Annotated in this window: 50 protein-coding genes and 12 pseudogenes (1 of these 62 cut by a window edge); 16 read left to right on the top strand and 46 right to left on the bottom strand. The window is 60.3% G+C overall.

Annotated elements, in window-relative coordinates:
- From ftsZ to C8024_RS02430, 20 genes and pseudogenes are all read right to left on the bottom strand, one after another.
- Positions 1-1,340 (bottom strand): annotated as a pseudogene (gene ftsZ, locus C8024_RS02525) (cell division protein FtsZ); it reaches 177 nt to the left of the window's first position.
- A gap of 106 nt (positions 1,341-1,446) precedes the next feature.
- Positions 1,447-2,685 carry a cell division protein FtsA gene (gene ftsA / locus C8024_RS02520; protein WP_173202834.1) on the bottom strand — a complete coding sequence of 413 codons (1,239 nt, stop codon included), beginning with the start codon at positions 2,683-2,685 and terminating at the stop codon, positions 1,447-1,449.
- Between the two features lie 71 nt (positions 2,686-2,756).
- Complete coding sequence (locus tag C8024_RS02515) at positions 2,757-3,638, bottom strand: cell division protein FtsQ/DivIB (RefSeq protein WP_173202822.1); 882 nt, start codon at positions 3,636-3,638, stop codon at positions 2,757-2,759.
- A complete protein-coding gene (locus C8024_RS02510; protein WP_173202821.1) occupies positions 3,635-4,567 on the bottom strand; it encodes a D-alanine--D-alanine ligase in 933 nt (310 codons plus the stop codon). The genes C8024_RS02515 and C8024_RS02510 overlap by 4 nt, the downstream gene beginning before the upstream one ends.
- A complete protein-coding gene (gene murB, locus C8024_RS02505) occupies positions 4,557-5,459 on the bottom strand; it encodes a UDP-N-acetylmuramate dehydrogenase (RefSeq protein WP_173202820.1) in 903 nt (300 codons plus the stop codon). The genes C8024_RS02510 and murB overlap by 11 nt, the downstream gene beginning before the upstream one ends.
- Positions 5,456-6,862, bottom strand: a complete 1,407-nt coding sequence (gene murC / locus C8024_RS02500) for a UDP-N-acetylmuramate--L-alanine ligase (protein WP_173202819.1) — start codon at positions 6,860-6,862, stop codon at positions 5,456-5,458. The genes murB and murC overlap by 4 nt, the downstream gene beginning before the upstream one ends.
- A 37-nt stretch (positions 6,863-6,899) precedes the next feature.
- Entirely contained in the window at positions 6,900-8,120 is a 1,221-nt protein-coding gene (murG, locus tag C8024_RS02495) for an undecaprenyldiphospho-muramoylpentapeptide beta-N-acetylglucosaminyltransferase (RefSeq protein WP_173202818.1), read from the bottom strand.
- On the bottom strand, positions 8,117-9,376 hold the full coding sequence (locus C8024_RS02490; RefSeq protein WP_173202817.1) for an FtsW/RodA/SpoVE family cell cycle protein: 1,260 nt from the start codon (positions 9,374-9,376) through the stop codon (positions 8,117-8,119). Before C8024_RS02490 ends, murG begins: the two co-directional genes overlap by 4 nt.
- Complete coding sequence (murD, locus tag C8024_RS02485; protein ID WP_173202816.1) at positions 9,373-10,707, bottom strand: UDP-N-acetylmuramoyl-L-alanine--D-glutamate ligase; 1,335 nt, start codon at positions 10,705-10,707, stop codon at positions 9,373-9,375. Before murD ends, C8024_RS02490 begins: the two co-directional genes overlap by 4 nt.
- Positions 10,704-11,774 (bottom strand): phospho-N-acetylmuramoyl-pentapeptide-transferase, encoded by a 1,071-nt coding sequence (mraY, locus tag C8024_RS02480; RefSeq protein ID WP_100094217.1) that lies wholly within the window; start codon positions 11,772-11,774, stop codon positions 10,704-10,706. Before mraY ends, murD begins: the two co-directional genes overlap by 4 nt.
- Positions 11,774-13,170: pseudogene (gene murF / locus C8024_RS02475) on the bottom strand (UDP-N-acetylmuramoyl-tripeptide--D-alanyl-D-alanine ligase). The gene mraY and the pseudogene murF overlap by 1 nt, the downstream one beginning before the upstream one ends.
- Complete coding sequence (locus C8024_RS02470; RefSeq protein WP_173202833.1) at positions 13,167-14,609, bottom strand: UDP-N-acetylmuramoyl-L-alanyl-D-glutamate--2,6-diaminopimelate ligase; 1,443 nt, start codon at positions 14,607-14,609, stop codon at positions 13,167-13,169. The pseudogene murF and the gene C8024_RS02470 overlap by 4 nt, the downstream one beginning before the upstream one ends.
- A complete protein-coding gene (locus C8024_RS02465; protein WP_173202815.1) occupies positions 14,596-16,314 on the bottom strand; it encodes a penicillin-binding protein 2 in 1,719 nt (572 codons plus the stop codon). Before C8024_RS02465 ends, C8024_RS02470 begins: the two co-directional genes overlap by 14 nt.
- Positions 16,311-16,913, bottom strand: a complete 603-nt coding sequence (locus C8024_RS02460; RefSeq protein ID WP_173202814.1) for a hypothetical protein — start codon at positions 16,911-16,913, stop codon at positions 16,311-16,313. Before C8024_RS02460 ends, C8024_RS02465 begins: the two co-directional genes overlap by 4 nt.
- Positions 16,910-17,857 (bottom strand): 16S rRNA (cytosine(1402)-N(4))-methyltransferase RsmH, encoded by a 948-nt coding sequence (rsmH, locus tag C8024_RS02455; RefSeq protein WP_173202813.1) that lies wholly within the window; start codon positions 17,855-17,857, stop codon positions 16,910-16,912. The genes C8024_RS02460 and rsmH overlap by 4 nt, the downstream gene beginning before the upstream one ends.
- The gene (locus tag C8024_RS02450; protein ID WP_173202812.1) at positions 17,854-18,357 is read right to left on the bottom strand and encodes a division/cell wall cluster transcriptional repressor MraZ; all 504 of its coding nucleotides are present in this window, start codon (positions 18,355-18,357) and stop codon (positions 17,854-17,856) included. Before C8024_RS02450 ends, rsmH begins: the two co-directional genes overlap by 4 nt.
- Positions 18,358-18,627: 270 nt before the next feature.
- Positions 18,628-18,993 (bottom strand): hypothetical protein, encoded by a 366-nt coding sequence (locus tag C8024_RS02445; protein WP_173202811.1) that lies wholly within the window; start codon positions 18,991-18,993, stop codon positions 18,628-18,630.
- Positions 18,990-19,418, bottom strand: coding sequence for a DUF4350 domain-containing protein (locus C8024_RS02440; RefSeq protein ID WP_173202810.1), 429 nt, complete (start codon positions 19,416-19,418; stop codon positions 18,990-18,992). The genes C8024_RS02445 and C8024_RS02440 overlap by 4 nt, the downstream gene beginning before the upstream one ends.
- Complete coding sequence (locus C8024_RS02435; RefSeq protein ID WP_173202832.1) at positions 19,419-19,742, bottom strand: hypothetical protein; 324 nt, start codon at positions 19,740-19,742, stop codon at positions 19,419-19,421.
- A 31-nt stretch (positions 19,743-19,773) separates the two neighbouring features.
- Positions 19,774-20,768 (bottom strand): annotated as a pseudogene (locus C8024_RS02430) (cysteine synthase A).
- A gap of 335 nt (positions 20,769-21,103) precedes the next feature.
- Here C8024_RS02430 and C8024_RS02425 point away from each other — a divergent pair.
- Together C8024_RS02425 and C8024_RS02420 are read left to right on the top strand one after the other, a co-directional pair.
- Positions 21,104-21,796: an enoyl-CoA hydratase-related protein gene (locus C8024_RS02425; protein ID WP_367947107.1), complete on the top strand. Its 693-nt coding sequence runs from the start codon at positions 21,104-21,106 to the stop codon at positions 21,794-21,796.
- A gap of 74 nt (positions 21,797-21,870) precedes the next feature.
- On the top strand, positions 21,871-22,734 hold the full coding sequence (locus C8024_RS02420) for an AEC family transporter (protein WP_173202809.1): 864 nt from the start codon (positions 21,871-21,873) through the stop codon (positions 22,732-22,734).
- An 18-nt stretch (positions 22,735-22,752) separates the two neighbouring features.
- On the opposite strand, the gene C8024_RS02415 is transcribed toward C8024_RS02420, so the two are convergent.
- The 3 genes and pseudogenes from C8024_RS02415 to C8024_RS02405 all read right to left on the bottom strand — a co-directional run bounded on the left by C8024_RS02415 (position 22,753) and on the right by C8024_RS02405 (position 25,521).
- Positions 22,753-23,451, bottom strand: a complete 699-nt coding sequence (locus tag C8024_RS02415) for a glutathione S-transferase family protein (RefSeq protein WP_173202808.1) — start codon at positions 23,449-23,451, stop codon at positions 22,753-22,755.
- A gap of 253 nt (positions 23,452-23,704) precedes the next feature.
- A pseudogene (gene purT, locus C8024_RS02410) lies at positions 23,705-24,876 on the bottom strand (formate-dependent phosphoribosylglycinamide formyltransferase).
- 123 nt (positions 24,877-24,999) lie between these two features.
- Positions 25,000-25,521, bottom strand: a complete 522-nt coding sequence (locus C8024_RS02405) for a glyoxalase/bleomycin resistance/extradiol dioxygenase family protein (protein ID WP_173202807.1) — start codon at positions 25,519-25,521, stop codon at positions 25,000-25,002.
- A 139-nt stretch (positions 25,522-25,660) separates the two neighbouring features.
- On the opposite strand from C8024_RS02405, the gene C8024_RS22755 reads away from it, so the two are divergent.
- The 3 genes from C8024_RS22755 (at position 25,661) to C8024_RS02395 (ending at position 27,958) form a co-directional block, all read left to right on the top strand.
- Positions 25,661-26,704 carry a TonB-dependent receptor plug domain-containing protein gene (locus tag C8024_RS22755; RefSeq protein ID WP_367947106.1) on the top strand — a complete coding sequence of 348 codons (1,044 nt, stop codon included), beginning with the start codon at positions 25,661-25,663 and terminating at the stop codon, positions 26,702-26,704.
- On the top strand, positions 26,701-27,699 hold the full coding sequence (locus tag C8024_RS22750; RefSeq protein WP_367947105.1) for a TonB-dependent receptor plug domain-containing protein: 999 nt from the start codon (positions 26,701-26,703) through the stop codon (positions 27,697-27,699). Before C8024_RS22755 ends, C8024_RS22750 begins: the two co-directional genes overlap by 4 nt.
- Positions 27,700-27,832: 133 nt before the next feature.
- Positions 27,833-27,958 (top strand): entericidin A/B family lipoprotein, encoded by a 126-nt coding sequence (locus tag C8024_RS02395; protein WP_089131779.1) that lies wholly within the window; start codon positions 27,833-27,835, stop codon positions 27,956-27,958.
- A gap of 112 nt (positions 27,959-28,070) precedes the next feature.
- Here the strand turns inward: C8024_RS02395 and tatC are convergent.
- The 9 genes and pseudogenes from tatC to C8024_RS02350 form a co-directional block, all read right to left on the bottom strand.
- Positions 28,071-28,849 (bottom strand): annotated as a pseudogene (gene tatC, locus C8024_RS02390) (twin-arginine translocase subunit TatC).
- Entirely contained in the window at positions 28,846-29,214 is a 369-nt protein-coding gene (tatB, locus tag C8024_RS02385) for a Sec-independent protein translocase protein TatB (protein ID WP_173202806.1), read from the bottom strand. Before tatB ends, tatC begins: the two are co-directional and overlap by 4 nt.
- A 34-nt stretch (positions 29,215-29,248) precedes the next feature.
- Positions 29,249-29,479: a twin-arginine translocase TatA/TatE family subunit gene (locus C8024_RS02380; protein ID WP_100094201.1), complete on the bottom strand. Its 231-nt coding sequence runs from the start codon at positions 29,477-29,479 to the stop codon at positions 29,249-29,251.
- Positions 29,480-29,504: 25 nt separating this feature from the next.
- Positions 29,505-30,170, bottom strand: a complete 666-nt coding sequence (gene scpB, locus C8024_RS02375; protein ID WP_173202831.1) for an SMC-Scp complex subunit ScpB — start codon at positions 30,168-30,170, stop codon at positions 29,505-29,507.
- 34 nt (positions 30,171-30,204) lie between these two features.
- Positions 30,205-30,990, bottom strand: coding sequence for a ScpA family protein (locus C8024_RS02370; RefSeq protein ID WP_100094200.1), 786 nt, complete (start codon positions 30,988-30,990; stop codon positions 30,205-30,207).
- Positions 30,987-32,005, bottom strand: a pseudogene (gene nagZ / locus C8024_RS02365) (beta-N-acetylhexosaminidase). The gene C8024_RS02370 and the pseudogene nagZ overlap by 4 nt, the downstream one beginning before the upstream one ends.
- 112 nt (positions 32,006-32,117) lie before the next feature.
- Positions 32,118-32,756 carry an SPOR domain-containing protein gene (locus C8024_RS02360; RefSeq protein WP_100094199.1) on the bottom strand — a complete coding sequence of 213 codons (639 nt, stop codon included), beginning with the start codon at positions 32,754-32,756 and terminating at the stop codon, positions 32,118-32,120.
- A 27-nt stretch (positions 32,757-32,783) separates the two neighbouring features.
- Positions 32,784-34,504, bottom strand: a pseudogene (gene argS, locus C8024_RS02355) (arginine--tRNA ligase).
- Between the two features lie 73 nt (positions 34,505-34,577).
- The gene (locus C8024_RS02350) at positions 34,578-35,210 is read right to left on the bottom strand and encodes a hypothetical protein (protein WP_173202805.1); all 633 of its coding nucleotides are present in this window, start codon (positions 35,208-35,210) and stop codon (positions 34,578-34,580) included.
- Positions 35,211-35,395: 185 nt separating this feature from the next.
- On the opposite strand from C8024_RS02350, the pseudogene ispH reads away from it, so the two are divergent.
- From ispH to rnhA, 3 pseudogenes are all read left to right on the top strand, one after another.
- Positions 35,396-36,353, top strand: a pseudogene (ispH, locus tag C8024_RS02345) (4-hydroxy-3-methylbut-2-enyl diphosphate reductase).
- Positions 36,353-37,311 (top strand): annotated as a pseudogene (gene thrB / locus C8024_RS02340) (homoserine kinase). Before ispH ends, thrB begins: the two co-directional pseudogenes overlap by 1 nt.
- Positions 37,308-37,780 (top strand): annotated as a pseudogene (rnhA, locus tag C8024_RS02335) (ribonuclease HI). Before thrB ends, rnhA begins: the two co-directional pseudogenes overlap by 4 nt.
- Here rnhA and C8024_RS02330 read toward each other — a convergent pair.
- From C8024_RS02330 to C8024_RS02320, 4 genes are all read right to left on the bottom strand, one after another.
- Entirely contained in the window at positions 37,777-37,953 is a 177-nt protein-coding gene (locus tag C8024_RS02330; RefSeq protein ID WP_100094194.1) for a DUF1508 domain-containing protein, read from the bottom strand. The pseudogene rnhA and the gene C8024_RS02330 overlap by 4 nt on opposite strands.
- Before the next feature lie 136 nt (positions 37,954-38,089).
- Positions 38,090-38,575 (bottom strand): FAD-dependent oxidoreductase, encoded by a 486-nt coding sequence (locus C8024_RS22745; RefSeq protein ID WP_367947104.1) that lies wholly within the window; start codon positions 38,573-38,575, stop codon positions 38,090-38,092.
- A 52-nt stretch (positions 38,576-38,627) separates the two neighbouring features.
- Positions 38,628-39,149, bottom strand: a complete 522-nt coding sequence (locus C8024_RS22740) for an NAD(P)/FAD-dependent oxidoreductase (protein WP_367947103.1) — start codon at positions 39,147-39,149, stop codon at positions 38,628-38,630.
- Entirely contained in the window at positions 39,136-40,113 is a 978-nt protein-coding gene (locus C8024_RS02320; RefSeq protein WP_173202804.1) for an alpha/beta fold hydrolase, read from the bottom strand. The genes C8024_RS22740 and C8024_RS02320 overlap by 14 nt, the downstream gene beginning before the upstream one ends.
- Before the next feature lie 93 nt (positions 40,114-40,206).
- Between C8024_RS02320 and C8024_RS02315 the strand changes: the two genes are divergently transcribed.
- The 7 genes and pseudogenes from C8024_RS02315 (at position 40,207) to C8024_RS02285 (ending at position 47,273) form a co-directional block, all read left to right on the top strand.
- A complete protein-coding gene (locus C8024_RS02315; RefSeq protein ID WP_173202803.1) occupies positions 40,207-40,689 on the top strand; it encodes a prepilin peptidase in 483 nt (160 codons plus the stop codon).
- Between the two features lie 74 nt (positions 40,690-40,763).
- Positions 40,764-41,722 (top strand): annotated as a pseudogene (cpaB, locus tag C8024_RS02310) (Flp pilus assembly protein CpaB).
- Positions 41,722-43,416, top strand: a complete 1,695-nt coding sequence (locus tag C8024_RS02305) for a type II and III secretion system protein family protein (RefSeq protein WP_173202802.1) — start codon at positions 41,722-41,724, stop codon at positions 43,414-43,416. Before cpaB ends, C8024_RS02305 begins: the two are co-directional and overlap by 1 nt.
- Complete coding sequence (locus tag C8024_RS02300; RefSeq protein WP_100094188.1) at positions 43,368-43,967, top strand: CpaD family pilus assembly protein; 600 nt, start codon at positions 43,368-43,370, stop codon at positions 43,965-43,967. Before C8024_RS02305 ends, C8024_RS02300 begins: the two co-directional genes overlap by 49 nt.
- Positions 43,967-45,253 (top strand): pilus assembly protein CpaE, encoded by a 1,287-nt coding sequence (locus C8024_RS02295; RefSeq protein ID WP_173202801.1) that lies wholly within the window; start codon positions 43,967-43,969, stop codon positions 45,251-45,253. Before C8024_RS02300 ends, C8024_RS02295 begins: the two co-directional genes overlap by 1 nt.
- A 41-nt stretch (positions 45,254-45,294) precedes the next feature.
- Positions 45,295-46,265, top strand: a pseudogene (locus tag C8024_RS02290) (type II secretion system F family protein).
- A gap of 18 nt (positions 46,266-46,283) precedes the next feature.
- The gene (locus C8024_RS02285; RefSeq protein ID WP_100094185.1) at positions 46,284-47,273 is read left to right on the top strand and encodes a type II secretion system F family protein; all 990 of its coding nucleotides are present in this window, start codon (positions 46,284-46,286) and stop codon (positions 47,271-47,273) included.
- A gap of 53 nt (positions 47,274-47,326) precedes the next feature.
- Here the strand turns inward: C8024_RS02285 and C8024_RS02280 are convergent, their stop codons facing one another.
- From C8024_RS02280 to infA, 8 genes are all read right to left on the bottom strand, one after another.
- On the bottom strand, positions 47,327-47,770 hold the full coding sequence (locus C8024_RS02280) for a MarR family winged helix-turn-helix transcriptional regulator (RefSeq protein WP_100094184.1): 444 nt from the start codon (positions 47,768-47,770) through the stop codon (positions 47,327-47,329).
- Positions 47,771-47,779: 9 nt separating this feature from the next.
- On the bottom strand, positions 47,780-49,834 hold the full coding sequence (locus C8024_RS02275) for a TonB-dependent receptor (RefSeq protein WP_173202800.1): 2,055 nt from the start codon (positions 49,832-49,834) through the stop codon (positions 47,780-47,782).
- Between the two features lie 41 nt (positions 49,835-49,875).
- A complete protein-coding gene (locus tag C8024_RS19920; protein WP_217271944.1) occupies positions 49,876-50,019 on the bottom strand; it encodes a hypothetical protein in 144 nt (47 codons plus the stop codon).
- Entirely contained in the window at positions 50,010-50,273 is a 264-nt protein-coding gene (locus C8024_RS19915; RefSeq protein ID WP_217271943.1) for a GFA family protein, read from the bottom strand. The genes C8024_RS19920 and C8024_RS19915 overlap by 10 nt, the downstream gene beginning before the upstream one ends.
- 18 nt (positions 50,274-50,291) lie before the next feature.
- The gene (maiA, locus tag C8024_RS02265) at positions 50,292-50,924 is read right to left on the bottom strand and encodes a maleylacetoacetate isomerase (protein WP_173202799.1); all 633 of its coding nucleotides are present in this window, start codon (positions 50,922-50,924) and stop codon (positions 50,292-50,294) included.
- Between the two features lie 47 nt (positions 50,925-50,971).
- Positions 50,972-51,970 carry a ribonuclease E/G gene (locus C8024_RS02260; protein ID WP_173202798.1) on the bottom strand — a complete coding sequence of 333 codons (999 nt, stop codon included), beginning with the start codon at positions 51,968-51,970 and terminating at the stop codon, positions 50,972-50,974.
- Positions 51,963-52,532 (bottom strand): nucleoside triphosphate pyrophosphatase, encoded by a 570-nt coding sequence (locus C8024_RS02255; RefSeq protein ID WP_173202830.1) that lies wholly within the window; start codon positions 52,530-52,532, stop codon positions 51,963-51,965. Before C8024_RS02255 ends, C8024_RS02260 begins: the two co-directional genes overlap by 8 nt.
- 116 nt (positions 52,533-52,648) lie before the next feature.
- Positions 52,649-52,867 carry a translation initiation factor IF-1 gene (gene infA / locus C8024_RS02250; RefSeq protein WP_066742521.1) on the bottom strand — a complete coding sequence of 73 codons (219 nt, stop codon included), beginning with the start codon at positions 52,865-52,867 and terminating at the stop codon, positions 52,649-52,651.
- A gap of 219 nt (positions 52,868-53,086) precedes the next feature.
- On the opposite strand from infA, the gene C8024_RS02245 reads away from it, so the two are divergent.
- A complete protein-coding gene (locus C8024_RS02245) occupies positions 53,087-55,399 on the top strand; it encodes a hypothetical protein (protein WP_173202797.1) in 2,313 nt (770 codons plus the stop codon).
- Positions 55,400-55,709: 310 nt separating this feature from the next.
- On the opposite strand, the gene C8024_RS02240 is transcribed toward C8024_RS02245, so the two are convergent.
- Positions 55,710-56,021, bottom strand: a complete 312-nt coding sequence (locus C8024_RS02240; protein WP_100094178.1) for a putative quinol monooxygenase — start codon at positions 56,019-56,021, stop codon at positions 55,710-55,712.
- The gene (locus C8024_RS02235) at positions 56,018-56,521 is read right to left on the bottom strand and encodes a hypothetical protein (RefSeq protein ID WP_173202796.1); all 504 of its coding nucleotides are present in this window, start codon (positions 56,519-56,521) and stop codon (positions 56,018-56,020) included. Before C8024_RS02235 ends, C8024_RS02240 begins: the two co-directional genes overlap by 4 nt.
- Positions 56,522-56,710 lie beyond the last annotated feature (189 nt).

Raw genomic sequence — 56,710 nt, 5'->3', positions numbered from 1 at the left:
GGCCGGAGCGGTGTCTTCCTCGGCCGGCTGAATGGCATCGTCACCCAGAATCAGCTCATCCTCTTCGGGCGCCGAGCTTGTCGAGGCAATCCCGGGAGTCAGCGACGCAAAGGACGGCGTGACGCTCAGATCATCGTCGTCGCCATAGGTGGCAACAGGTGCAGGCGAGCTTTCCGGCTCGGCTGGCGCTTCGACTTCCGGCTCTTCGTCGGGAACCGGCGCAGAGGCGATTTCAGCTTCCTGCGCGGCTTCTTCGACGCTTTCGTCGCTGGCAATGGACGAAGCGAAGCTGGTTGGCGCAGGCGTCTCTTCCGGTTTTGCAACCGGGCTGCCCATGGCAAATGATGCCGAAGCGCGGATGCGGGCCGGCTGCCGTCATTATCGATACCGGTGGCGACTACCGATACGCGGATACGCCCGTCGAGATTCGGGTTAAACGCGCTGCCCCAGATGATATTGGCATCCGGATCGACCAGTTCGCGAATATGGTTGGCGGCCTCGTCGACTTCCATCAGACGCATATCCTCGCCACCGGTGATCGAGACGATAACGCCCTTGGCGCCCTGCATCGACACACCGTCGAGCAAGGGGTTGGCAATGGCTTTCTCCGCGGCTTCCAGCGCACGTCCGTCGCCTTCCGCTTCGCCGGTGCCCATCATCGCCTGCCCCATTTCGTGCATCACGCTGCGCACATCGGCAAAGTCGAGGTTGATCAGGCCCGGCATGACCATCAGGTCGGTAATGCCGCGGACGCCCTGCTGCAGCACTTCATCAGCCAGCAGAAAGGCTTCCTTGAAAGTGGTGTTCGGATTGGCCACGAGGAACAGATTCTGGTTCGGAATGACGATCAATGTATCGACATTTTTCTGCAGCTCTTCGATGCCCGCTTCGGCCGCTTTCATCCGGCGCGTGCCTTCGAAAGTGAATGGCTTGGTCACCACGCCAACGGTCAATATGCCGCGGTCGCGGGCTGCCTTGGCAATGACCGGAGCAGCACCGGTACCGGTACCGCCGCCCATGCCAGCAGCGATAAAGCACATATGCGTACCGTCCAGCGCCTGTTCGACCAGATCGATCGTTTCTTCGGCAGCGGCACGACCGACTTCGGGACGCGACCCGGCACCCAGACCCTGCGTGATATCGGGACCAAGCTGGATACGCCGTTCGGCGGTAGAACTGTTCAGCGATTGCGCATCGGTGTTGGTGACGATGAAATCCACGCCCTCGACCTGTGCGGCAATCATGTTGGCAATCGCGTTGCCCCCGGCACCGCCGACACCGATAACCGCGATTTTCGGTTTCAGTTCCTCGACTTCCGGTGGGCCAATATTGATACTCATCTCACTGTCTCCCGAGACATTTTATCGTGCTGTAATATTTGTTTAACGCTTTGCACAAATTTCCCGCAGGAATCACCCGAAAAGTTAATTTATTTTCGGCATTTTACTAAAAATTTCCGCGGATCGCCGACATCAGCCGTCCGATTACTGCCGATCCGCCATATTTGTGAACATTCTGGTGGCTTCTCGACATGAAGCGCAGATCGACGGGCTCCTGCGATGCATAGAGCGCTAGCCCCGCAAGACCGGCAAAGGCCGGACCGCTATGCGCTTCGGGAAGCGCGCTCAGCCCTGTCGGTCGGCCAATGCGCACCGTACGGCCGAGCGCCGACTGCGCATAATCGGCAATCCCCTTGAGTTCCGCGCCCCCGCCAGTCAGCACAACCTGCCGGCCAACCGGACCGGTAAAGCCCAGTTCCTTGAGCGAACGGCTGATTTCACCGATCAGATGGTCAAGCCGCTGACGGATAACCGCAATCAGCTGCGCCCGCGTGATCCGGCTGTCTTCTTCGCTGACTTCGGGATTGTCGTCGAGCCCCTGATTGATCACGTCATGATTGTCGCGCGGACTGGTGGTGGCGGACCCATAGAAACATTTGATCCGCTCGGCCTGCGCGCGCCGCAAGCCAAAGGAGGAGGCAATATCGTCGGTGATATCGGCGGCGCCGTATGGCAGTGTCTTCAAGCCGACCAGCATGCCACCGGCGAACAGCGAGACATTGGTTACTTCCGCGCCCATTTCGACCAGCGCCACGCCAAGCTCGCGCTCTTCCCGCGACAGACAGGCATTGCCGACGGCGATAGGCGATGCGACGATCGACCGGACGTTGAGATGGGCGCCGCGCACGCTCATCTCGATATTGCGGACCGGCGAGGCTTCGGCGAGGATGACATGGATATCCACGCCGAGACGATCGGCGTGCAGCCCCTTGGGTTTCTTCACGCCGGTCAGACCGTCAAGCGTATAGAGCGCCGGCTGGGCGTGCAGCACCATCTTGCCCTTGGGATCGATGCTGTTGCGACCGGCGTCGAGCAGCAGATCGATATCTTCCTGTTCGATCCGGTGACCGCCCAGTTCGGTCTCGACCGAGGTCAGCATGCTCTGCAAGCCGCCTGCGGAAAAGCTGACCCAGACATCGTCGATATTGGTGCCGGCAATACGCTCGGCCTGCTCCACCGCCGCCCGGACGTCGGTCTCGGTGGTCTCGGTATCGGCGATATAACCGCGTTTCACGCCTTTGCTGGCGTGATGACCGGTGCCCAATACGGTCAGTTCACCATTGTCCATCCGCCCGGCTATCATCGCCGAAATTTTCGACGAACCGATATCCAGCGATGTGAAGATTTTTCTACCCGTGCTGCCATGAGCCTATTCCTTCACCTCGTTCATCATCATGCATTGCGCGATCCGGACCATCAACTGTCCGGTTCGGCCGCTTCTTCTTTCGGCGGCATCCGCAAATAAGCGCGCTCGGCGTCGCGCAGGTCGAAATGGACGACCCCGCGTCCGAGCAGCCGGTTGATCCCGTCCATCCGCGCGAAATTCAGCAAGGCCGCTGACGCTGTTTCCTCCCCTTCGGGCAGGGCCAGCGTCTCGCCGCTGTCAAATTCCAGATCCCAGCGCCGATTGCCAATCCAGGTCGCGCCGGTCACCATCGGGCGCAGCGCCGGCGCCACATCGAGCAACGTATCCAGCTGGGAGAATTTCAGATTGGCCTTCTTGCCGACAATCACCGGCAGGTCAGGGATTTCTTCCTTGACGATTTCTTCCAGCGGATAGCCGGTCTTGTCGATCAGCGAGAGCTTGCCCTGGTTCTGCCAGACGGCAACGGGCTCGCGTTCGACAATATCGACGATCAGCGTGTCGGGCAGCCGCCGCGAAATCCGCGCGTCCTTGATCCAGCCGTTCGACAGCAGATCCTCGCGCACCTCGTCAATATCAACCAGCAGCATCGAACGGTCTTTCTGCGCCAGCGTGATTTCATAGACTTTCAGCTCGTCAATGCGGTTGACGCCGGTCACCTCGACCCGCTTCACTTCGAAGCCGGCATTGCCGACCGCTTCCGCGACCTCGGTCTTGATCCGTTCATTGATGCCGGAATAATGGGCAACGCTATAGGCGCCCAGGAGGAACACCGCCACCAGGCCCCAGGTCAGGCCCTTTTGCACCTGCTCCTCGGTCACCGGCATGGCGCGCAAAATCTTGTCGAAAACCGAAACCTGCCGGACTTTGCGTTTCGCCTGTTTGCGGGGCTTGCCCCTGGCCTGGCGATTGGTGCGTTTGCGGGTAGCTGTCATAGCGCTTCTCTCACGATTATCTCGACCAGCTCTTCATAGCTGATCCCCATCTGCTTTGCCTGTTCGGGGACCAGACTGAGCGGGGTCATGCCAGGCTGGGTATTGGTTTCCAGTACGAACAGACCGGCCGCACCCTGTTCGTCATCCCAGCGGAAATCGGTGCGCGACGTGCCCTTGCAGCCGAGAACTTGATGGGCGCGCAAGGCATAGTCGAGACATAATTTCTCGATATCGGCGGGGATTTCGGCGGGACAGACATGCTGGGTCAGGCCCTCGGTATATTTGGCAGCATAGTCATAGAATCCCTGCGCGGTTCTCAGTTCTGTCACGCAAAGCGCCTTGTCGCCCAGAACGGCGGTGGTCAGTTCGCGGCCCTTGATGAAAGGCTCGGCGAGCAGTTCGTCAAATTCCTGCCACGGCCCGTCAACGTCGCGGCCAATCGGATTGCCGTAATTGCTGTCATCGGTCACGATTGCGACGCCGACCGACGAGCCTTCGTTGACCGGTTTCAGGACATAGGGTCGCGGCAAGGGATCGGCTTCATACAGGCTGGCACTGGAAACAATCCGGCCCTTGGGCATCGGGATACCGGCGGGAACCAGCTGCTGCTTGGTCAATTCCTTGTCGATCGCGATCACCGAAGTCGCGAGCCCGCTATGCGTATAGGGTATCTGCATCAGGTCGAGCATGCCCTGGACGCTGCCATCTTCACCCGGCACGCCGTGCAGCGCATTGAACACCACATCAGGCCGAAGAGCGGCCAGCACCTGCGCGACATTGCGATCCATGTCGACACGGCTCACCTGATGGCCGTTTTTCTCCAGCGCATCGGCCACACCATTGCCGCTGCTCAGCGATACTTCGCGTTCAGCAGACCAGCCGCCCATAAGCACAGCGACGTGGAGACTTTTTTCATTATTAGCAGTCATGCTTCATCCCCACCCGCTGGATTTCCCAATGCAGTTCGATGCCCGAATGGGCCTTGACCCGCTTGCGCACTTCGTCACCGAGCGCTTCGATGTCGGCGGATGTCGCGCCGCCGAGGTTCAGCAGGAAATTGCAGTGTTTTTCAGACACTTGTGCCTGCCCGATTTGCAGACCACGGCAACCGGCTTCATCGACCAGCTGCCAAGCCTTTTTGCCTTCGGGATTTTTGAAGGTGGAGCCGCCGGTCTTGGAACGCAGCGGCTGGGAGGCTTCGCGCTCGTCGGCGATCCGTTTCATTTCGGCGCCGATAATCGCCGGATCGCCGGGTTCACCGACCATGGTCGCGCTGACCACAATCGCGCCGTCGGGTAGCGCCGAATGGCGATAGGTATAGCCCATGTCGGCCAGCGGGATCGTCACTAGATCGCCGTTGCGCAGGATCACGTCGGCGCTCTGCAATATGTCGCAGACTTCGCGGCCATAAGCGCCGGCGTTCATGCGGACGGCGCCGCCGATCGTGCCGGGAATGCCACGCAGAAATTCTAGGCCCGCAATACCATGGTCGCGCGCCTTGCTCGCCGCAGAAATTCCGGGTGCGCCCGCGCCGCAGCGCAAGGTCATGCCGTCCGCTTCAATACCCGCAAAGGCCTTGCCCAGCCGGATCACCACGCCCTGGATGCCCCCGTCGCGAATAATCAGGTTGGACCCCAGGCCAAGCGGCCAGACCGCTATCGCCGGATCGAGATTTCGCAGAAATTGCTGCAGATCGTCAATATCTTTCGGTTCGAACAGCCATTGCGCAGAGCCGCCGCTCTTGAACCAGACGAGCGGGGCCAGTGGCGCGTTTTCGGTCAGCTTGCCGCGTGTCTCGGGGAAGGTGGCAATCGCGCTCATTTGCGGGCCTCGGCAATATTATCTGCAAGCGCAGCAGCCCATTTGGTGATGTCACCTGCCCCGAGGCAGATGATCATGTCTTCAGGCTGCGCTTCCTGCGCCAGTCGCTCGGCGAGAGCCTTCTGGTCCGCAACGGTCTCTGCGAGACGATGGCCGCGTGTTTTCAGACCGGTGACCAGTGCCTCGCTGTCAACGCCTTCGATCGGGTCCTCTCCGGCGACATAGACCGGGGTCACGAACACCATATCGGCGTCGTTGAAGGCGCCCTGGAATTCTTCCATATGGTCGCGCAGGCGGGTGAAGCGATGCGGCTGGACGACGGCGATGACGCGGCCTTGCGCGCCTTCGCGGGCTGCCGACAGCACGGCCTGTATCTCGACCGGATGATGGCCGTAATCGTCGATGATCGTCACGCCGTCGACTTCGCCGACCTTGGTGAAGCGCCGCTTGACGCCGCCAAAATGGTCGAAGCCCTTGGCGATCTGTTCGTCGCTGATGCCCATTTCCAGTCCGACCGCCACCGCGGCAATCGCGTTCTGGACATTGTGCCGGCCCGGCATCGGCAATTCGATACCCGTAATTCTTCTGGTCTCGCCATCCCGGTCGCGGACATCGACATCGAAACGGTTGCCGCCCGGAACCGGCGTGACATTGATCCCCTTGACGTCAGCCTGGGCGGAGAAACCATAAGTGATGATCCGCCGGTCGCGGATGCGCGGCAACAGGGCCTGGACCTCGGGATGGTCGATGCACAGGATCGCTGCGCCGTAAAAGGGCACATTTTCGACAAATTCGAGGAAACTGTCCTTGATCTTGTCGAAGCTGCCATAATGGTCGAGATGCTCTGCATCGATATTGGTGACCACCGCAATCGTGCCGTCGAGCCGCAGGAAGCTGCCGTCGCTTTCGTCAGCTTCGATCACCATCCACTCGCCGGCGCCGAGCCTCGCGTTCGAACCATATTGGTTGATGATCCCGCCATTGATGACGGTCGGGTCGATACCGCCGGCGTCGAGCATGGCGGCAACCATCGAGGTGGTGGTCGTCTTGCCATGGGTCCCGGCTATCGCAATGGTCGATTTCAGCCGCATCAGTTCGGCGAGCATTTCCGCCCGGCGCACCAACGGTATCCGGCTGGCCAGCGCCGCTTCGACTTCGGGATTGCCGCGTTTCACCGCCGTGGAAGTGACCACGACGGCCACCCCCCCGACATTGTCTGCGCTGTGGCCAATCTTCACGTCGATGCCTTTGGCGCGCAGACCTTCAACGACATAGCTTTCGGCAATATCACTGCCCTGCACCCGATAGCCCAGATTATGCATGACTTCGGCAATGCCGGACATGCCGATGCCGCCGATTCCGACAAAATGGATTGTTCCGATATCGGTGCCAACACCCTTCACTGCGCACTATCCTTTGCCAGCGCTTCCTTGCGAGCGGTCAGCCGCTGCGGCGCTTCTTTTCCGTTTTCATCGTTTTTCCCAACGGGGAAGTGCCTATGCTTTCAACAAGGTCTGCCAGATCATTGACCGCTTCAGGCCGACCGCAGGCCTTGGCACATCGTGCCGCATTTTCGAGCGCGCCGGAACTCAAAGCGATCTTCTGGATCTGCTTGACCATCGCGCCGCGCATCTTGTCGAGTGCGGCCGACTGCTGCAGCCGCAATTTGTTGGTCTTGTCGTCACTACCGGCGTCAAAATTCCGCGTGGTGATGGCCGGTTGCCGGATCACGCGGGCACCGCCGGCAGCCACCATTTCCTTCACATTATAGGTCTGGTGATCATCCATCGCGCCAGGCAGCGGTATCAGGATCGCCGGCCGGCCGGCAGTGGTCAGTTCGGCAATGGTCGAAGCTCCTGCCCGCGCGATAACCAGATGCGCCCAGCCCATCCGGTCGGGCAGATCTGGCAGATAGGTCGCGAGTTCCGCGGGAATATCATGCTCGGCATATTTCGCCCGGACTCGCTCGATATCATCTTCGCGGCATTGCTGGGTAATCTGCAGCCGGCGACGCAGATGCACTGGCAGCATGGCCATGGCATCGGGGACGACATCGGAAAGAATGGAGGCACCCTGGCTGCCGCCAGTTACCAATACCCGGAAAATGCCGTCGTCGGACAGGATCGGATAGAGTTCGTCGCGCAGTGCCACCACTTCCTCGCGCACCGGATTCCCGACGAGATGGACCTTTTCCTGATATTTCGGCTTGATCCGCAGGACGTCGGGATAGGCCGTGGCTATGGCATTGACCGAACGTGACGCGAGCCGATTGACCCGGCCGAGAACCGCATTCTGTTCGTGCACGATCGTCGGTATGTCCTTGCTGTTCGCAGCGAGCAGCGCGGGATAGGCCGGATAGCCGCCGAAGCCGACAACCGCCGACGGCTGGAATGTATCATATAGCTGCATCGCCATCCGGCGCCCTTTCAGGATAGCGCGCGTTCCACCAACCCAGCTGCGCGGGTCCTTGGTAATCCGGCCGGCGGGCAGCACATGCACCTGCGCCTCTTCGATCATGCCGGGTATTTTCGCGCCGCGTTCATCGGTTATCATCGCGACCCGGTGACCGCGCAGAACCAGCTCCTTGGCCAGCGCATAGGCCGGGATCATGTGACCGCCGGTACCGCCGGCCGCCAGAACATAATGTTTCGAAAAACTCATACCGCTATCCGTCCTTGCTCGGGCCAGGCCGAGACATATTGTGAACGGTCAAGATACGGGTTTCGTCGGGTAAATGCGAGCAAAAGTCCGATCCCGATGCACAGCGCTATTATCGATGATCCGCCATAGCTGATGAACGGCAGAGTCATGCCCTTCGACGGGAACAGCTGCAGGTTTACCGCCATGTTCACCAGCGCCTGTCCGCCAAACTGGGCGGTCAGGCCGGTTACCGCGAGAATGATGAAATTATCCTCTTCGTCCAGCAACCGCAGGAACACCCGCACGATGATCGCGAGATAGACAAGCGCGATCGCCATGCAGGCGAGCAGACCGAATTCCTCGCCGATCACGGAGAAAATATAGTCGGTATGCGCTTCCGGCAGCTTGAATTTTGCCGACCCAAGCCCCGGTCCGGTGCCGAGCAGACCGCCGCCAGTCAATGCCTTGTGGGCAAACATCACCTGGTCAAATTCTCCGCCGCCGAACAGCCAGGCGTTGATCCGCTGGGTTGCGACAGGATAGAGAAAATAAGCCCCGACCAGCCCGCCGACACCGGCGACACCAATGCCGGCGATCAGGCGGGCAGACAGGCCGGACACGGTCATCACCGCGAACCAGATGCCGCAGATCAGGATGGTCTCGCCCAGATTGGGCTGCATCATCATCAGGATGGCGATGATTGCCGTCAGGATCACGGACAGCGAAATCACCGGCAGGGCCGGATCCTTGATCCGCAGAGACAGCAGCCAGGCCAGCGAAACCGCATAAAGCGGCTTGAGAAATTCGCCGGGCTGGATGGTTGCGAAACCGTAGCCGATCCAGCGCTGGGCACCGTTGACCGATTTCCCGAACACCGGAACCAGAAACAGCAAGATCAAGGCAGCGAGCGCCGCGAGAATGGCAAAGCGCCGCGCCTGCTCCTTCGGCAGCATTGAGACCACCAGCATCACCGGAACACCGACCACCACCCAGCCGAGCTGCCGGTAGAAATAATAGAGCGGCTCAATCGTGACCGCTGCAGTGCTCTGCTTCAGCGCGGTAACCGGAGAGGCAGCGGCAACCGCGATCAGGCCAATGGCGATCAGGGTGAGGATCAGGCCGAGCAGCACCCGGTCGAGTTCCCAGAACCAGATCGCGAGCGGCGAACGATCGCTGCGCCCGAACCGCGATTGCAGCTGGAAGCGCTTCTTCTTGAGTGCCCCGGAAATTTCGGGAAGCGGTTGAACAGGTCCTGTCGCTGGTTCCGATGCGCTCATTTCCTTATCTCCCCGCTCGCGGATCCGATCAGATTTTTCTCGATCACCGAATTGACGGCGCTGCGGAAACAATTGCCGCGCGCTTCAAAATCCCGGAACTGGTCGAACGAGGCACAGGCTGGCGACAGCAGCACCACTTCACCAGGCTGTGCATTGGCAGCGGCGCGTTGCACGGCGGTGAGGATCATTTCACAGGATTCAACCGGCATATGTCCGGTCAGCAATTTTTCAAACAGGGGGCCGGCTTCGCCTATCGTATAGGCCCTGACGACATTTCCGTAGAAAGGCTCGCATTCGGTCAGCCTGTCGCTTTTCGGCAGACCGCCGAGAATCCAGTGGATTTTCGGATAAGCACCCAGCGCCGGGCCAGTTGAAGCGGGATTGGTTGCCTTGCTGTCGTTGACGAACAGCACACCATTGGCTTCGGCAATGCGTTCCATCCGGTGCGGCAGTCCGTTGAAGGCGGCGAGCGCCGGACGCCATTGCTCTTCGCCAATGCCGAGAGCCTCGACCGTGGCGATCGCTGCAATCGCGTTCTGGAGATTGTGCGGACCTTGCAGGGAAGGCCAGTCCGGCTGTCCGGCCAGTTCGATGCCGCTGGTGTCGAAGATATTCTTCACCCGGCCAAGATCGCGCAGACCGTGCAAGGCCAACTGCGTCTTTTCGTCATCGCTGGCAAAGATCGCGGCGTGATCGGATCCCAGCATGTCGAACAGCCGCGCTTTGGCAGCGGCATAAGCATCAAATCCGTCATAACGGTCCAGATGGTCCGGACTGATGTTGAGCAGCAGCGCGACATCGCAGTCGAGACTGTTGGTCAGGTCGATCTGGTAGCTCGACAGCTCCAATACATAGACACCGCCTTCGGGCAGCGGATCCTGCGACAGGATCGGAGCCCCGATATTGCCGCCCATTACCGACGGCAGGCCGGCATAGTGCAATATATGGTGGACCAGAGCGGTGGTTGTCGACTTGCCGTTGGTGCCGGTGATGCCGACGACGCGATGGGCGGGCAGCGCTGACCGGGCCTGGGCGAACAATTCGATATCGCCGATAATCGGAACACCGTCAGCTTTTGCCTTTTGCGCGATCGGATGGCTGTTGAGCGGGACGCCCGGCGACACGACGATCGCATCATAGCCGGTCAGGTCGCTTTCCAGCGGATCGGCGATCAGCGCCTTGTCGGCAACGCTCTCGCGCAATTCTTCACGATTGTCCCAGGCGAGCAGTTCGGCGCCGCTCGCGTGCAGGCTTTCCAGCACCGCCATGCCGGACCGGGCCAGTCCGAGGATGGCATAGCGCTTTCCGGCAAAGACGGGAGAGATTATCATCTGAGTTTCAACGTCGCCAATCCGGCAAGCGCGAGCACCAGGCTGATGATCCAGAAGCGGATCACGATGGTGGATTCGGACCAGCCAAGCTGTTCGAAATGGTGATGGATTGGCGCCATGCGGAACACCCGGCGGCCGGTGCGCTTGAAGAAGAAGACCTGGACGATCACCGACACGGCCTCGAGCACGAACAGTCCGCCGACCAGCGCCAGGACGATTTCATGGTGGATGGAAACGGCAATCGCACCGAGCGCCCCGCCAAGCGCGAGGCTGCCGGTATCGCCCATGAAAACAGCGGCCGGTGGCGCATTGAACCACAGAAACGCAAGGCAGGCACCAATCACGCAGGCGCAGAAAATCGCCAGTTCGCCCGCTCCCCGGACAAAGGGAATGCCAAGATATTCGGAGAAAACCGCGTTGCCGGACAGATAGACGAGCACCAGGAAAGTGGCACTGGCAATCACCACCGGCATGGTGGCAAGACCGTCAAGACCGTCGGTCAGATTGACCGCATTGCCGGCGCCGACGATAACGAACATCGCAAAGGGTATGTAGAAATAGCCTAGGTCGATCTGCACATCGTTGAAAAAGGGTACATAGAGGCTGGTGCCGATCTGCTGGACAATCAGCCAGGTCGCAAAACCGGCGACCGCGAATTCCAGCAGCAGCCGGACCCGGCCCGGAACGCCCTTGTGGCTGGCTTTGCGGACCTTGTCATAATCGTCCATGAAGCCGATAGCGCCAAAACCCAAGGTCACGAAAATACAGGCCCAGACGAACATGTTGCTGAGGTCCATCCACAGCAGCAGCGAGGTCACCACCGAAATCAGGATCATCAGGCCGCCCATGGTTGGCGTTCCCGCCTTCTTGAGATGGGTGATCGGCCCGTCTTCGCGGATCGGCTGGCCCTTGCCCTGCCGCATGCGCAGCATGTTGATGAACTTTGGTCCGATCAGGAGGCCGATGAACAGCGATGTCGATATGGCCGCACCCGAGCGAAAGCTCAGATAGCGGAAGACGTTGAAAATACCTTCGAACTCAAGCCATTGGGCCAGCAAATAAAACATCAATACTCCCCGCTCACCAGCGCGGAAACCGCGGAGGAAAGTCCCAGATAATTTGAACCCTTGACCAGAAGGATATCCCCGTCGCTGAGCAATTTTGCGACCTCGGCCAGCGCGTCCGAAGCACTTGCCGCATGTGACATTTTCACGTCCCGATCAAGGCCCTGTTCGAGTTTCGCGGCAGTATGTGCCATATCCTCGCCGACCAATATGATGGCTTTGGCTCCGGTCAGCAGAATATCGTCAGCCAGAGCCGTGTGATAGCGGGCCGATTGCTCGCCCAACTCGCCCATCGCGCCCAATATGAGGATTTTCTGGCCGATGCAGGGCTCGCCGGTAAAATGTTGTAAGGTCGCTTTCATCGATGCCGGATTGGCATTGTAGCTCTCGTCGATAACTGTCGCTGTGCCACCGGACTTGAGCGAGACGAGATGCCGCCGGCCACGACCGTCGATGCCGCTCATTTCGGCGAGCGCCAGACCGGCGGTGGCGAGATCGCCGCCGACCGCGCGCACCGCTGCGAGAATGGCCAGTGAATTGGATACCCAGTGCCGCCCCGCTTCGGCGATGGTGAAGCAGAGACTTTGCTCGCCCAGTTTCGCCGTGACCAGCGAGCCGCCACGGGGGGCGGGCACCATATCGATCGCGCGGACGTCGGCGCCGGCCTCAAAGCCGAAGGAAATCACATGTTCCGCGTGACGTTCCGCCTTTTTCCGCAGCCGCGCACAATGCGGGCTGTCATGCGGGATGATCGCAGTGCCGCCGGGCATCAGGCCCTCGAATATCTCGGCCTTGGCGTCGACGATGCCTAGCTCGCCATTGGAAAAATTGCCGATATGGGCCGGCGCGATGGCGGTAATGATTGCGGCATGCGGCCGTACCAGACGGGTGAGCGCAGACAGTTCGTGGGCGTGGTTCATACCCATTTCGAAAATGCCATATTTGGTATCTTCCGGCATCCGCGACAGGCTGAGCGGGACGCCGACATGATTATTGTAGCTTTTGACCGATCGGTGCGCCTTGCCGAAAGAACAGCGGTCAAGCGCGGCAAATAGTGCTTCCTTGGTGCCGGTCTTGCCGACCGATCCGGTCACCCCGATGATTTTGCGGAGGTACGGGCTCGCGACGCAATGGCCAGTGCATCGAGCGCTTTAACGGTGTCGGATACCAAAACATGGGGCCCGTCCACCGGCTGGCTGACAATTGCGCCAGCAGCGCCGGAGGCAAAGGCCTGCTCGACGTGAAGATGACCGTCGCTATGCTCGCCCTTGAGCGCGACAAACAGGTCACCGGGGCCGATTTCACGCGAGTCAAAGGCGACGCCATTTACGGAGAAATCCGCGCTCGCCTTGCCGGCTGTAGCGTCCGCTATCGCCGCTGATGTCCATAATGCAGTCATAAAGGCTGCGCTCCGGCGCATTCTCTCGCCACTTCGACATCGTCGAAGGGAATGATACGGTCGCCGACAATCTGGCCCTGTTCATGGCCTTTTCCGGCGAGCAGGATGATGTCCTGCGGGCCGGCCAGTTCGATCGCCCTGGCAATAGCCGCGCGCCGGTCGGCCACTTGCTCGGCACCGGATGCTCCGGCCATGATTTCGGCACGGATGGTGGCGGGATCTTCGCTGCGCGGATTGTCGTCGGTAACGATGACATGATCGGAATTGTCAACGGCTATCTGGCCCATTTCCGGACGCTTGCCCTTGTCGCGGTCGCCGCCAGCGCCGAAGATCGTAATCAGCTTGCCGGTCACATGCGGCCGTAGCGCCTCGATCGCAGCTCGCAGAGCATCGGGGGTATGGGCATAATCGACATAGACCGGTGCACCGGCCCGGGTGATGACCGCGCGCTCCATCCGGCCGCGTACCGGCTGGACCCGCTGCATATGATCGAAGATATTTTCAAGCTTGCCGCCGGTGGCCAGCACAATGGCCGCGGCGCACAGAATATTGGCCGCCTGATAGGCGCCGATCAGCGGCAGCGAGATTCGGTGGGTGTTGCCCTGCGCCTTGACCATCAGCACCTGACCCAGATGGGTTGGCGTCTGCGAGACCAGCCTCAGCGTTTCGCCCTTTTCTCCAACGGTGAACAATTCAAGCCCGCGATCCTTCGCGCGCTCGATCGCCTTGCCCGACCAAGGTTCGTCATCGGCCCAGATAACCGCAGTTCCATCGCTTTCCACGACTTCGTCGAACAGCCGCATCTTGGCCTCGAAATAGCTGTCCATATCGCCGTGATAGTCGAGATGGTCGCGGCTCAGATTGGTGAAGGCGGCGACATTGACCGGCAATCCCTCGGTGCGATATTGCGACAGGCCGTGGCTCGACGCTTCAAAAATCGCATGACTGACCCCTTCGCGCGCCAGACCGGACATGTTGGAAAGAAAGGTGACAATGTCCGGAGTGGTCAGTCCGGTCTTGACCTGGTCATCGGCGGTGGTGACGCCGAGCGTCCCGATCGAGGCGCTGTTGAAACCGTCCATGCGCCACAATTGCCGCGTCAGTTCCGCAGTCGATGTTTTGCCGTTGGTCCCGGTTACCGCCGCCACATGGGCAGGCGTCGGCGTGTAATAACGCGCCGCCAGCCGGGCGAACAATCGCCGCGGCTCTTCGTCAGCGACGTGAACCGCGCCCTCAACCATGGCCTCGGGAAGCGCGACCACGGCGATGGCGCCGGCGGCAATCGCAGCGTCGATAAATTCCTCGCCGTTGAACCTGGCGCCCCTGAACGCACCGAATATATTGCCGGGCGCAATCTTGCGATGATCGATGGCAAAGCCTGTGACCGCCTGCTCGCCAGCCTCGCCTTCCACTCCGGGTACCAGATTATTCAATCGCATCATTTGGCTCTTTGGCTGTGGTTTTGGGCTTCCAGAGGAGCGGCGTCAATTCGGATACGTCGACATCGCGATGCTCGTCGGGGATCACGCCGAGCATCGGTCCGACCCGCGACACGACTTTCTGGACGATCGGTGCCGCCGTCCAGCCGGCGGTGCGCTGGAAAGAGGTCTCGGCGGTGCCCTTCGGTTCGTCGAGCATGGCGATGACGACGTAGCGCGGGTTGTCCATCGGAAAAGCAGCGGCAAATGTCGAGACCAGCGAGGTCTTGTTATAGCCGCCTTCGGAAGGCTTCTCCGCCGATCCGGTCTTTCCACCAATCCGGTAACCCGGCGCATCGGCCTTGCGACCGGTGCCGTCGGAGACAATCATCCGCAGCAATTGCCGCATACGGGCGCTGGTCGCGGCCTTGAACACACGGCGGCCCTTCGCTTCCTCGCCCGGCTCCACTTTCAGCAAAGTCGCCGGACGCCAGATGCCGCCGTTGACCATCGCCGCATAGGCGCTGGCGAGATGCAGCGGAGTGACGGCAATGCCGTGGCCATAAGCGACGGTCATATTGGTGACCCGGCCCCAGTTGCGCGGCCACAGCGGGTGGCCTCTCTCGAACAGCTCGATATGCGGCCGTTCGTCGAAACCGAGCCGGCGGAACATATTTTCCATCGCCTCCTGCCCCAGATTATCGGCGATCCGTGCAGTGACGATATTGGAACTGTGCACCAGCGTTTCCGGCACGTTCAGATAGCGCCCCTGGCTATGGTCGTCCTTGATGGTGAAGCCGCCGACCTTGACCGGCTCCATGGCATTATAGCGCACCGCCAGATCGGTCACCGTGCCCGCGTCCAGCGCGGCGGCGATGGTCAACGGCTTGAAAGTCGACCCGAGTTCGAAAACGCTCTGGGTTACTTCATTGTTCTGATGCTTCATCGACGCCCGGCGGATCTTGTTCGGATCGAACAGTGGCAGCGAAGCCAGCGCCATGACTTCACCGGTCTGCACGTCGAGAATGATGCCTGCAGCGCCGCGCGCCTCGGTCATGATCATGGCGTCCTGAAGCTCGCTTTCAAGCGCCGCCTGGGCCCGGCTGTCAATCGACAGGGTCGATGGTGTGCCGCGCAGTTTCTCGTCGAGAAGACGGTCGTTGAGCGCTCGCTCCATGCCCATCACGCCCTTGCCGTCGGCGTCGACATAACCCAGCACATGCGCCGCCAGCTCCCGCTGCGGATAGAGCCGTTCGTCCTCGCGGGGAAATTCGATACCGATTTCACCGAGCGCATGGATCTGCTTGACCTCTTCGGGCAGCGCCCGGCGGCGAAGATAGGTCGGATGGGGACCGTTCAGCTTGTCGAGAAAATAGGCGGCGCTGGTGTCAGGGAAAATTGTTGCCAGCTGCCGTGCCAGGACCTCCTTGTCGCCCAGCACCCGTGCCGGAACAACGCGCACGGCATAGCCCAGAATTGTCCGGGCCAGCGGCACGCCGTTGCGGTCGACAATATCGCCGCGCGGCGGTACGAACGCACTGCTCGATGCGCGATTGGGAATAGCGTCTTCCAGGATCGTGAGGCTGATCAGCCGCCCGATGATGATCGTGAAGGCCGCGAGGAATACCAGCAACAGGACCATCAGCCGGAAATGCGCATTCGCGGTTATTTCCTTGGCCTTTCCCGAAAACTGCACCTTCTTGCTGTTGGCCAGAAGTGTAGTCATTCGGCCATGCTTTCGATTTTCTCGGCAATGGCCTTGCGTCCGAGATCGCGCACCAGTCCGTCATCGAGCAGTTTTTCCTCGATATGCGCCACGCGGGTGGTGCGGGCCTGCGCGCCGCCTGCAGCCTTGCCCTGGGCGGCATCCGAAACATTCCGCGCGAGATTTGCCTGGCTGCCGATCGCGCTGCCGTCGGCATTCCGGTCCTGCGCCCGGGCGGTGCCGAAGACCGAGCCGATTATGCCGGCCGGACGGACGCCTTCCATGGAACTGATCACGGCAACCTGCACCGGCTTGCGCAGATCCTTGCCGCCGAGATTGGCCAGCGCTCTCTCGCCATCAAGATATTGCGAGGCCTGCGGCGAGGCATAGCCGAACTCAAGCTTGTTCCAGTCCTCCAGCTGGCGCAGATTGGCGCGCGCGCTGAATTCCGTTTCCAGATAGCGAATGTCCTTCTTGATCTCGACGATCTTTTGATCGGTGCGCGCGAGATCGCTGCGCAGGGTCGCGACGCTGAGCGAGAGCGGATAAAGCAGAATCGCCACCAGAAAAACCAGGGCGAGCCATCCCATGCCTTCGAGGCGCTTGATCGCCAGCTTCACAGTCCGCCACCATCGCCGGCGGGCGCATCTGTTCGCACCGCTGATCTCAGGGTGGCGGAGCGGGCCCGGGGATTAAGAGCCTGCTCCGCCCCGGCCGGACGCACCGCTTTGGCTGGTTTATGAAAGGTGGGTGCCGGCCGTGTCTCGTTAACTTGAGGTAGATGGCGGGAACCGGCGGACTTCTGTCCGCTGCGATCCCGCAGGAAATTCTTGACGATGCGATCTTCCAGGCTGTGAAATGTCACAACCGCCAGACGGCCACCGGGCTGCAGCAATTTTTCCGCTGCGGCCAGACCGTCTTCGAGCTCGCCCAGTTCGCGATTGATGTGGATGCGGATCGCCTGAAAGGTCCGGGTCGCCGGGTCCTTCTTGTCCCCGGCGCGATAGCCCAGAGCCTTGCGGACGACCTGTGCCAGTTCGGACGTGCGGGTCAGCGGCCGCGCTTCAACAATCGCCTTGGCGATCCGCCGCGACCGGCGTTCCTCGCCATAACGGTAAATAACGTCGGCAATCATTTCCTCATCGGCTTCGTTGAGGAAATCGGCCGCACTCTCGCCATCGCGGGTCATGCGCATGTCGAGCGGGCCGTCCTTCTGAAAGGAAAAGCCGCGCTCGGCCTGGTCGAGCTGCATCGAGGAAACGCCGATATCCAGCGTGACACCGTCTATCTCGTCACCGACCAGTATTTCGGCCATTTCTGAATAGCGGGCGTGGTGAAGAGTCAGCTTGCCCTTGGCATCCTCGACCATTTTCTGTCCACTGGCTATCGCGTCGGGGTCCTGGTCAAAGGCATGCACATGCGCGCCAGCTTCCAGCATCGCGGTGCTGTAGCCGCCCGCACCGAAAGTACCGTCGACATGCGTTTCACCCGGGGTGATGGCGAGCGCGTCGATCACTTCATCGATCAGGACAGGGACATGGCGAGCAGCGGTAGCGGGGGTCATTTCTGCTTCCCTCCGCTTTTCTCGCCGGCTTCCTTCAGATGATATTCGACCAGACGGCGATCGACCGGCACATCGTCGGTGGTGTCGAGCAGGGCCTGCGGGTTCCACAGACAGAAAGTCGTGCCAATGCCGTGGAACAGGACATTACCCTCAAGATTGCCGATATCGCGCAACTGCGGTGGCAAGATGAAGCGGCCGCTGGCGTCAAAGCTCAGGTCCTGCAACGAAGAGAATTTCCGGGCACCGGCCGCGTCCTTGTCAAAGCTTTCGCCGCGCGCGATCGCCGCTTCCCACTGCTTGTCGATTTCGGCGAGCATGTCGGCCTTCCGGCTGAGGCCGAAGCCGACCAGGCAATCCCATTTCTCGTGGGTGCCGAGGCAGAGGGTCCGGCCGTCGCTGCTTTCCACCAGATTTTTGCGCAGAAATGCGGGGACCGAAAGACGACCCTTGTCGTCTATCGCCGATATTGCAGAGCCTGAATATGCATATGCAACTGACACCGTGGAAATCCCTTATCCGAACCGGGGCCAATGCTCTTCCCGCTCCAGAAGTGCGTTTTCCAGCGCCTTTCCGAAAAGTAGAATCCGGACAGGAAGAATACCCCGATAACAAATAATTGCTAACAGGGGTGAGGCTGGGATAAAAGGGTTTTTACGGGAATTTATGGGATGCGTCTGTTAACTCACTGTATTTCCTTGATTTAAAATTACGCCAATATGACCACCAATCTGGACATCCCTGCCCGCTGTTCCGAAACGCTCTTCCTGTGATTATTTCCGGCGGCCATTGGCAGCGCCATGTTCCTGCACCAGTGCATCTACGAAGCGTACGGCACCGCTTTTCTGCGGCGACTCGCGGGCCGCTTCCGGCCAGAGCCCTGCATCGAGAAAGTCTGCGTCCGCAACGATGGTTGCCCGCCCCTGCCCGACCGAACATCGGATGATGAATGCGGCTGTGCCCCCGTCGCAGACGACACCGACCGGCCGGGCTGCCTTTATCGGCTCGATCTTTCCGGCCCCGCGGCTGGCGAAGCGATGGCCGCCGACGCGGAGATCGACGATTTCGGTACTGTTTCCGGCCGTACCGACAAGCTCCAGACCCCAGTGGCCGAGCAGCGGCGACAACAGGCCGCTCACCAGCGGTCGCTGCGGATCGCCGAGCGGCAGGTGCGATGGCCAGACGAGATCGGGGTCGGTAAAATAATGACATCGCCCCCTGCCCGGACCCAGGCATCAAGGTCTGTGAGATCCGCCGGATCCATCGCCCGCGGCTGGGCAAGAATGACAATGTCCGGATCTTCCGCCGCCAGATTTTCCAGACTGTCGACTGGCGCTATTTCATATTGCGCCTGCCAATGGCGGTAGATCGGCGCCGGTTCAGAGCCGCCGGAGAGGATCGACTCCATAGACGCCCCCTCGCCCCATATCAGAGGCAGGCTGGTCATGATCTGGATGCTCGGCTTGAACTCTGGCGGATCAGCCAGGGATTCACCGGCGCTGCATTGCGCGAAAAGCAGGAGAGCCAGCAGGGCCGACGGGACCGTCTGCCACGAGCGGGTCAACTAGCGCCGCTCCCGATCCATCGGCGCGTCCAGATTGGGATCGGGCTTCAAGTCCGGTACGGTCTGTCCCGGCAGATTGGCCTGAGGTTTCTGCGCTTCCGGCTTGCCGGTTGCCGGCGCCGGGGTGAGGCCTAGCTCCGCCAGCGGTTCGGCGGGCTTTTCTTCGGACTTGGTGGCGACCGGTGGCGCGATGCCGGTCGCTTCCGCCTGCATTTCCTCGATCACCGTCTGCTCATCACTGGCCCGCTGGATGATGAAATTGGCCACGCTGACCAACAGCAGTACAGCCGCCAGCCCGACGACCCCGACCTGGATGCGCTGCATCGTGTCCTGTCGGCCGGAATTGGGTGGCCTCTTATCCATCATTGTCCAGCCACGGGAACACAGGCAGTCCCTTTTCTTTCAGCCAGGCGGCGTTGTAGAGCGAGGACAGATAGCGGAATCCGGTATCGCACAGGATTGTCGCAACCCGGCTGCCCGGCCCCAGTTCCTTGCCCAGCGCAATCGCGCCGGCCACATTCACGCCCGATGACAGACCGAGGCACAGCCCCTCTTCCATCAGCAGCCGCTCGACCCAGACCAGCGCTTCCTCGTCGGAAATGCGATATTGCCTGTCCACCGGCGCATCTTCCAGATTGCCGGTGATCCGCCCCTGCCCGATGCCTTCGGCAACGCTGCTGCCTTCGGACTTCAGCTCGCCATGGGCATAATATTCGTAGAGCGCCGCACCATGCGGATCGGACAGTGCGATGGTGATATTCTCATCCTTCGCCTTCAGCCCCATGCCGACACCGGCCAACGTGCCGCCGGTACCGACAGCGCAGGTAAAGCCGTCGACCTTGCCGTCCATCTGTTCCCAGATTTCCTCGGCGGTGGTTTCGATATGGGCGCGGCGGTTGGCGACATTGTCGAACTGGTTGGCCCAGACAGCGCCTTCGGTTTCTTCCGCCAGACGGCGCGAGGTGTGAACGAAATGGCCGGGGTTCGAATAAGGTGCAGCCGGCACCGTGATCAGCTCGGCGCCCAGCGCGCGCAGCGTATCCATTTTTCCCGGCTCTGGGTTTCCGGCATCACGATGGTCGATTTATAGCCCTTGGCATTGGCGACGAGCGCGATGCCGATACCGGTATTGCCCGCGGTTCCTTCGACGATGCGTCCACCCGGCTTGAGCAGGCCGCGTTCCTCCGCATCCTGAATGATGAACAGCGCGGCGCGGTCTTTCACCGACGCGCCGGGATTGGCAAATTCGCACTTGCCGTAAATGTCGCAACCGGCAGCCTCGCTCGGTCCGGAGAGGCGCACGAGCGGCGTATTGCCGATCAGTTCGAGTGTGTTTGGAATGATGCTCATGGATGATACATAGTGCGCGCGATTTCGCGCCGCAAGCTTGAAGCCTTTTCAGGGGCAATAGCATGGCTTTATTCGCCCGCGCGGCTTGCCTGCCCCGCCCAAAATTGTTCGTGCGCAGCGGAAGTTTATCATGCTAGGCGAATTGCAACTTCTGACAAAGCATAAGGATAAGAGGATCATGGTCGAGAAAAATATGAATGTTTCGATGTCGAGATAGCCGACGGCATCGCGCATATCCGGATGAACCGTCCGGAAAAACTCAACAGCATGAACCGTGCGTTCTGGAATGATCTGCCGGAAATTGTCGAGGATATCGATATAAACGCCGCGCGCGGGTGATCGTCATCAGCTCTACCGGCAAGCATTTCTCCGCCGGCATGGATCTCTCCGTTTTCGCGCCGCAACCCGACAACAAGATCGACGGCGCGGACAAGCATGTGCTCGCCGAAATGTTCCGCTCCAATGTCAAACGTATCCAGCATAGTTTCAATGCGCTGGAAGAAGCGCGGATTCCCGTATTGTTCGCGCTTCACGGTGGCGTCATCGGCGGCGCGATCGACATGATCAGCGCCGGTGACATCCGCTGGTGCAGCAAGGATGCGATTTTCTGCATTCAGGAAACCAATATCGGCATGACCGCCGATGTAGGTACCTTCCCGCGCCTGCAGCGCTATATCCCCGAAGGCTGGGTCAAGGAAATGGCCTATACCGGCCGCCGGATTGATGCGGCAAAAGCCAAGGAAATCGGGCTGGTCAACGACGTATTCGAAACCCAGGAAGAATGCCTCGCTTATGTCATGGCAACCGCGAAAGAAATTGCGTCGAAATCGCCGCTGGCGGTCACAGGCTGCAAGGTCGTGATCAACTATGGCCGCGACCATAATACCGCCGACACGCTCGACTATATCGGCGTCTGGAACGCCGGCATGTTCCCGCCGTCTCATATTCAGGAGGCTGTCGCTGCGATGGGCGAAAAACGCGAACCGGACTTCCCCGATCTGTTGCCGCTCCGAACCACGGCCTTATAGTTTCGCGCGCGCGATCCAGCGATGATAAATTTTATCTATGCCCTGATCCCGGTGGTCCTGATCACCGTATTGGGATGGTTGCTGGCGCACAGGAATTTCCTGCCCGCCGAGGCTGGCGCGCGATCGAGAGACTGGTCTATTTCATATTTTTCCCGGCGCTGATCATCAATGTGCTGGCCAGCGCCTCTTTCGAAACCGTGCCCTGGGCGATGGTGCTGGCGCTGATCGGTTCGCAAGTGGCGCTTGCTGTGCTGGGGCTGTTCGCCAAGCGGGCCGATGATGGCCCGCGCAAGGGATCGATCATCCAGTCCAATGTCCGCTGGAACACCTTTGTCGGCCTGTCCATTGCCAGCGCGCTGTTTGGCGAGCCGGGCCTTGCCCTGATGGCCATCGCGGTCGCCGCCCTGACGCCGACCGCCAATGTCATTTCGGTGCTGGCGCTGACCCATTTCGCCCGCGACGACGGAAAGGCGAAACCGCATGTGGTGATGGATATGGTGCGCAATCCGCTGATCATCGGCTGCGTGATCGGCATCGCGCTCAACCTGCTGGGTGTCGCGCCCTCCGGCATAGCCGAGAAGACGCTCGACATATTGGGTCAGGCGACGCTGGCGCTCGGTCTGCTGGTGGTCGGCGCCGCGGTTGATCTGCAGGCCTTCAGACGGGCGGGCCATACGACATTGACATGGTCGGCGGTGCGTCTGCTTGGTTTTCCGCTTGTGGCTCTGGCCGCCGGACTGTTGCTCGATCTCGCGCCGGACAGCCTGGCGATCATCATGATCGCAGCCGCCACGCCAACCGCAAGCAGCGGTTATATATTGGCGCGGCAACTCGGTGGCGATGCCACCTTGTCGGCCAATCTGGTTGCCGTTCAGACGGTCTTCTCGGTGCTGTCCATGCCGGCGATCTACGCGCTCTATCTGCTGACCCAGTCCTGAAAACCGGCCTGACGGCGTTTAGCTCAGGTCGAATTTCTCCGGCACCAGCTTCGCGATGATTTTGTCGCAGCCCGCGTTGTTGCGCTGGAAACAGTCATGCGCGCGCATCGCCTGATAATGCGCCACCAAAGCCGGCCAGCGGGAATTGTCGGGCAGACCGGCGAGCATATCGGTCTGGGCGATCTGTGCGGCGACCGCGATATCGGCGATCGTGATACTATCGCCGATAAAATGGGAACGGCTGTCGAGCTGCGCTTCGAGATAGTCATAAAGCGGCGGCAATTTTTCATTCCAGGTCTTGCGCGCGGTTTCGATATCCGGCTCCTTGCGCTGGAACAGATTGAAAATGATCGGCCGGAACACACCCATGCCGCCAGCCATTGCCATGCCGGTATCGGCATATTCCTCGAGCCACAGCGCCCGGCCGTAATCGAAAGCATCGTCGGGATAGACCGCCGGCTCCGGCTGCCTTTTCTCCAAATAGCCGCAGATCGCGGAGCTGTCGGTGATCGTCCCGGCGGGCCCGTCTTCGGCAATATCCCGGTCGCGCAGCGAGGGAATGCGGCCAAGCGGGCTGATTGCCTTGTACCAGTCCGGCATGCCCATGACATTGACGTCCTCGCAATCATAATCGAGCCCCTTGAGCGCCATCACCGCCTCCACCTTGCGCTGGAAGGGGGACAGAGGCGATCCGTAGAGGACGAGAGATGCGGTCATGAGTGTGTCTCCTGATGTTTCGAAGTTCTTTGCCGGATTGATCGGAGATTGGAAAGTCCTGTTCTTTCTCCCGTGAGGGAGAAGGATGCGGAGACTTGGCAGCTTGCTGCCTAGACGTAGCTGGATGAGGGTGTTCTGTAATCCGAAGCGCAGTACGCCCTCACCCAACGTCGCCTGGCTTCGTTCCTCAGCAAGGCTTTGTATCCTTCTCCCTCACGGGAGAAGGCGAATAGCGGCGCACGTCGTTGTTGATTCAGGAATAATCGATTTCCACCGCATCCGCCGCCTGTTTGGCCAGCGCCCTTGCCGCATCCGTGTCCGCCCCGGTCGCGAGCGCAACCGCCATCCGCCGATAAGGCGCGTCACCGGCTTGCCGAATATCCTGACGTCCGTCTCCGCGCCCTCGCTGCCCAGCGCCAGAGCTTCCGCCACACCGGTAAATTCGAACTTCTCACTGTCCCGGTCCGCCAGGATCACCGCGCTGGCGCTGGCCGGTGCGGTCAACGCGATATGCGGGACCGGGAGCCCCATGATCGCGCGGGCGTGGAGGTCGAACTCGCTGAGATTCTGGCCGATCGAGGTCACCATTCCCGTGTCATGCGGCCGCGGGCTGAGTTCGGAGAAGATGACTTCGCCCTGTTTGGTGACGAAAAACTCAACCCCGAACAGACCCCAGCCCTTGCCCTCGCCGCCGAGATTCTCGACGACCTTGCGCGCCATATCCTGGGCCGAGGCGAGCGCCGCGTCGGTCATTGCCGCCGGCTGCCAGCTTTCCTGATAATCGCCGCGCTCCTGCCTATGGCCGATCGGCGGGCAGAACAGCACGCCATCGCGGGTGCGGACGGTCAGCAGGGTGATCTCGTAATCGAAATCGATAAATTGCTCGACAATCACCCGCGCCCGGTCGCCGCGCATATTGGCGACGGCATAGTCCCACGCTGCTTCAAGCTTGTCGGCGCTGTCCACCTTGCTCTGCCCCTTGCCGGAGGAGGACATGACCGGCTTGATCACCAGCGGCAGGCCTATGTCATCCGCCGCGCTGGCGACTTCGGCAAAGCTTTCGGCATAATGGTAGCGCGAGGTGGTCAGGCCCAGTTCTTTCGCTGCGACATCGCGGATCGCATCGCGGTTCATCGTCAGCTGGGTGGCGCGGGCAGACGGTACGACGTGAAAGCCCTCGGCCTCCATATCGGCGAGAATTTCGGTGCGGATCGCTTCAACTTCGGGGACGATCAGGTCGGGCTGATGCTTTTCGATCGCCGCGCGCAATTTTGCGCCGTCGAGCATCGAGAAGATTTCGCGGGTGTCTGCCACCTGCATGGCGGGAGCATCATCATAGGCGTCGCAGGCAATGACGTAAGCGCCGAGCCGCTTGGCCGAGATGGTGAATTCGCGGCCCAGTTCGCCGGATCCGAGGAGGAGGATTTTTTGCTGTAAGTCATCGGGTGACTATGTTGGGATAGGCTGAAGGGTGCAAGCCACAATATTTCCTCCCCGAAGCGAAGCTTGGGGGGGGGACCGCGCACAGCGTGGTGAAGGGGCCCTCCGTCAGCCGTTCCGGCTGCCACCTCCCCATTGCTGCGCAACGGGGAGGAAATATGATTGCTTATCCCCCTCGCCTGCCATCATCTGTTCCATCCGGCGGCCCATTTCCTCTTCCGAGACATCCTCGACATGAGTCGACAAGGTCCATTCATGCCCGAACGGATCTTTCACCCAGCCGGACCGGTCCCCGTAAAATTGATCCTCCACCGGACGCACAATCTCGGCACCGGCAGCGACCGCTTTGGCAAAAGCGGCATCAACATCCGGCACATAGATCATCAGGCTTGCTGTCGCGCCGCCGCGCTTGTTCGGGCCGAGCTTGTCCATTTCGGGGAATTCGTCCGACAGCATCACATGGCTGTCGCCGATCAGCAGATCAGCATGCCCGATCTTGTCGCCCATCGGCAGGCGCATATGCTCCGTCGCACCAAAGGCCTTGGCGTAAAATTCGATCGCCGCCTCGGCATCATCCACCGTGATATAGGGGGTCACACTGTGATAGCCCTCTTCCTTCCACTGCGCCATGTTCGCTCTCCTCTCCTGTGAAGCGCCGCTTATAGCAAATTTCACTCGCCTTGCCGACTCCCTCAAATAGTATTTGATATATTATATCATATCACCTATCTAATCGCCGACCCCAACCCCCGTCATAAAAGAGATGAATGTGTCACACAGAAAATTCCTGATTTCCGCTGCAATTCTGGCCCTGCCCGCGACCCCCGCCTTCGCACAGCAAGACAATAGCGCACAGCAGCGCACCAGCGGCCTGTCCGACGACTTTCACGATGACGATATGATCATCGTCACCGCCCCCTATGTCGACCAGCTTGACCTGCTGGCCGGCACATCGGCCCTGTCAGGTGACGAACTGGCGGAAGATCTGCGCGGCCAGATTGGCGACAGTTTGACCAGCCTGCCCGGCGTGTCTTCCACATCCTTCTCCCCCGGTTCATCGCGCCCTGTCCTGCGCGGCTTTCAGGGGCCACGGGTCCGGGTATTGACCGACGGCATCGGCTCGCTCGATGCTTCCAACACCTCGGTGGATCACGCGGTGACGATTGATCCCCTGACCGCCCAGCGGGTCGAGATATTGCGCGGCCCAGCGGTTCTGCTGTTCGGTGGCGACGCAATCGGCGGTGCGGTCAATGTCATCGACAAGCGTATTCCCCGCGATATTCCCGATGATGCCATTCATCTCGACGCGATTGGCGGCTATGGCAGCGCGGCTGACGACTGGAGCCTCGCCGGATCGGTGGACGTACCGCTGACCCCCAAATTGGTGATCCATGCAGACGGCAGTTACCGCGACACCGGCGATGTCCGGGTGCCGGGCTATGTCCTGTCACCGGATCTGCGCGCTGATTTGCTGGCGGATGCGGCAGAAGAAACCGAGGAAGGTCATCTTGACGAGGCAGAAGAACTGACCGAAGCCGCCAACCAGTCCGGCCGCGTGGCCAATACCGCAAGCCGCACCCAGACGGCGGGCGCGGGCATCGCCTTTATCGACGACGGCGGCAATCTGGGTTTTCGGTCAGCTATTATGACACGGATTATGGTGTCCCCTCGCGGCCCGGCGCAAGCCATGCGCACGGCGACGAAGAGGAAGGCGAGGATCACGATGACCATGATGAGGAAGAGGGCCATGAGGAAGAAGGCCCGGTCACCATCGGCCTTGAACAGATTCGCGTCGATCTGCGCGGCGGCGTGAACATCGGCGGCTTTTTCGAGGCGTTGAACTTCCGCGCCGGCTATTCGGACTATGAACATACCGAATTTGAAGGCGACGAAGTCGGCACGGTCTTCTCCGTCTCCGGCATCGAGGCGCGCGCCGAGCTGGTTCAGGCCGACCATGACGGCTGGCGCGGGGTGATCGGCACCCAGGTTCTGGCACGCGATTTCAACGCCATTGGTGCCGAAGCCTTTGTGCCCAAGAACAGCCTCGAAAGCTGGGCGTTTTTCACCGTCCAGGAAGCCGATCTCGGCGATCTAGAGCTGGAAGGTGCGCTGCGCTTCGACCAGACCACGGTGACCGCCAACAGCATCAATTTCGACCGCAGTTTCAACACGGTTTCCGGTGCGGTGGGTCTGGCCTATGCGCCGGACGACGCAGCGTTCAAAATTGGCGCGAATATCTCGCGATCCGAACGGGCGCCATCGGCGGAAGAGCTGCTTTCCGACGGCCCCCATATTGCCACACAAGCCTATGAAATCGGCAACCCCGATTTCACGACGGAGAAAAGCTGGGGCGGCGAGCTCTACGCCCGCTGGGACAGTGACAATGTCCAGCTCAGCGCCACCGTCTACACCAATTTCTTCAAGGACTATATTTTCGAGGCGGAAACCGCTGCAGAAGAAGACGGATTGCCGGTGTTCCAATATTTCCAGCGTGACGCGACCTATTATGGCTTCGAGGCCTCGGCTTCAACCGTCATTGCCCATGTCGGCGGTTTCGACCTGATCGCCGACGGCGTAGCGACTATGTCCGCGCCAAGATCGATAATGGCGGTGGTGCGGTACCGCGCATCCCGCCCCTGCGTCTGCTCGGCGGGATCAAGGCGCATAGCGACAATCTCGACCTGCGCGCCGAAGTCGAATGGTCCGACAGCCAGAAAAAAGTCACCGCTTTCGAGACGCCGACCGACGGCTTTACCATGGTTAACGCCACGGCGGCCTGGCGGCCGTTCGGCAAGGATGGCGGCGTAACGCTGCTCGCATCGGCCAACAATATCTTCGACGTCCAAGCCCGTCGTCATGCCTCGTTCACTAAAGACTATGTACCTCTGTCCGGTCGTGATATTCGCGTCAGTGCAAAGTTCAGTTTTTAGGATGTTTAGACATGCAGAAAATTACCGCAGCAATCTTGATCTCTACCATGGTTCTTCTCAGCGCCTGCGCCACCGTTAAAGGTGTCGGCAGGGATATCGAGTCGGTTGGCGAAGCCGGTCAGGACGCGATTGACTGATCAGCTTTGATCCCGGGCTTGTCGAACGGCGCCTCTCGAACGGGATGCGTGGTTCGACAAGCCTATCACTAGCGGCACAGACCAGCACCGTACCAATATTGCCGGTTCAGCTTTACGCTGCGGGCGTGATCTCTTTCTTCTTCCGCTCGGTGATCCACATGATGAGCAGCGAGACCTCGTAGAGCAGGATCAGCGGGATGCCGAGCATCAGCTGCGAGACCACATCCGGTGGCGTCAGGATGGCCGCCAGGGCGAAAGCTCCGACGATCATATAGCGCCTTATGCCCTGCAGCTGCTGACGGCTGACAATACCGGCCCGGTTAAGCAGTAGAAGCAGCACCGGCAGCTGGAAGCACACACCGAAGGCCAATATGAACTGCATCACCAGCGACAGATAGTCGCCCATCGCCGGCAGGGCCTCCTGCTGCAGGCCGCCAACCGATCCCTCGAACCCGAGAAAGAAGCGGAAGGCCGTTGGCATGACAATGAAATAGGCCAGCGATGCGCCGGCGATGAACAATAGCGGCGTGGCTACGAGAAAGGGCAGGAACGCTTTTTCTCGTTGGCGTAAAGGCCGGGCGCTACAAAGGCCCAGAGCTGGTTGGAGATGATCGGAAAGGCCAGAAAGAATGCCGCGAACATCGCCACCTTGATCTCGACGAAAAAGGCTTCGTAGAGCTTGGTGTAAATGATCTTGCCTTCACCAGCGGGAAAGGCATCGGTCAGTGGCTGCACCAATATCCCGAAAATCTCGTCGGCGAAAAATATGCTCACCAGAAAAGCGACGGTCAGCGCCGCCACCGACCAGAGCAGCCGCTGGCGCAGCTCGATCAGATGCTCGATCAGCGGCGCCTTGCTTTCGTCGAGATCCGGCTGGCTGTGATCGTTCACGGCTTGGGATCGCCTGCGGGCGGAAAGTCCGTCCGGTTGTCGGAGGGATCAGACGGGTCAGACGCGTCCGGCGGCGATGCGTCCAGCGGCTCCATTTTCGGTTCGTCTACCGCGCTGTCGTCGGGAAGCGCCGGATGCTCGCGCATGATCCGCTCGTTCTCGGACGCCCATTTCTTTTCCATTTCCTGCAACTCGGCCTCGCGGACCATGGCGTCGAGGCCGGTCCGGAAATTGGCCATTATGCCGCGGCCCTTGGCCATCCATTTGCCCGCCGTCGCCAGTGCGCGCGGCAGTTCCTTGGGACCGATGACAACAACGGCAATGATCGCGATGATCGCGATCTCGGATATGGAAAGGTCAAACATATATTATGCGGCCCTCGATCCAGAGGCCGGCAATTCAACCAGCCGTCTTGTCGGCGGTTTTGCTGGTCTCGGCCGATGTATCGGCGCTCTTGTTGTCAATCTTGGGGGCAGGATTCGCGGCATTGGCCTCTTCCTCGGTAATGCCCTTCTTGAACGAGCGAATGCCCTTGCCGACATCACCCATCATCTCGGAAATCCGGCCACGGCCGAACAATATCAGAACCAGCGCCGCTACAATTAAAATCTGCCAAACACTCGGTTGCATGCGATTTTCTCCTTATGCGCCCTATTTAAGCGCTTTCGGTTTCGTTTTCCAGCAAAACACCATCATCATCTTCATTCTCTCGCTCAGCGGATTCTGCCTGCTCCCGCTCAGCTTCGGCCTCGGCTTCCGCTTCCAGCTCCATCTGCTCCAGCGCCATATCGACGGGGTCCAGCAAACCTGCGGCCTTGAGGTCTTCGATACCCGGCAAATCACGGCGGCTTTGCAGACCGAAATGGGTCAGAAATTCGGCGGTGGTCGCATATATCAGCGGCCGGCCCGGCACTTCGCGGCGCCCCGCCGGACGGACCCAGCCCGCTTCCATCAGCACATCGAGCGTACCTTTGGCGACCTGCACGCCCCTGATGGCTTCGATTTCTGCCCGGCTGACCGGCTCGTGATAGGCAATGATGGCCAGCGTTTCCATGCCGGCGCGGCTGAGCTTGCGCATTTCCGCCCGTTCCCGCCGCAGAAGATGCGAGAGATCCTGCGCGGTCTGGAAATGCCAGCGGTCGCCGGTCCTGACCAGCACGATGCCACGGTCCCGGAAATCCTCCTGCAGATCGGCCAATATCCGGCGTATATCGAGCTCTTCGCCGACATAGGCCCTGATATCGGCGATTGTCATCGGCTTTTCCGACGCAAATAGCGTCGCCTCGACCGCACGCTTGCCGATATCCAGGGAGTCGGGCATCGGGTCGATCAGGCTGGTATCTTCGATGTCATGTTCACCCATGGGTCGTCGCCTTTATCCTGAGCGGTGAAAAACTTTCTTCCTGCTGCAATTCCAGCTTTCCCTGCCGGGCCAATTCGAGCGTTGCCAGAAAACTGGACGCCAGCGCAGATTTGCGCAGCTCGGGCGGCGCGCCCGGCGGCAGGAAATGCCTTATATCCATCCAGTCGATCGCTTCGCCGAGCATCATCGAAACCCGGGCCAGCGCATCCTCCAGCGTCATCACCATCCGCTGACGCACGATATGGATGGCCGGTGCGCTGCGGACCTTCACGCGGGAATAAGCGGAAATAAGGTCATAATATTCCGCCTGCCATTGCCGTTCCTTCACGACGCGCAGCCCCTCCGGCGCGCCGCGCATGAAGACGTCGCGGCCGATCCGGTCCCGTGCCAGCAAGCGAGCGCCCGATTCCCGCATTGCGTTCAGCCGTTCCAGCCGCATTTGCAGACGCAGGGCCAGTTCTTCCGGCGACGGTTCGATCTCCGGATCGCGCGGCAGCAGCAGACCCGACTTCAAATAGGTCAGCCAGGCGGCCATCACCAGATAGTCGGCCGCCAGTTCCAGCCGCAGCGTCTGCGCGCTGGCGATATATTTCAGATATTCCTGCACCAGCTCGAGAATCGAGATCTCCCGCAGATCGACCTTCTGGTTACGGGCCAAAGCGAGCAGCAGATCGAGCGGGCCTTCCCAGCCGTCGATGTTGAGGGTCAGCGCACCCTCTTCGGATGCCGCCGGATCGGCCGGGAAGAAGAAACCCTCGTTTTCGGCTTCCTCGCTCATGCGACCGCCGCCATCAGCCCGTCGCGGCGGGCGAGCAGGCTGGCCAGTTCGTCTTCGGCCTTCGCAACACTCACGCCTGCAATCGTCGCCATGGCATCATCCAGCCGTTGCTGTGTCTTTTCCGACATCGGTGCCAGACGTTCGGCGATACCGGTCATATCGTCCATCTTCGCCCAGCAATTGAGCGCAATATCGCAACCGGCAGCCTGCGCACGCTCGGCCCGCTCCGGAACGGTACCCGACAAGGCCTCCATATCCAGATCATCGGTGAACAGCAGGCCGTCAAAGCCGATGCGGTCACGAATGATGTCCTGAACGACGGTTTTCGACAGCGTCGACGGCGTCTCTGCATCCCAGGCGGTGAACAGCAAATGTCCGGTCATGCCCATCGGCGCCTTGCTGAGCGTCCGGAACGGGGCGATATCCATCTCCAGTTCCGCATCACTGGCCGTCACCGTCGGCAGGGCCTTGTGCGTGTCGACGCTGGTCCGGCCATGGCCCGGCAGATGCTTGACCACGCCAACCACGCCGCCGCGCTGCAGCCCGTCGAGGATCGCGCGCCCCAGAGCGGCTACGCGCAGCGGTTCGCTGCCCAGCGCACGATCGCCGATGACATTGTCGGCGTCGGGCTGGCGGACATCGAGCAACGGATGGCAATCGACGGTGATCCCGACCTCGTTCAGCGTGACGGCAATTGCCTGCGCATTGAGCCGCGCCGCCTCGATCGCGGTGGCGGGGGCGATGTCATAGAGTTTGTCGAATATTTCCCCGGCCGGGAATTTCGGCCAGAGCGGGGGCTGCATTCGCGCAACGCGGCCGCCTTCCTGATCGATCAGGATCGCTACATCGTCGCGGCCATGAAGAGCGCGCAATTCGTCGGTCAGCGTCCTGAGCTGCGCCTTGCTGTCGATATTGCGACCGAAAATGATATAACCGGCGGGATCGCTGTCGCGAAAAAAGCCTTCTCGTCGGCAGTCAGGCGCAGGCCTGCAATTCCAAAAACCGCCGGTGTCATAGCCATGATGAACTCTTTTCACGCAACATGTCTTATACTCGCGCCGTTTTGCAGCCGGGTAAAGGCGAAAGCGCCGTTATCCACAGCGCTTCAACCATCAATTGCCTGAAAACTAGCGAACGACGAGGCAGCTTTCACCTGCGGCTTTCAGATTGTTGCAGATTTCCTGCGCCGCGTCGCCGCTGGGTGCGACCGCGTTCAACCGGTAAATCGTACCGCCATCCAGCTTGCCGGGGATGATCTTCTTCGGCAGCGAACCGATCGATTCAAACCGGCGGGCATAGCCGGACCAGCTGCTGTCAGCGAGGCTGGCCGAACTGAAGGCACCCAGCTGGATCAGAGCGCTTCCCGCGGCATCGGCTGCCGGTTCGGCGTCGGATTTGCGGATCGGCGCTTCCTTGGCGACCGGATCACCCAGCTGCGCGGGTGTTTCCTGGCCTTCGCTGGCGGCGAAGCTGGCATCGCCCTCACCTTCGAATTTCCGGGCCTGCGGATCGTCGGGACGGACCTTGTAATCGCCTTCCTGCGCCGCGATCAGTTCGCCGCTGCCGTCGAGCCCACCGCCATCACGGTTCTGCAACCAGTAGATGCCGCCGACAATCGCGGCCAGCAAAAGCAGGCCGAATCCGACGAACAAGGCCACCCGGACCGGGGAATATTCCCCGTCGTCATCATAATCTTCGGCCGATTCCAGCCAGGGCAGACGATCATCATCGTCGAGATCAAGATTGTCGCGGGTGGTATCTGACATGTTATGCTCCGTTAGCCATGCGGCCGATTACATCGATTCTGCGGCCTCTACACCCATCAATGCAAGACCGTTCTTCACAGTCTGCCCTATATTCTTGGCTAAGAAAAGCCTCGCCGATGTCGTTTCCGGGTCGTTAACCATTATGATCCGCTTGTCAGGCCGGTCATTGCCCAGATTATAATAGCCGTGAAATGCCGCTGCCAGATCATTCAGATAGAATGCGACTCGATGGGGCTCCCGCGATGCAGCGGCCGATTCGATGATCCGGGGGAATTGCGCCGCCATTTTGATGAGGTCCATTTCCTCCTCGCCGAGACGATCCAGATGATCGGCCGAAGGGGTTACGCCGTCTTCCGCCGCCTTGCGCAGCATCGACTGGATCCGGGCATGGGCATATTGCACATAGAAGACCGGATTGTCGCGCGAAGCCTCCATCACCTTGGCAAAATCGAAGTCCATCTGCGCGTCGGCCTTGCGGGTCAGCATGGTGAATCGCACGGCGTCCTTGCCGACTTCCTCGACCATATCGGCGATGGTGACAAAATTGCCCGAGCGTTTGGACATTTTCTCCGGCTCGCCGTTGCGCAGCAGGCGCACCATTTGCACCAGCTTGACGTCGAATTTGGTCTTGCCACCGGTCAGCGCCGCGACCGCGGCCTTGATCCGCTTGACGGTGCCGCTGTGATCGGCGCCCCAGATATCGATCAGTTCGTCGGCCGATTGTGCCTTCTGGTAGTGATAAGCGAGATCGCCGCCGAAATAGGTCCAGCGGCCGTTGGATTTCTTGATCGGGCGATCCTGGTCATCGCCGAACTGGGTCGAGCGGAACAGCGGCAGCTCGACCGCTTCCCAGTCCTCGATCACCTTGCCCTTGGGCTGTTCCAGCTCCCCGTCGTAGACGAGATCGCGGGAGCGCAGCTCGGCCTCGGCGGCGTCCGCCTTGCCCGCTTCGTGCAATTCTGCCTCGGAGGAGAAAACATCGTGGCGGATGCCGAGCATGGCCAGATCGGAACGGATCATGTCCATCATCTTGGCAACCGCAGCCTTGCGGAAGGTCAATAGCCAGTCGCTTCCGCCGCGCCCTTGTATTTGTCGCCAAATTCTGAGGCCAGAGCCTCGCCCACCGGCTTGAGATAGTCGCCCGGGTAGAGGCCTTCGGGTATCGTGCCGATATCTTCGCCCAGCGCCTCGAGATAGCGCAGATGCGCCGAGCGGGCGAGCGTGTCGACCTGCGATCCCGCGTCATTGACATAATATTCGCGGATTACCTTGTGCCCGACTGCCTCGAGCAGATCGGCCAGCGCATCGCCGACCACCGCGCCACGGCAATGGCCCATATGCATCGGGCCGGTCGGATTGGCCGAGACATATTCGATATTGACGGTCACGCCCTTCCCCTTGTCCGAGCGCCCATAATCCGAACCCAGCTGTTCGATTTCGAGCAATTCACCGAGCAACACCGGTGCTGCAACCCGCAGATTGATAAAGCCGGGACCGGCGATATCGACCGACTGCACATCATCCAGCGTTTCCAGCTTCTCCGCGATTTTCGCGGCCAGGTCGCGCGGCTTCATGCCCGCCGCCTTTGACAGGACCATTGCCGCATTGGTCGACAGGTCACCGTGCGACGGATCGCGTGGCGGCTCCAGCGTGACATTCGAACGGTCGATCCCGGCCGGAAGCACTTCTGCCTCGGTCAGTTCATCCAATATCGCATCAATATGCTTTTGAAAAATGTGGAACAGCATGATTGGTTCAGTTCGTCATAGGAAAAGGAGCCCGACAGAATCAGGCGCGGTTGCTTGTCATTTCAGGCGACCCTTATCGGGTTGCGTTATATTGTAGCTGGGCCTGGCTCAGTTGAAAACCGACAAGCAGCTCGAACGAGGACCGCGCAACCGCAGCCTTGATCGTCGGATCGGCGAGCGGATCGAGCGCTGCATCGGGATCACCGGCCTTGCGGCGGCGGGTCAGGCGTTCGATCACCTCGTCCGGCAAGCGTGCGGCGGAAGCATCGACATAGGAACCGGCCTTGGCCGAGGCTGTCGCCCGATAGGCGCCATCGGCAAATTGCAGGGTCACATTGCCGACCCGCTTGGCGACCACGGCGGTGCCGCCCTGGACGACCGTCGAGAAATAGGGGATGGTAACCGTACGGGCGCCGGCCGGATTGGTCCGCGACGCGTGGACATCAAAGGCCGCCTCGCTGTAAATCCGGGCGCTTTCGCTGTTACAGGTCGAGCGGACATTGGTGATATAGGCGACCACGTCGATGGCGCTGGCATCGGTGCTGCTGGCCGGGTTGAAGATGGTGATATCGCCGGTGTGATCGGGCACCGCAACCGCCGGACAACCGCTGCGGATGACCGAAATACCGACGCCGGAACTCAGGTCGATGGCGCCTTCCCGCGCACATCCGGTGACGGCGAGAACCGCGACCCCTGCCAAAACCATTTTTTCAACCGGCCATTCGCCATCATTTTCAATCCTTGCCTTTGATCACGGGCTACACACATAGGTTCCATGCGCGCCGATAAAAATTTCGCAACCCTTATCTGGGCCTTTAATGCGGTGCAACCGTCCATAAGATGAACAGACGGGCTTTTCGCCGGAGAACTTATTCCCTAAGAGCTGAAACCATGATTCATTCCGATAAGCAGAAACGGCAGATAGACTTGCTTGTGGCCGCGCCTCGCGGCTTTTGTGCAGGCGTCGACAGGGCGATTAAAATCGTCGAGCTGGCGATAAAAAATATGGCTCGCCAGTCTATGTCCGGCACGAAATCGTGCACAACCGCTATGTCGTCGATGAATTGAAGAAACTGGGCGCGATATTTGTCGAGGAACTGGACGAGGTCCCGGACGGGGTTCCGGTGGTCTTTTCCGCCCACGGCGTGCCCAAGGCAGTGCCGCACAAGGCCGAAGAACGGGGTCTGGAATATCTCGACGCGACCTGCCCGCTCGTGTCGAAAGTGCATCGGCAGGCGGAACGGCAAACCGAGGCCGGGCGCCATATCATTTCGTCGGCCATGCCAATCATCCCGAGGTCATCGGCACATTCGGCCAGGTCGATGAAGGCCGGATGACGCTGGTCGAAACGCTGGCCGATGTAGAAGCGCTGAACCCCGAAGACCCAGACGCCCTGGCCTTCCTGACCCAGACCACTTTGTCGGTCGATGACACACACGCGATCGTCGAAGCGCTACAGACCCGCTTCCCAAATATTGTCGGTCCGAAAGGCGAGGATATCTGCTATGCCACCTCCAATCGTCAGGATGCGGTGAAGAAGATTTCCGAAACCTGCGAGCTGGTTCTGGTGATCGGCGCACCCAATAGCTCGAACAGCCTGCGGCTCGTCGAAGTCGCCGAACGCGGTGGCGCGATGGCGAAGCTGATCCAGCGGGCCGATGAAATCGATCTTGCATGGCTGGACGGTGTCAGCACGCTGGGCCTGACAGCCGGGGCATCCGCTCCGGAAATACTGGTCCGCGAAGTGGTTACTTTGCTCGAGCAACATTTCGATGTCAGGGAAGAAAAAGTCCAGACGGCGGACGAGAATATGGTCTTCAAGCTGCCGCGCGGCCTAGAAGCGGCCTGATGGCGGTATATACCAAGGTTAGCGCAGAGGAAATCGACCGCTTCCTCACCCGCTTCGATGTGGGAACGCTGGTCTCCGCCAAGGGCATTGCCGAGGGAGTCGAGAACAGCAATTATCTGCTGGAAACGACGCAGGACAAGTTCATCCTGACCCTGTATGAAAAGCGCGTCGACCCCGCCGACCTGCCTTTTTCATTGCGCTGCTCGATCATCTTGCCGAAGCAGGCTGTCTGGTACCGCCGATGATCGCGGATCGCGATGGCACGAAGATCCAGCAATTGTGCGGACGCAGCGCCTGTCTCATAACCTTCCTGCCCGGCGTATCGGTCAGCCACCCGACCCCGGACCAGGCCAGGGCAACGGGCCGGGCGCTGGGAGACATGCACCGCGCACTGGCGGATTTTACGCCGGAACGCCGCAACAGCATGGATCACGAAGGCTGGCGGGCGCTGGCCGAACAATGCGGTCCGGCGGAGCTCGACAATATTGCACCGGGTCTGGCAAAGGCAATTGCGCAGGAACTCGACCATCTCGACGAGCACTGGCCGGATGATCTGCCGCGCTCGGCCATTCATGCCGACCTGTTCCCCGACAATGTGCTGATGCTGGATGACCGGGTAACCGGACTGATCGACTTCTATTTCTCCTGCACAGATATCCGCGCCTATGATTTTGCGGTGACCCATGCTGCCTGGAGTTTTTCCGAAGACGGCACGGAATTTCACGCACCGATATCCCGCGCCCTGCTGGAGGGCTATGGTTCGGCCTTCCCGCTCAGCGAAGCCGAACGCCGGGCGCTGCCGCTGCTGGCACGCGGTGCGGCGCTGCGCTTCCTGCTGACCCGGGCCTATGACTGGATCAACACGCCCGCCGGTGCGCTGGTGACGCGCAAGGACCCCCAGGCCTTTCTCAACAGGCTGCAATATTACCGGACCCACAAGGATATTTTCACCGCATGACCGAACCGAAAATTGTCGAAATCGCCACCGATGGCGCGTGCAAGGGCAATCCCGGGCCGGGTGGCTGGGGCGCCTGATCCGGCATGGCGACAAGGAAAAGGAAATCTCCGGCGGCGAGCCGGACACGACCAACAACCGCATGGAATTACGCGCCGCAATCGAAGCGCTCAACGCGCTGAAGCGTCCGTGCAAGGTCAAGCTCTCGATCGACAGCACTTATGTAAAGGACGGCATTACCAAATGGATTTTCGGCTGGCAGAAAAACGGCTGGCGGACGGCGACTCGCAAGCCGGTCAAGAATGCCGATCTCTGGCAGGATCTGCTAAAGGCGGTCGAGCCGCACCAGATCGAATGGCACTGGGTCAAGGGCCATGCCGGCGACGCCGACAACGAGCGCGCCGATCAACTGGCGAGCGACGCTGCCATGAACGTCGCCGCCAATCGTCGTAGTTTTAGGATCAGACCCTAGCTATTGTCTTCAATCTCGGCATTCGGTCCGTTTTTCAGAATCGAACTGATCGCATTTTTAGCGCTGGTCTTGCTGGAATAGCCCTCGGTCGAGAAAATGACTTCGCTATTATATTTGAAGCGAACGCGAAACTCGCCCTTCTTGTCTTTCCAGATTTCAAACTTGTGCGCCATTGCTATCTTCTCCTTCGGTTGGATGGAGGAACTATTGCGCAAACCGGCTGCCCGTGCAACCGGCCCGTTGTAAAACGATGTTTCCTAGGAAAAGCGCGCTGCCGCATAAAGGCTGGCATCGACGGCATGCAGGCTTTCATCCGGCGCCTCTCCCAACAGGAGTGAACGAGCCAGCTTTGCCGCGGCGGGCGCGGTCTGAATGCCAAAGCCCCCTGCCCCGCGAACCAGAAAACCCACCGTCAGCGGAGTCAAAGCCGATCACCGGCAGCCGGTCCGGTGCGAAACTGCGCAGCCCCGCCCATTTCCGGCTGACTCGCTTGATTTCCACGTCCATCACCTTTTCAAACCGGTCGATAGCGATGGCAATGCTCAGTTCATCAGGCGCCACGTCGCCAGGCTCGGAAGGAACTTCATCATGCGGGCTGAGCCAATAGCCACCACCCGCTTCGGGTTTGAAATAAAAGCTGCCGTCGATCCCGACGACCAGCGGCATCGCCTGCGACGATGGCGGATCGGTCTCGATCTGGACCATATTGCGGATTAACGGCTGTATGCCGACAGGCTTCACATCGGCCATGCCGGCCACGGCATCGGCCCAGGCGCCGGCCGCGTTAACCAGCACGGTCGCGCGAAATTCCCTTTCGCCGGCAGTCAGTTCCCAAATGCCGTCCTTTTCAGGACCTGGCGGACCGCGCCCGGCATAGAAGCTCCACCCCCTGACGCTTGGCGTTTCTCAGATAGGCAGCATGCAGCGCCGCGACATCGATATCCCGGCAATCCGGCTCGTAAACGGCATGTTGCCACGCCGGCTTGAGATCGGGAACCAGGGACAGAAGCTGTTCCCGGGACCAGCGATCCATATTCAGCCCGCTGTCGGCAAAATCGGCCAGGAATTGATCGGCGAGATGCAGATCCTCGTCCCGTCCGATATTGACCGCACCGCGCGGACCGAGAAACGGCATGTCCGAAAAATCTGCTGGCGGCTTTTCCAGAAAGGCCCGCGAGGCCGACGTCAGGGGCTGCACCATCGGCCCTCCGTAGCTTTCCGTCCAGAAAGCAGCCGAGCGGCCGGTCGAATGATAGCCGGGATGCTCCTCCGCCTCGAGCAGCAGCACCGAACGATCCGCACCAATTTCTGAGGCGATGCTGGCACCGGCAATACCGGCTCCGATGATGATGACGTCATATTGCTTCATTTTTGGGGGCCACTCGGTCGAGAAAGGAAAAACAGCTGGCGAGCGCGTCGTTGCGCACTTCATCAACTTCACGAAATATTTCATGGGCGGACTCCGCGCCGTAGAGCTTTAGCTCGGCCCGGGGCATCAGATGCACGGCCCGCTCGATGGTCGGATGATCAACCAGTTCATCGGTCGATGTCGCCAGCACCAGCAGCGGTATGTCCATCTGCATCAGCCGCTTGCGGTTGTGCAATAGCCGGGTCGAGGAATAGGCGCGTTCGACCCAGCGCCAGCTGGCCGGCCCCAGCCGGACGAAGGGGCGCTCGCGAAACCAGAAAAACTCGTCTGCATAGCGGTCCGCATCATGGGTCAGCAAAGCCTGCCGCGGGACATAGGGTTCCAGCGGATTTTCGATCGGTTTCCAGGCGCGCCGCTTGTCGCGACCGATCAGGCACATGATCTTCGCGGCCAGCTGAGCGGTCCATTCCGGCATGCCGCCGCCGGCTGGAGCAAGCATCGGCGCGCTCAGGATCACGGCATCGGGCCGGATGCGCTGCTCGGTCATCGCTCGCAGCACGATATGCCCGCCCATGCTGTGGCCCAACAAGACATGCGGACCGGGATGACTGGCACGCCATTCGTTAAACAGCGCCTCCAGATCGGACACCCATGTCGCGAAATCGTCGATATGACCGACATGCGGGTGCGGCCCGCAACGGCCCGAGCCGCCCTGTCCGCGCCAGTCCACCGAAGTGACGTTCCAGCCATGCTCGTGGAAATCGTGAAAGGTTTCGAGATATTTTTCGTAGAAATCCGCGCGCCCGGTCATGAACAGAACCGACCCTCTCGACCGCGGCTGCCGGTCATCCTGCTGCCACTCCAGCCTGCGGAACTCCCAGCCGTCAGGCCCGGTCCATGACTCTTCTTTTGCATCTGCGGGGACGGACCGGCGATCGAAGCGCACATCTTTCAAGTCTGTCATATCACGCTTTATCGTTGTCACAGGGTCGAAGAGAAGCCGTTCCGGAAATCATGGTTACTATTTGGTAAGGCAAATTAACTAGACGGTCTGTCCATGGATAGTGAAACCTTCATCTACTTGCTCTGGGGCGGATTGGCAATTGCACTGATTGCAGCCGCGATTACCGATCTCAAAAGCCGCCACATCTCGAACTGGCTGAACCTGGGCATCGCCCTGGGGGCACCGGTTCTGTGGATAGCGAGCGGCATGAGCCTTTGGCCGGAAATGATCGGGCAATTGGGACTGGCCGCGATCATATTCACCATATTTGCCGCGATGTTCGCTGCCGGAGCGATGGGCGGGGGCGACGTCAAACTACTGACTGCCCTGTCCCTGTGGATGCACTGGCTGACATTTCTGGAACTGCTGGTGATCATGTCGATCGCCGGTGGACTGCTGACGTTGTTAATGATGATCAGCAAGACAATTCAAAAGACCGAAGACCCAATAAAGGTTCCTTACGGGGTCGCCATCGCATTTTCCGGGCTCTGGATGATCTGGGGCATCACGGGACATAGTTCACAAACGATATTTTAACCATTTTACTCGAAAGAGGCATTGACCGCCAATGGAACCAATCGGGCGGGGGCATTCAGGAGGCGTTAGACGTCATGGACAAGAAGAAAATCATTTTGCTGGTCGGCGCACTGATCGTGGCTGCGGTTACGGCGTTGCTCGCAAAAACATGTTTGATGGTGCCTCCGCGCCACAAGTTGCTGCAAAGAAAGCTGAAGTGATAGGGGAAGAAGTCCTCGTCGCAACCCGCGCGCTTCCCGTTGGCACAATCATCACGCCCGACAGTTTCCGCTTCCAGCCATGGCCGAAGGATCTGGTCGAGGAAGCCTATTTCATGAAGGAAAGCACCGACGTGGAATCGCTTGCCGGTACCGTTGTCCGCAATCCGGTCACCGCTGGCCAGCCGCTTACCAAGGGCTCTCTCGTGGCACCGGGTGATCGCGGTTTCCTCGCTGCAGCGCTCGGCCCCGGCATGCGCGCCGTTACCATTCCCGTATCCGGACTGACCGGCGTCGCCGGCTTCGTATTTCCTGGCGACCGGGTCGACCTGATGCTGACCCAGTCGGTGCAGGGCGAAGGCCCCGAGCTCAAGGTTTCCGAAACCGTGATCCGCAACCTGCGCGTGCTCGCCACCGATAACCGCGTGACGGCGACGAAAAACGAAGCGGGTCAGCAGGTCGCCAAGAAGGCCAAGCTGGTCACGCTCGAAGCCACCCCGAAAATTGCCGAACAGATTTCGGTCGCCCAGACTCTGGGAACATTGAGCCTGTCGCTGCGTTCGCTCGCCGACAGCGCCGCCGAACTGGAAGAAGCCATAGCCTCCGGCGCAATCAAGCTTCCGAAAACCGATGACCCGGTTGTCGAAGCCGATATGATCCGTTCGCTGGCCGCGCGTCCGACCAGCACGAAATCAAGCTTTTCGACCGGCGGAGACGTATCCCGTTTTGAAACCCGCTCGCCGCCGCCCCTGGCCGAGAAGGAAAAACCAAGAGGTCCGGTCGTCCGCGTAGCGCGTGGCAACACGGTCAATGATATCGAATTTGGAGACAAATAATGGCCGTAGTATATGCACAGCATAGCCGCCTCGCGAAGAAGGCAATCGGCTTGACCGCCGTAGCCGCTCTCGCTCTGGCTCTGGCTGCCAACAGTAGCACTGCGCTTAACGCCCAGTCGGTCAATGTATCCCAGCCGGATTCGCGGATCACATTGTCGGTCGGCCGTGGCAAGCTGATCACCCTGCCCGCTTCGATCGAAGATATTTTCATCGCTGAAAATGCGATTGCCGATGTCCAGGTCCGCTCGCCGCGCCAGATCTATATTTTCGGCAAAAAGGGTGGCCAGACGAGCTTCTACGCAACCAGCGCGTCCGGCAAGGTCATCTACTCGGCGGAAGTCTCGGTCGGTGCGGAAATTTCCTCGATCGACCAGATGCTGAACCTGGCGATGCCGAATGCGAATATCGCGGTTAGCACGACCAATAATTTCGTGCTGCTTACCGGTACCATCGCCGATCCGGATGATGCGGAAGAAGCGGAAAATCTCGTCCAGGCATTTGTCGGCGACACCACACGTGTGGTCAGCCGGCTGAAAACCGCGACGCCGATGCAGGTCAACCTGAAGGTCCGTTTTGCCGAGGTCAGCCGTTCGCTGGCGAAGGAAATCAACGGCAATCTGCTAACCCGTGACACCACTGGCGGCTTCCAGTTCGGTGTGTCCCGTGGCCGCGACTTCGGTTCGATTACCAATTTCGACACCTCGTCCTTCCCGAGCCTGGACGCGTCCAGCCTGTTTGGTTTGCCCGCAGGTTCTGTCTCGCTGCCGTTCAACACGGCGACCGGCCAGTTCGTGACGGCCGGCGGAACCGCTTTCAACTATAATACCGGTTCGGAGCTCAACACCATTCAGGCGGCGGGCCGTCTGTTCGGCATCGACATTGCCACCGCGCTCGACGTCTCCGAACGCGTGGGTCTTGTCAGCACCCTGGCATCACCCAATCTGACGGCCATTTCCGGTGAAACGGCGACATTTCTGGCCGGCGGCGAGTTTCCCATTCCGATTTCAACCGGTCTGGGCGAGGTCTCCGTCCAGTATAAGAATTACGGTGTCAGCCTGTCCTACACGCCAACCGTGCTTTCCAACGGCCGGATCTCGATCCGCGTCGCACCGGAAGTATCGGAAATCACCACCAATGGCGCTGTCATCATCAACGGTTTCAGCATTCCTGCGGTTTCGACCCGCCGGGCAGAGACCACCGTTGAGCTGGGATCGGGCGAAAGCTTCATGATCGCCGGCCTGATGCAGAACAGCTATAATTCCGCCATCGCGAAGACCCCGGGTCTGGCCGACGTGCCGGTATTGGGTGCCTTGTTCAAGTCCGATGGCTACAGCCGCAACGAAACCGAGCTGATGATCGTGGTCACGCCTTATCTGGTCAAGCCGGTCAGCGACAGCGAGATCGTATTGCCAACCGACGGCTTCAAGGCTGCCAATGATGCAGAGCGGTTCCTGATGAACCGCAACCACAGCGGCACCGGTGAGGATCGGCCCAAGCCGAGCGTAGCTCCGGCCACTCCCGACGGCCAGGGCTTTGGCGCCCTGCAGGCTCCGGCTCCCGTCCAGTCGGCCAAAAATCCAAGAAGTCCGGCGGCAGCGCTCCGGGTTTCAGTTTCGACAAATAAGCCCGATCAGGAGAACAGATCATGCGCATCGTTTCAATGGCACTCATCACCGCTCTCGGGCTCTCGGTAACCGCCTGTGGAAGCAACACTGCCAACCGCAGCGTTTATAGCGAACGCCAGCCGGTCGTTTCCAAATCGAATTTCGTGCTCGACCTGAGCGCCGGTCATGGCGGATTGTCCGCCGCAGAGCAGAACCGCCTGTCCGGCTGGTTCGACGCGCTCGAGCTGGGCTATGGCGATCGGGTGTCGATCGATGACCCGAGCTATTCGGCCAGCCCCGTTGCCAAGGCAGCGGTCGAAAATATCGTGGCCGGCTATGGTTTGCTGATCAGCGAAAACGCTCCGGTAACCGAAGGCCATGTTCCTGCGGGCCTGATGCGGGTCGTCGTGACGCGCACCGAGGCTTCGGTGCCGGGATGCCCCGATTTCAGCTATCGCAGCCACACCGATTTTCAGGTGCGGACAAGCGCCAACTACGGGTGCGGAACGAACAGCACGCTTTCTGCCATGATTGCCAATCCGGAAGATCTCGTCCGCGGCCAGGCTGCCGAAGGCGAGGATCAGTCGCAGGCTTCGAAGGCCATCCGCGCCTATCGTGACAAGAAAGTTGGAGGACAATAATGAACGCTCCCTGGAAACCAGGTTCGGTCAACGGACGTGAACCCTTTGCCGCTTTTGTCTGCGACGACGATACGCTGGAAATGCTCCGCCCCGTGGCCGAGGAAATGGGCTGGTCGATCGACAAATGCAGCAAGGGCGGACTGCGCAACGCGGTCCAGACCCTCTCCGTTTCTGCCAGCCCCAACATCCTGCTGGTGGATCTGTCGGAATCCGGCGATCCGCTCAATGATATCAATTCGCTGGCCGAAGTCTGCGAACCGGGCACTGTCGTGGTGGCCATGGGCCAGGTCAACGACGTCCGCCTCTACCGCGACCTGATCGTCAGCGGCCTGCAGGACTATTTGCTGAAACCGTTCAGCCCGGACCAGCTCCGCGACGTGCTGGCACAGGCGCAAGCGGTCATCAACGCCCCGAAAATTGACGATCCGCAGGCCGAAAAGCCGCATATTTCGACCGCCGTTATCGGCACCCGTGGCGGCGTCGGCGCGTCGACCATCGCCACTTCCCTGGCCTGGCTGCTCAGCTATGACCGGGAGCGGCTGACCGCCCTGCTGGATCTGGACGTCCATTTCGGCACCGGCGCGCTGTCGCTGGATCTCGAGCCCGGTCGCGGCCTTACCGATGCAATCGACAATCCGAGCCGGATCGACGGGCTGTTCATCGAACGCGCGATGATCAAGGCCAATGAGAAACTGTCGCTGCTGTCCGCAGAGGCACCGATCAATTCGCCGATCCTGACCGATGGCACCGCCTTCTTCCAGCTACAGGAAGAATTCCGCGCCGCTTTCGACTGTACGGTGATCGATCTGCCGCGCGACATGCTGATCAACTATCCCCATCTTCTGGGCGACGTGAACGCAACCGTCATCGTGACGGAACTGACGCTCGCTTCGGCGCGCGACTGCATTCGCTTGCTGTCCTGGCTGAAGTCCCACGCCGCGCAGAGCAAGGTCTATGTTGTCGCCAACAAGGTGCAGGCCACCAATCTGGAAATCGGCCGTCAGGATTTCGAGAGCTCCATCGAGCGCAAGATCGATATCATGATCCCGCATGACGCCAAGACCGCTGCGCAGGCGGCGAAACTGGGCCAGGCGATGGTCGAGGCCGGCAAGTCCAGCAAGGCTTCGGCAAAAATCGTCGAACTGACCAGCCTGGTACTCGGCTCGGTCAGTGGCGGACTGGACCCCGAAGAGGAAGGCGGCAAGAAATCCTTCATGGACAAGTTCGGGGATTTCAAATCACTGCTGCCGTCAAAGAAAGCCAAAGAGGATGCGCCTGAAGCCTGAACCGGGCGGCAGGATTTCTTCGGCTTCATAGGGATTAGACAATGGGATTAATGCAAACTGCAATATTGGGTGCCGGCGTTCTGGCGGTTCTGCTGCTGCTCATCTTTGCCTATGCCGGCCCATCGCAATCCAAGGCCACTGCTCGGCGACTGGACAAGGTCAAATATCGCCATTCCGACAGCGCCAATGTGCGGGTGGAAGCGCAGATGAAAAAGGCGCTCTCGGCGCGACGCAAGACCACGCGTCCGCGCGGCGAGAATATGACCAAGCTGGAAATTCTGGCGATCCGCCTGGAAAAGACCGGCAAGCAATGGCCGCTATCCTATTTTTCTATGCGGCGGGCGGCCTATTCGTCGTCGTCTCCGGTTTGCTGCTGCTCAAGGGCGCGCCGCTCCTGCTATGCCTGTTCGTCGGACTGCTGGTCGGTGCCGGAATACCGCATTTCGTCGTCAGCTTCCTGATCAACCGGCGCGTTGCCAAGTTTACCGCGACCTTTCCCGACGCTATCGAACTGCTTGTTCGCGGCCTTCGTTCGGGTCTTCCGGTCACCGAGACAATCGGCGTGGTGGCCAAGGAAATCGACGGTCCCGTCGGCGAGGAATTCCAGAAAGTGGTCGATCGCATCAAGATCGGCCAGACCATGGAAGACGCGCTGCAGGAAAGCGCCAAACGCATGGAAACACCCGAGTTCCAGTTCTTCTGCATCACGCTGGCGATCCAGCGTGAAACCGGCGGCAACCTGGCGGAAACATTGTTCAATCTTGCCGACGTTTTGCGCAAGCGCGGACAGATGAAGCTCAAGATCAAGGCGATGTCGTCGGAATCCAAGGCTTCGGCCTATATCGTCGGTTCGCTGCCGTTCATTGTGTTCGCGCTGGTTTACACCGTGAACCCGACCTATCTGGCCGGCTTTTTCTATGAAGAACGTCTGATCATCGCGGGCCTCGGTGGCCTCTGTTGGATGAGCATCGGCGTCTTCATCATGGCCAAGATGGTCAACTTCGAGATTTAGTATGAAGGTACAAGGCAAATGACAAGCGGCGGCGGACCAACATTATTCGGCATAGACGTGCTCTGGGTTGCGACCATCCTGGCGGCCGTTGCCGCTGCGGCTGTATTCTTCGCGATCTATGCTGCCGTAACGGTCCGGGACCCGATGGCAAAACGGGTCAAGGCGCTCAACGAACGCCGCGAACAGCTGAAAGCCGGCATCACCGCGTCGACCACCAAGAAGCGCGCCAAGCTGGTCCAGCAGAACGACACGACCGACCGCATGCGCAACATGCTGGCGTCGATGCAGGTTTTGCAGGATACGCAGGTCAAGGAAGCGCAGCAGAAGCTGGCGCAGGCCGGCATCCGGTCCAAGGACATGGCCTTTGTCATCATTTTCAGCCGTCTCGTTATGCCGATCATATTGGGCGGCGGTGCGGCGCTGGCCATATACGGCTTCGACTATCTGTCCGATTGGTCCGATCTCAAGCGGTTCGGCGTCTTCGCCGGTGCAGCCATTTTCGGCTATAAAGGGGCGGATATCTACGTAAACAACCTGATCGCCAAGCGGACCGACCTTATCCGCAAGGGTCTGCCCGACGCCATCGATCTTCTTGTCATCTGTGCGGAAGCCGGTCTGACGGTCGATTCTGCCTTTGCCCGTGTGTCGAAGGAACTGGGCACCGCCTATCCGGAACTGGCCGATGAATTTTCGCTGACTTCGATCGAGCTGGGCTTCCTGACCGAACGACGGCAGGCTTTCGAAAATCTCGCCTATCGGGTCGCGCTGGACCATATCAAGGGCGTGGTGACGACGATGATCCAGACCGAGAAATATGGTACGCCGCTCGCCTCGTCGCTGCGGGTCCTGTCGGCGGAATTCCGCAATGACCGGATGATGCGCGCCGAAGAAAAAGCCGCGCGGCTGCCTGCCATCATGACGATCCCGCTGATCCTGTTCATTCTGCCGACTCTATTCATCGTGATCTTGGGCCCTGCGGCCTGCTCGATCTCCGATGCGATGCTCTAGCGGGTAAGCAGAAGCGTAAAATCAAGAGAGCGGCAGTTCCCTGCCGCTCTTTTTCATTCTGCCGCGATCGTATCCGCCGATTTCTTGATCCGCGCCAGCATTGCGGACAATTCGGCTTTCTCCTCGGTGCTGAGCACCGACATGATCTTCTTGTCCATTGCCTGGGCGGCCGGCAGGATCTTGCCATAGAGATCGCGGCCGGTGCTGCTCAGCAACAGATGGTGCGAGCGGCCGTCGGCAGTGTTGGGACTGCGGTCGAGCAAGGCACGGTCGACGAGATTCTTCACCGCCCGATTGACCGTTACCTTGTCCATCAGCGTGGCCTCCACCAACTGCCGCTGGGTAGACGCACCGCGCGTGCCCAGTACCGACATCACCCGCCATTCCGGAATTTTCAGGCCGAAGAGACTTTTATATTCACCCGCGATCACGTCACTGACGGCGTTGGACGTCGTCGAGAGCTGGTAGGGCAGATAATCATCAAGCTTAAAGGTCATAAATAATATTTATTCAATTTTGACGCGAAGTCCAACCCAAAATGTCCGGGGGAAGGCGCGCTCTATTATTCCATTGCTACTGACAGCAGCCTCTACCCGGGCGTCGAGAAGATTTTCAACCCGGGTTTCGACCAGCAGGCGATCAGTCACGGCCAGCGCCATCCGCCCGTCGATGGTCAAGGCATCGGCCAGACTGAGAATATTGACATCATCTTCAAACTGCTGGCCGGCATAGCGGGCCGAGAGGCTGGCGCCCGTGCCATCCTCCTTTTCCCAGACGAGCGAGCCGGAGGCATTGTGCCGGGGCACCTGGGCCGGACGAAAACCGTCGACCGCCGGCGCGTCACCGGAACCGTCCACTTCGGCATCGACATAGGCATAGGCAGCGCGCAAGGTCAGGCCGTCGACCAGCTCGCCGAGATTGAACGCGGCGTCGATTTCAATGCCTTTTGATTTGATCGCGTCGAGATTCTGGCGCTGGCTGTAGGTTCCGTCTGAGGCGACGAAACCGACACCGGGGAAAACACCCGGACCGCTGGCCAGCGTGACATTGGCGACCGCATTGTCGAGCTGGTTATAGAAAGCGGTGATGCCGAACGTGGCAATGCCGCTTTCCCAGTCCAGCCCCAGTTCGGCGCCCTTGACCCGCTCGGGCTCGAGCAGTTCGTTGGCCGCCGTCGCATCCGAACCGACCCGGAAAGGCCGGAACAATTCGTTCAGCGTTGGCAGCCGCCAGCCGAGATAGGCCGCGCCCCGGAACGTGAGTGGACCGCTCAGATCATAGGCAAAGCCGCCGCGACCGGTAAATTCGGTGTCGCTGCGATTGGCGAACATCTCGTCGGTGCGGACCGATCCGGGAAAGGGGTTGATCAGCTCTATCTCTTTGCGAAAACCGTCATCAATCGACCAGAAATCGACGCGGCCGCCGCCGGTCAGAACCAGCGTATCGCTGGCCTGCAGACTGGCTTCGACAAAACCGCCATAGGTGGCTGTGCTGCCCCCTGCCCTGCGGCTGCGCTGCGGCGTGTCATCATCGAGAAAGAAGAAATTCTCGTTGGTGGTGCCTTCGGTCCGCCGCCAGTCTCCACCGATGCGCAGCTCCACATTGTCACCGACCGGGGGCCGCACCTCAAAACGGGCGCCGAGGCCAGTGGATGGCACGCTATATTGTTCAAACACGCGATTGACCGAATTGCGATCATCCGCAACCCCGCCAAAGCTGACGTCGAAATTGCGGATCTGGACATAGGCCAGCGCCGACCATTGCCAGTCGGACGTACGATCGACCAGCCGGATGCTGGCGTCCGCTCCGTCATTGTGGTTTTCACTGAAAGCAAAACCGCGTTCCCGGTCGTCGGTGAAAGCGCGGACATTGCTCTGCAGTTCGACATTGTCGGTCAAGGGCGCGACGAAGCGGACGGCAAGACCGGCCTGCTCATATTCCGCCGGACGATCCACGGTTCCGCGCTGGCCTTCTATGATAGGGATGAACCCGTCACCGCGGGCATAATTGGCGGATATGGTCAGCTGCCCCTGCCCCAGTTCGCGACCGAACAGCAGATCAGTGTCGACGCTGTTGCGGCTGCCATAAGCCGCGCCCAGTTCGATCCGGTCCCCGACAGTGTCGCTGAACAATTCTATCGTCCCGGAGATAGCGCCCTGCCCGTCGGTCACGCTGCCGCCGCCGCGGGTAATTCTCGCGCTTTTCAGAGCCAGCGCATCATAGCCCGGCCAAGCCACCCAGCCGCCGAAGGGGTCGGCCTGTGGCACGCCGTCGAGGACCAGCAAGGCGCGGGACGAAGCATTGCCGCCCAGTCCGCGCAGCGTAATGCCCTGACTGGTCGGGTTGGCCGAACGCGCGTCCGACCGGCGGAATTGCTGCAGTCCCGGCACATCGCGCAATGCGTTCTCGACCGTCCGGGAAGGATCGATCGCAATTTCGGTGGCGCTATAGACGTCGTCGCCACGGGTGACGGGCAGTCCTGAAACGATGATTGCCGCGACCGGCGCTTCGTCTCCATCGACCTGCTCCTGCCCCCAGGCGGGCACAGAAATGGCGGCCATTGATGCCAATAGCGGGTAGGCTAAAACTGATTTTTCATGACCTAATTGTCTGTCCACTTCTGATGGACCGGCATGTCGTCCGGCAGCCGGTGATAGTCCTGCGCATCGCAGGCAAAATGGGCGCTGTCCGCCTTGCCGAAGACGCTGGGATCATCGAGCGTTCCGACTTTCAGGATCACCGCCACTTCAAACCCGGCGCGCGGGTGGCCAGATGGGTGCCGCAGTCGGCGCAAAATTCGCGGGTTACACCCTTTTCCAGATCATCCCGCTTGAAACCCTTCACGGCGCCCTTGGTGATGGCGAAACCGTCCGCCGGCATCGCCATCAGCAGCAGGCTGTTGCCGCCGGTCGTATATTGGCATTCGCGGCAAAAACATTCCGCCTTCAGCATCGGTTTGCCCTCGGCCTTGTAGCGCACCGCACCGCACCGCAATAGCATCCACCTTCGATTGTCATATCATTGATCCTTCACTGCTTCGGGAGCGGCTTTCTGGAAAGCCTCATATTGGTTACACGCGGCATCAATCCGCACGAGCCTGGGAAAGGCGCTCAAATCCAGATCGAACCGGCGCGCATTATACATTTGCGGCACCAGGCAGACATCGGCCAGATTGGGTTGGTCGCCGCCGAACAGACCGGTTTCCGGTGCCATGGCTTCCAGCGCAACGAAGCCTTCCCTGATCCAGTGGCGATACCAGTTGTCGATGGCTTCCTGATCCTGTCCCAGCTCGTTCTTGAGATATTTCAATATCCGCAGATTGTTCACCGGATGGATATCGGCGGCGATAACCAGGGCCTGCGCCAGCGTATTGGCCCGCTCTGCCGGATCGCTCGACACCATCGGCGGGTCATCGTAATTCGCGTCGAGATAGTCGATAATCGCCAGCGACTGTGTCAGATCATGGCCGTCGATGCACAGCATCGGCACGAAGCCCTGCGGATTGCGCGCGACATAGGCGGGAGCCTTCTGGTCGCCGTCGAGCAGGCTGGTGTTGATCGCGGTGTAGGAGACGCCCTTCAGATTGAGCGCAATACGCACCCGGTAGCTCGCCGAGCTGCGCCAATAGTCGTAGAGAATGATATCGGTCATGCGCAGGCTTTGCAGTCGGGACGGCGCGATTGCAAGTCTGCGGGCAATTATCCTGCCGAACCGCCGTCGATGGAAATGTCGCCGCGCGGTTCCACTGACACTGAACGCCCCGTCCGCCTCGCCAGTTCGTCCAGCAACGGGTCACGCAATTTATTCGCAACAGCCGGATGCGCCGCCAGCCGAAGCGCGCCCGTACCGCGATCCCGCTCTGCCTGCCGCAGCAGTTTCAGTGCCGCATTGACCGCGCGATTGGCCTGCAGAATTTCCAGCACCGAGGGCCGGACCTTCCGGCTGACGATCTGCATGAAACCGAAGCCGTTGATAACGGTGCGCTCGCATTTCACGGTCATATGAGCATCAAAAACTGACATGACCGCAACACGATCAGCCTTCGCCTCCAGGGTCGGAAAATCCACCCCGATATTGCCGGAAATGTCGAAGCGCACGAGCGCGAGGGCAATTTCCTTGGCCGCCCGTTTTGCCAGCTCCAACGGCGCCAGCGGTCCGTCGACATCGAACAATGTCATCGCCGGGGTCAGCGATACCAACAGGCTCCCGCCTTCAAAATCGATCCAGCCGCTTTCGGCCTGCTCGACGGCTTCGTGCCAGCCGTGGTCGGACAGGATATCTTCTGCATGGGCGTATACCTGTTTGACGGGAAGTCCGGTTGCTGTAATCTCGGCCAGCAGATCGGGACCATCGCTCGAGGGACGGTCCGCCTCTGCCGGGCGCGCCTTGGCCCGCTTCGCCTGCCCGCCGCGCTCTGTCATCGCCGCCCGGACAATTTCCACGCGAACCGTCGCCCCTTCGGTCAGGCCTTTGGGAAGCGGCTGCAGCAGAGCTTCCTGTCCGTTTGCCAAGGTCACAATCCCGGATTTTCCGGCAATCCATTGCTGTGAGAATTTTGCATCGACGACCGCGCCAGACCTGATGCTTCCATCGGCACGCTCGACGCGTATCTGTATCAGTTCGCCATTTTCCAGCCGCAACGCCCGGTTTTCACCGATCCCGGCCTCGTAAAGCCAGCCATGGGCGAAATCAGCCAAGAGGATAGCCCGCGCTGATCAGCAGATTGCGGGTCTCGTACAAAGGGAGGCCCATGATGCCGCTATAGCTGCCCGACATCCAGATCACAAAAGCCTCTGCCGTTCCCTGTATCGCATAGCCGCCCGCCTTGCCCTGCCCTTCGCCGGTCGCGATATAGGCTTCGATCTCGTGGGCCTCGAAGCGCTTGAACTTGACGATGCTGTCGGACAATTTGGTCCGCGCCGTGCCGTCGGCTGCGATCACGCAGACCGCCGACATCACATGATGCCGCCGCCCGCTGACCAGTTCCAGAAATTTGCGCTGTTCCGCCGCATCACCGGCCTGCCCCAATATCCGGCGCCCGACCGCGACCGTGGTATCACCTGCGACCAGGATTTCCTGATCTTCACGTTCGACAGCCGCAGCCTTTTCCTGCGCCATGCGCAGGACATAGTCGCGCGGCAGCTCGCCCTTGCGGGGGGTTTCGTCGATATCGGGAGAGATGATCCGGTCCGGCGTGACGCCGAGACGGCCAAGCAGTTCCAGACGGCGCGGACTGGAGGAGGCGAGGACCAGTTTCATATGTTCACTTTCGTCATGCTGAACTTGTTTCAGCATCCAGAGCGTCCAAATCGCAAGCGCAGTTTTACGTTAGCCCTGGATCCCGGATCAAGTCCGGGATGACGAGCCATGACTCGTCACTTGAAACGATAGGTGATACGCCCCTTGGTCAGGTCATAAGGGGTGAGCTCGACGAGCACTTCGTCGCCGACCAGCACACGAATACGATTCTTGCGCATCTTGCCGGCGGTGTGGCCCAAGATTTCGTGGCCGTTTTCCAGTTCGACCCGGAACATGGCGTTGGGGAGCAGTTCGCGAACCATTCCCTTCATTTCTAGCAGTTCTTCTTTTGCCATATGGCGGTACATTTTCCCTGATATTGCGGCAGATCCGCGTATTGCAGTGCGCCATAACGGCAAATGTGCAAAAAGGGAAGGATTAGCTGCATCAACCGGCAGGATAATGATTGTCGCACCAGGGCTGTTTCCCTTGCGACAATTTAATACAAAGAAATTATACCATTAGCGCCAGACCCATGGCACTTCGGACATATTCTTTCCCCCTATGTAAGAGCTATGAACAACAAAATGATCTCCTCCCCCACATCCCTCCTCGCCGCCTCTCCCCTTGTTCTCGCCGGCCTTTTGATGCCCGCCGGTGCCAGCGCACAGATCACCGACACGGATTCCTCTTATGCCGATGAAGAAATTGTCGTCACCGCAGAACTGCCGCGCGGCGCGGTGATTACTGAGATACCGCCGGTGGTCGAACTGAGCGAAGCAGATATCGCCAGCTATGGCGTATCCTCGGTGCAGGACCTGCTCGAGGCGATTTCCTCGCAGACAACCTCCAGCCGGGGCCGCGGCAGCGGGCGCCCGGTGGTGCTGATCAACGGCCAGCGCACATCCGGCTTCCGCGAAATCCGCGATCTGCCGCCCGAGGCGATCCGCACCGTCCAGGTCTTCCCCGAGGAACTGGCCCTGCAATATGGCTATCGCCCCGACCAGCGGGTGATCAATTTCGTGCTCAAGGACAATTATACCGGGCTCAGCGCCTCGGCAGAATATGGCGTTCCCACCCAGGGCGGACAGGGACGGTCCGAAGTCGAAACCACGATTACCCGCATCGGCCAGAACAGCCGGCTCAACGTGAATGTGGAATGGCAGAACAATACGGCGATTACCGAGAGCGAGCGGGATATCGTCCAGGATGCGGCCGGCGAACTGGTCAATCTCGGTGACTATCGCACTCTGGCCGCCCCCTCCGACAATGTGGAACTCAACGCCAATTACAGCCGGTCGTTTGACAATGGCATGTCGCTGTCGCTGAACGGCGGCTATGTCTATGACAAGTCCCGCGGCCTGCAGGGTCTGCCGGGCGGCACGCTAAACGTGGCAGGCGATACTCTGTTCCGCTATTTCACCGAATATGGCCCCCTACGCCGGGTGCAGGAAACCAATACCGCGCAGGCCGGGCTGACTCTGAACGGCATGCTCAGCGACTGGCGCTGGTCCCTGACCAGCGATTACACCCGCACGCAGGTCGACACCGACACCGACCGGTCCGGTGACACCAGCGCGCTGCAGGCGGCGATCGACGCCGGCACGGTCGATCCGCTGGCGGTCAGCTTCGGCCCCTTGCTGGGCGCGCCGGTCACCGACCGCGCGAAAGTTGTCGACCAGACGATCAACAATCTCGCCACGCTCTCGGGCACGCTGCTCGTCCTGCCATCCGGCGCAGTGACCACTACTGTGCGTGCGGGCTATAATCGCGAAGATCTGGACAGCCGCGAGACCAGCGGCGCCATTCTCACGACCACCGATCTCAGCCGGGACGAAATCAGCGCCGGGATCAATATCGACATACCGCTGGCCGACGAGAATATCGATGTTGTGGAGGCGATCGGCAAATTGTCGGTCAACGGCAATTTCGGCTATTCCGACCTGTCGGATTTCGGCGGACTGGTCGAATTCGGTTTCGGGGTGAACTGGGAACCGCTGGACGGGCTGGTCTTTTCCGCCTCGGCGATCGGCGAGGATGCCGCGCCGACAATTGCCCAGCTCGGCAATCCGCTGATCATCACCCCTAATGTCAATATATTCGACTTTACCAACGGCGAAACCGTGCTGGCCTCGATCACCACCGGCGGCAATCTGGCGCTGCCGGCGGAGAAACAGCGGGATATCAAGCTGGCCGTCAACTATCGCCCCGAATGGCTCGACGGATTCACCTTCCTCGGCGAATATTTCCGCAACAACAGCGACAATGTCGCCTCCAGCTTCCCGCTGCTGACGCCGGAAATCGAGGCGGCCTTCCCTGACCGCGTCACCCGCGACACCAATGGCCGCCTGATCGCGATCGACCAGCGCCCGGTCACCTATGCCAATGTCTACAGCGAGCGCATCCGCTACGGCATCGACTTTTCCAAACGCTTCGGCCAGGAAAGCGGCGGCGGGCGCGGACGACCCGAGCGCGCCGCACCGCCACCGCAGCCGTCCGGAGAAGGCGCAGCAGAAGGCAGGCCCGAAGGCGGACCGCCACCAGAGGGCGGTGCGAACACAGAACGTCAGACGCCCGGCCGGCGGCGGCGGCCCTGGCGGCCGTGCAGGTGGAAGGCCAAGCGGCGGACGCTGGCAGCTCTCCGCCTTTCACACCATCCGTCTGGAGGACAGGATCAAGATCCGCGACGGCGTCGAGGAACTGGACCTGCTGAACGGTTCCGCCACCGGTTCGACCGGCGGCAGCCCGCGGCACGAATTCGAGATCAATGGCGGCTGGTTCAACAATGGCATCGGCTTCCGCCTCAGCGGCGAGCACCAGACCGCGACCCGCGTCAATGGCGGCCTCACCGGTTCCGACCTGCGCTTTTCCGATCTGACCACGTTTAATCTGCGGCTGTTCATCAACCTCGACGACCGCGGCAATCTGACCGAGAAAATCCCCTTCCTGAAAGGCAGCCGCATCGCTTTCAAGGTCGACAATATCTTCAACGATATCCAGACCGTGCGCGACGACAGCGGCCTGATCCCGCTCAGCTACCAGCAGGGCTATCTCGATCCGGTCGGGCGCTATGTCGAGATCGATTTCCGCAAGCGGTTTTGACATAGTCATCCCAGCGCAGGCTGGGATCCAACCCGCATCTGGTTCTCCCCCTGAAGCCGGGTTGGGCCCCAGCCTTCGCTGGGATGACAATTTGATCTAACCCAGCTCCGCCATCGACACCGGATCGGCCCGGTATATCTGTATCTCCGGCCGTTCCCCGACCAGCGCGGTCAGGCGCTTCACGAACTCGCGCGATTCCGGAAGGGCGAAATGCGCGGCGACGGCGGCTTCGTCCTGCCACTGTTCATGAAAGAACAAGCGCGACGGGTCTTCGCAATCGGCGTGGATATGGTGCGAGATACAGCCTGGTTCGGCGCGGGACCGGGCGCTATGCTCGCTGCACAAGGCGATAATCTCGTCCGGGCTGGCCGCGAAGGCGGTGGAGAGGCTGGCGGTGATGATGATCATAGGTTCAGCGTCGCCCGCGTGGTGCTCTTCGACATGAAATAGGCCAGCACCGCCGCGATAACCGCGACGATCACCGCGAAGGCCATCGGGGTGAAGCGCAGTTCCGGCCCCGCACCCTGCAAGACCATCACAATCAGAAAAGCGGGGATCAATGTCATCGCCAGATGTTTGAACGCCAGAACAAAGGGTGCAAAACCGACCCGCGTGTCGGCGGCGAGCCCCGGCGTGACCTTGCCCGATTTGCGCTGCGACACCGTGATCGGAAAGACGATCAAAGTCAGCAGAAGGCTCATCAGCACGGCAATGGCAATCAGGGTCCCGCCAAGATTGGGCGCGGAATCACCAAAGGGCAAAGTAGCAGGCACATAAGCCAGATCGCGGGTCAGCCAGTAATTGATCCCGCCCGCCAGCACGATATTGACCACCGCGTCGGCGCGGGCCTGCTTCTCGATAAAGGCATCCATGGTGGTTGGTGCTGCTGCGGCGACATTGGTGGCCATATTCTCTCTCCCTGTTTTGCCGGAGAGAGTGACGGTGGTGGGGCGAATGTCAAGTGGGGGTTGGTTTTTGGGGCGATGGGAGAGGAGAATTCTTGCACCTGCCAGCAACGCTCCCAGAAGTCCAATTCAACCGGATTTTTGAAACGAATTTCGTGCGAGCCTTGGCTGTCTTAAGCCCCTCCTTTTCAA

It is taken from the genome of Sphingopyxis sp. BSNA05 (assembly GCF_013265645.1).
In the GTDB taxonomy this organism is placed as follows: Bacteria; Pseudomonadota; Alphaproteobacteria; order Sphingomonadales; family Sphingomonadaceae; genus Parasphingorhabdus.
Note: the sequence above shows the minus strand (reverse complement) of the source record. Positions and strands in the feature narration are given on the sequence as shown.

What these genes read in the sequence shown, in the direction of transcription:
- C8024_RS02515 (WP_173202822.1), bottom strand. Translation starts at nt 3,638, where the DNA reads ATGACAGCTACCCGCAAACGCACCAATCGCCAGGCCAGGGGCAAGCCC.
- scpB (WP_173202831.1), bottom strand. Translation starts at nt 30,170, where the DNA reads ATGCCCGACTCCCTGGATATCGGCAAGCGTGCGGTCGAGGCGACGCTA.
- murB (WP_173202820.1), bottom strand. Translation starts at nt 5,459, where the DNA reads ATGAGCGCGATTGCCACCTTCCCCGAGACACGCGGCAAGCTGACCGAA.
- maiA (WP_173202799.1), bottom strand. Translation starts at nt 50,924, where the DNA reads ATGACCGATATCATTCTCTACGACTATTGGCGCAGCTCGGCGAGCTAC.
- C8024_RS02255 (WP_173202830.1), bottom strand. Translation starts at nt 52,532, where the DNA reads ATGAAACTGGTCCTCGCCTCCTCCAGTCCGCGCCGTCTGGAACTGCTT.
- C8024_RS19915 (WP_217271943.1), bottom strand. Translation starts at nt 50,273, where the DNA reads ATGCTATTGCGGTGCGGTGCGGTGCGCTACAAGGCCGAGGGCAAACCG.
- C8024_RS02435 (WP_173202832.1), bottom strand. Translation starts at nt 19,742, where the DNA reads ATGCAGCGCATCCAGGTCGGGGTCGTCGGGCTGGCGGCTGTACTGCTG.
- rsmH (WP_173202813.1), bottom strand. Translation starts at nt 17,857, where the DNA reads ATGACCCCCGCTACCGCTGCTCGCCATGTCCCTGTCCTGATCGATGAA.
- C8024_RS02350 (WP_173202805.1), bottom strand. Translation starts at nt 35,210, where the DNA reads ATGGTTTTGGCAGGGGTCGCGGTTCTCGCCGTCACCGGATGTGCGCGG.
- C8024_RS02305 (WP_173202802.1), top strand. Translation starts at nt 41,722, where the DNA reads ATGGCCGTAGTATATGCACAGCATAGCCGCCTCGCGAAGAAGGCAATC.
- tatB (WP_173202806.1), bottom strand. Translation starts at nt 29,214, where the DNA reads ATGTTTGACCTTTCCATATCCGAGATCGCGATCATCGCGATCATTGCC.
- murG (WP_173202818.1), bottom strand. Translation starts at nt 8,120, where the DNA reads ATGAGTTTTTCGAAACATTATGTTCTGGCGGCCGGCGGTACCGGCGGT.
- C8024_RS02395 (WP_089131779.1), top strand. Translation starts at nt 27,833, where the DNA reads ATGCAGAAAATTACCGCAGCAATCTTGATCTCTACCATGGTTCTTCTC.
- C8024_RS02320 (WP_173202804.1), bottom strand. Translation starts at nt 40,113, where the DNA reads ATGACAGACTTGAAAGATGTGCGCTTCGATCGCCGGTCCGTCCCCGCA.
- C8024_RS02330 (WP_100094194.1), bottom strand. Translation starts at nt 37,953, where the DNA reads ATGGCGCACAAGTTTGAAATCTGGAAAGACAAGAAGGGCGAGTTTCGC.
- murD (WP_173202816.1), bottom strand. Translation starts at nt 10,707, where the DNA reads ATGATAATCTCTCCCGTCTTTGCCGGAAAGCGCTATGCCATCCTCGGA.
- C8024_RS02315 (WP_173202803.1), top strand. Translation starts at nt 40,207, where the DNA reads ATGGATAGTGAAACCTTCATCTACTTGCTCTGGGGCGGATTGGCAATT.
- C8024_RS22740 (WP_367947103.1), bottom strand. Translation starts at nt 39,149, where the DNA reads ATGAAGCAATATGACGTCATCATCATCGGAGCCGGTATTGCCGGTGCC.
- C8024_RS02295 (WP_173202801.1), top strand. Translation starts at nt 43,967, where the DNA reads ATGAACGCTCCCTGGAAACCAGGTTCGGTCAACGGACGTGAACCCTTT.
- C8024_RS02370 (WP_100094200.1), bottom strand. Translation starts at nt 30,990, where the DNA reads ATGAGCGAGGAAGCCGAAAACGAGGGTTTCTTCTTCCCGGCCGATCCG.
- C8024_RS02415 (WP_173202808.1), bottom strand. Translation starts at nt 23,451, where the DNA reads ATGACCGCATCTCTCGTCCTCTACGGATCGCCTCTGTCCCCCTTCCAG.
- mraY (WP_100094217.1), bottom strand. Translation starts at nt 11,774, where the DNA reads ATGTTTTATTTGCTGGCCCAATGGCTTGAGTTCGAAGGTATTTTCAAC.
- C8024_RS02245 (WP_173202797.1), top strand. Translation starts at nt 53,087, where the DNA reads ATGAACAACAAAATGATCTCCTCCCCCACATCCCTCCTCGCCGCCTCT.
- infA (WP_066742521.1), bottom strand. Translation starts at nt 52,867, where the DNA reads ATGGCAAAAGAAGAACTGCTAGAAATGAAGGGAATGGTTCGCGAACTG.
- C8024_RS02300 (WP_100094188.1), top strand. Translation starts at nt 43,368, where the DNA reads ATGCGCATCGTTTCAATGGCACTCATCACCGCTCTCGGGCTCTCGGTA.
- C8024_RS02275 (WP_173202800.1), bottom strand. Translation starts at nt 49,834, where the DNA reads ATGGCCGCCATTTCTGTGCCCGCCTGGGGGCAGGAGCAGGTCGATGGA.
- C8024_RS02235 (WP_173202796.1), bottom strand. Translation starts at nt 56,521, where the DNA reads ATGGCCACCAATGTCGCCGCAGCAGCACCAACCACCATGGATGCCTTT.
- C8024_RS02470 (WP_173202833.1), bottom strand. Translation starts at nt 14,609, where the DNA reads ATGCGATTGAATAATCTGGTACCCGGAGTGGAAGGCGAGGCTGGCGAG.
- C8024_RS02490 (WP_173202817.1), bottom strand. Translation starts at nt 9,376, where the DNA reads ATGAGCGCATCGGAACCAGCGACAGGACCTGTTCAACCGCTTCCCGAA.
- C8024_RS02360 (WP_100094199.1), bottom strand. Translation starts at nt 32,756, where the DNA reads ATGTCAGATACCACCCGCGACAATCTTGATCTCGACGATGATGATCGT.
- C8024_RS02510 (WP_173202821.1), bottom strand. Translation starts at nt 4,567, where the DNA reads ATGACTGCTAATAATGAAAAAAGTCTCCACGTCGCTGTGCTTATGGGC.
- C8024_RS02405 (WP_173202807.1), bottom strand. Translation starts at nt 25,521, where the DNA reads ATGGCGCAGTGGAAGGAAGAGGGCTATCACAGTGTGACCCCCTATATC.
- C8024_RS02420 (WP_173202809.1), top strand. Translation starts at nt 21,871, where the DNA reads ATGGTTGCTGGCGCACAGGAATTTCCTGCCCGCCGAGGCTGGCGCGCG.
- C8024_RS02280 (WP_100094184.1), bottom strand. Translation starts at nt 47,770, where the DNA reads ATGACCTTTAAGCTTGATGATTATCTGCCCTACCAGCTCTCGACGACG.
- C8024_RS02240 (WP_100094178.1), bottom strand. Translation starts at nt 56,021, where the DNA reads ATGATCATCATCACCGCCAGCCTCTCCACCGCCTTCGCGGCCAGCCCG.
- C8024_RS02380 (WP_100094201.1), bottom strand. Translation starts at nt 29,479, where the DNA reads ATGCAACCGAGTGTTTGGCAGATTTTAATTGTAGCGGCGCTGGTTCTG.
- C8024_RS02465 (WP_173202815.1), bottom strand. Translation starts at nt 16,314, where the DNA reads ATGACTACACTTCTGGCCAACAGCAAGAAGGTGCAGTTTTCGGGAAAG.
- C8024_RS02285 (WP_100094185.1), top strand. Translation starts at nt 46,284, where the DNA reads ATGACAAGCGGCGGCGGACCAACATTATTCGGCATAGACGTGCTCTGG.